A 43,441-nucleotide genomic window follows, 5' to 3' on the forward strand; every position below is an offset into this window, starting at 1 on the left:
TGATGCCTTGTAGGAGCCGGCTTGCTGGCGATAGCCGTTGCGCAGTGTGTCTGAATCACCGCGCAGCCCGTTTCGCCAGCAAGCCGGCGCCTACAGTCCGGCGGAGACTTTATCTGCCACGTCCTTCGGCACCCACGCCTGCCACACCTCCGGGTGCGCCTTCATGAACGCCTCCGCCGCCTGCCGTGGCGGGGTATGTTTCTCGCTCATTTCAGCCAGTGCCTTGTTCAACGGCTCGATGGGGAAATCGACTTTGGTAAAGAACTCGGCGATCTGTGGATACTGTTTCTGGAACGGTGTGGACACGCCAATCGACAGCTTCGAAGGCAAAGAGCGCGTTGGTTTCGGGTTCGGGTTGTCGGCGTCGGTCAGGGTTTTCCAGGCTTCGGCGTCGAACGGCGGTTCTTCCAGCTGAACCAGTTTGAAACGCCCGAGCAAGGGTGTCGGCGACCAGTAATAGAAAAGAACCGGCTTGCCACGACGAATCGACGAACTGATTTCCGCATCCAGTGCCGCCCCGGAGCCGCTGCGAAAATTCACATAGCTGTCGTCCAGGCCATAGGCCTTGAGCTTCTGCTTGTTGACCACCTCCGACGTCCAGCCGATCGGGCTGTTGAGGAAACGCCCCTTGCCCGGGGATTCCGGATCGCTGAACACCCCCTTGTATTTCGGCAGGTCGCTGACGCTGCGCAGGTCCGGCGCCAGCGGCTTGATGCCTTTGGCCGGGTCGCCCTTGACCACGTACTCAGGCACCCACCAGCCTTCGGTGGCGCCCTTCACCGTATCGCCGAGGCTGACGACCTTGCCTTCGGCCTCGGCCTTGACCCAGACCGGGCTGCGACCGGCCCATTCTTCGCCAATGACCTGAATGTCATTGTTGGCCAAGGCAGTCTCCAGCGTGATGGTCGTCCCCGGCAAGGTATCGGTCGGTAGCCCATAGCCCTTCTCGACGATGATCCGCAGGATGTCGGTGATCAGGCTGCCGCTTTCCCAGTTCAGGTCGGCGAAGTGGATCGGCGCCTGGGCGGCGAAACCCGGCACGGGCGAAACCGACAAACCGAAAGCGACCAGGACAGCGGCCAGCAACCGTCGAAATCCGTTCATGCTTATGCACCTCGTGCTGTTCACAGCAATAGCAGGATGGCCTGATAAAGACCGCAAGCCTCAAAATACTCAGTCAACTGACTGTAGTAGAGGTTCCTGCTTTCGAGGGGGGAGGATTATTTTTCAGACGTTTCCTGCAAACGTGCCAGCTCTCTTCGTACCATGCTGGCGTACTCCGCCGGACGCAATGTGTAGATCTGCGAAGCCACCCACCCCAGCCATGCACCCTGCAGAACCGCCTTCTGGTCAAACAGCCGCCTGGCTTCGTCTCGAGCGCTGGCCTGGTTCCGTTCGTGGAAATCGGCGCGGTTCAGGGTCATTACTCGCTGGCCTTGAACGTCACCAGTTCACCCTTGCGCCACTTGGCTGCCTTGGCCGTCACGGCTTTCAGGGTTTTGGTCAGGCCTTCCTGCAACTGTTGGTGAGCGGCAAACACCATCACCACGTTGTGACCTTCCTTGAACACGATCCCGTGGCCGTCGGCCGTGGTCACGAACGCGTAATCGCCGAGGCCGTACACCGTCAGTTTGATTTCGCGGAACTTGATGTCCAGTTTGCCGCCTTCACGGCTGGGCAATACCGATGCGCTGAAATGATCGCCAACCTTGAGTTTCAGGCCCGGCTTGTCGTCCACCACCAGCGCTGATTCGGTGTCGAGTTCGGCAATGTAAATGCCTTCAGCGTTCTGTTCGGTGATGTAAACAAAACGTGACTGGAACTGTTTAACCAGCTTTGCGCGCAAATCACCCAACACGAACAAAGCATGCATATCGAGATTACTTACTGCCAAGGAAACATCCCCACATCTGAAAATGATGCTGCACGCTGACAGACAGCGCACAGCAGAAAAAAGCGGCAATGCCGAAGGTGTAGCCAAAGGGCCTGGGTCGAATCCGGAAACGAGCAGAGTGCTCATCCATCGCGAGGCGTGAGAAGACTACTGGAATGTCACTCGCGTCGTCTTGCCTGGCGTTCGTCAGAAGTTGAAGGAAAACGCCCTTCTGAGCGCCAGAAAAACAGGATTACCAACCTTAGGGAAAAAACGCTGCAAAAAAAGCACTTTTCCGACATATCGCCCGCAAAAAATTGCTTTAGATGAACATCAATCACCAACCCGTGACGGTGATTCTAGAGCAGCGATGCTCATCGAGACTACCCAAAACGACGTACACACGTCGGCAAAACCATGAAAAGGACTTCATATGTGCACCCTGACACACTTCGTTCCTCACACAAACCATCCATCGATGCTGCCTCCGGCGATGTTTTCGCACACTGTGTTTGCCCCTGCGGAGCCTGCCATGCCGCGCTTCCAGGTGATATTGGCCGGCAATGCCTTCTTCCACATCAAGGAAATTTCCACGGGCCATGTAAGAGGTTTCCGCAGCAACCATAACGAAGCGTGCGCGCTTGCCCGCGCACTCGAGTCACGGTGCTGAACATTCTGCCTCGCTCCTCTCCTATAGACGTTTCGTCATGCCGACGAGTTAACTCAGCCGTCGGCAGGCAACTACTGCCATACTGCCGAACCAATGAAACCCGTTCCCAAGCCGGACGGCGTTCAACACAACAGAATATTTCCAAGGGAAGGCTGCTACGTGACGGAATTTGATATCGGTGAGTTTTTTATCCGGGGCGAAGCCAGAGAAGTCGAAGGAGAATTCCAGGCCGTCATTATCATGCGCGCCAAACCGCCGCTGACCACAGTGACGTATCACCAGGTCGAGAAGGATCGCTGGTTCAAAACTTCGGACGTAGCCGCCATCGCCGCTCAGGAAGCCGCAAAGGCCCTGAAGCTCGCCGTCGATGAAGGCGCATTGAAAGCCTGATCAGCCGGTTCGCAGTCTATGCTCATTCCTGCTTTCGAACATCGCTATCGAACTCCTGAAGTGCGGCCCCCTCAGATGCAATGCAGCTGCACCTCAGATCTCGCACCCGCGCGACCAGCAAGGAGATGAAGATGGATTCACCTACACACGATTTGAAAGGTTTGTTCGACCAGCTCGGCCTGGATTCCAGCGAAAAGGCAATCGACGATTTCATCGCCAGCCATTCCCCGCTGGCCGACGATAAAAAGCTCATCGATGCCGAATTCTGGACACCGCAACAAGCGGGCTTCCTGAAAGAGCAGTTGCGTGAAGACGCTGATTGGGCGCGGGTGGTCGATGACCTGAACCTGCGTATGCATCAGGTTCACTAGTCAATGCAGGCTGTCGGGGCCTTCGGCATTTAATTGCTCCAACCAGGCAGCCTTGCACTCTTGCGCTTCATCGCGACTGGAGAATGCCGTCCCCCGGCGCTCGCCGTTCAGCAATACGACCCAACAGACGCTCTGCCCCACCGCACGCAAGCTGGCGGGTACAGCGCTGCCAATCATCACCGCGACATCGACTTTGCTTTGCATGCTGACCTCTCGAACTTCATTAGCTACCTAACTATGTAGGCAGGGTAATGAGTTCATCGGCGTGGAAACAGCGACTGCGCTGCACAGATCAGTTGCCAGAATCGCAACAATGCCCCGGTGTATTCCTCTTATGAAAATGGGTGGCTGCACAATCCCGCGGATATTTCCGGCCCCCCTGTAGGAGCTGGCTTGCTAGCGATGGCTGAGCGTCAGGCGCCGTAGGTTTTGATGGTGTACATATCCATTCCTGCGGTAACGGCCGCTATGGGTTCCGCCCTTACGGCGGGTTACTTGGAAAAGCGCCAAGTAACCAAACGCTCTCGCCCCTGACGTACGGTGGCTCGCTAAGGCTCGCCATTCCCTCGCTCCGGTCCTGCTCCGTGGGCCCGCCGCCATCGGCCATCCATGGCCGGGGGCGGCTAACCCGGCATCCATGCCGGGTTGCCCACTGCGCAGAACCTGCGCTCGGCCTTCCGACGGGGCAGATCAAGATCAAAAGCCGGATCAATAGCCAAAGCGAGGCGGCCTGATAGCCGACCTGTTTTCCGTCAAGGTCATCGGCGGTGAACACCAATCTCATGTCCACCAAAAATCCCCTGTGGGAGCGGCGGTGCGACGATTCGACTTGCTCGCGATTGCGGACTTGCATTCAACATTGATGTCGACTGACACGGCCTCATCGCGAGCAAGTCGAATCGTCGCACCGCCGCTCCCACATTCATCGGGGTTGCTTCCAGAGGGATGTGAACGATCAAGTCAGCGAAGCGCGCCCGCTTGAAGCCCAGGTCGGCCCGCAGGCCGCCTCGCGGTGCTGTGGCGGTGATCGCCCCCTCGTGAGGCCGAGTGGAGGTTCTGCGCAGTGGGCAACCCGGCATGGATGCCGGGTTAGCCGCCCCCGGCCATGGATGGCCGATGGCGGCGGGCCCACGGAGCAGGACCGGAAGGAGGGCATGGCGAGCCTAAGCGAGCCACCGAACGAAAGGGGCAAAAGCGCTTGGTTACTTGGCGCTTTTCCAAGTAACCCGCTGTAAGAGCGGAACCAATAGCCGCCGTTACCACAGAAACGGATATGTCCCCCACCCCAAAAGCCCAGCAACTCAACGAGGACTTTCCGGCTTATACCCCAAACGCAACCCACCCCAATGCCGCCCCTTAATCATGATCGGCACCGAAAGATCATGCATCAGTTCCCCGGTATCCCGCGTATAGGTCTGCAACAGAACAGCCTGCTGATGACTGCCACAACGAATACCGGTGCGGTCGGAAAATTTGCGTTTGGTACGATTCTGCAACGTATCGACCTGCACATCCCCCGTCAGCGGCTGACTGAAAACCTTGTTGTGGGTCGGCACATAACCCTGCTGCGTACAGGCGATGGCGAATACCAGGCCTTCATGAAGCGGCAACAGCGGCTCCTGAATCGCCGGCAAAACCTGATCGGTGTAACGGTCGAAACGCGTCTGAAACTTGGCCGGGCTCGTATTGGGGATGGTCTGGTAATTGCGATCGAACAAGTCATCAAGACTGATAAGGCCCTGGTCGATATCCGCTTCGAAACGCGCCGCAATCTGACTCGCGCCTTCACGGGCCAGGTCATAAATCCGCTGGTGATAGTCATCCAGCCCGACTTCGGCAAGACGCTCACTGATGGTTTCGGCCTGCCCTTCCATCTGCACAGCGGCTTGCGCCAGGCGCTGGGTCTGTTGATCGCTGATCGCCAGGTCGCTGCGCATCTGCTCGATGGCGTGAAACAGACTGTCCAGTTGCTCGCGATTGGTCTCGGCGCCCTTGGCAATTTCGCCGACCTGACTTTCCACGCCAGCCGCCAGGCGCGCAATGTTTTCCAGGTGCTGACCGGTGTGCTCGACCTGCTTCACGCCGATGTCGAGGTCGCTGGACAACTGGCGAATCTGCTCGACCACCTGCGCGGTGCGTTGCTGGATATCGGCCACCATCTCGCCGACTTCTCCGGTCGCCGTCGCCGTGCGTGCGGCCAGGCCGCGAACTTCGTCGGCGACCACCGCAAACCCGCGTCCATGCTCCCCGGCTCGCGCCGCTTCGATGGCCGCGTTCAACGCCAGCAGGTTGGTCTGACTGGCGATGGACTGGATCACCAGCGTGACCCGTTGGATATCGTCGCTGCGCAGGCTCAGGGCTTCGATCAGCTCACGGCTATTGTTGGCGCGCTGACTGAGCTGGTGCATGCGACTGATGGATTCGATCAGCTCCGTGCGCCCTGCTGCGCTGCTCTGGTGAGCTTCGCTGGCGGCACCGAGGGCAGCGCGACTGAGTGTCGAAGTCGCCTGTTCAGTGGCGATCATCACTTCAGCGTTACTGACAATCTGTGCCGCGGCACCGAGTTGTGATTGCAGCTTGTCCGCCAGCTGCTTGACCGAATAGGCCACACCAGCGGCTGACAGAGCGTTGTGACTGGTGGTGTAGGAAAGATCTCGAGTCAGCTCGGCGATGGCACCGGAGCTGTCTGCGGATGATTCTTCGGGGATGGCTCGGGAACGCAGGCGAGGTAACCAGACAATCAGCACGGCCAGCGGCAGGCCGAGGTAAAGCGACCAGCCGCCCAGCGCCATGCCGCACAGCAAGAGCATCAGGGCGATGCTTTGCAGTGTGGGCGTCAGCCAAGGGTTTTTCGGCAAAAGCACGGGGGCAGGCACTGCCCCGACCAGAGATCCGTCCCGCGTCATATCTTCACCCCACGTACTTCTAATTGTTGTCTGCGCATTTAACGCCACTACAGGGCCATTATCCATGGTCCATTAGTAGTGGGCGTTGCAGCAGATCAATAGAAGCGCCTAAGGTTTTTCACAGACGAAAAAAAGCATCGCGGGCCAGCCTTGCTCCTTCAGGAACGAGGCTTGCCCGCGATGCGGGGCGCTACGAAATCAGGCCTGACGCTGGTGCTTGTCGATCTGTTCGTGACGCTCTTGAGCTTCGATGCAGTACTTGGTGGTCGGGCTGATCAGCAGGCGTTTCAGGCCAATGGCCTCGCCGCTGTCGTCGCACCAGCCGAAGCTGTCTTCCTTGATGCGTTCCAGCGCCTGTTCCAACTGAGGCAGCATGCGCTGGTCGCGATCGATAGCGTTCACCAGCCAGGTGCGCTCTTCTTCGACAGACGCCGCGTCAGCCGGATCGGCCGGGGTGTCCAGGCTCTCGATGGCGATGCGGTTCTGCTCGATGCGCTCATGGGTTTCGACTTTCATGTTCTGCAACAGCTCAGAGAAAAAAGCATGTTGCTCGGCATTCATGTAGTCATCCGCCGGCATGGCCAGCAACTTGTCCTTTGTCATTGATATCTCTATAAAAAAACGTGCATTAAGGCGAATTAGGGAGCGTTCCGGCGGACCTGGTCTGGCCATCGGAACGGCGCCGTTTATTCCAAGCGCCACCCGGCACTCAATTTACGAGGGGCGGCAGTCTAAGGCCGACTTGAGGCCCCAGCAACTGAAAAGTCAGCGAATTTGTCCGACAAAGCCCTGAAAGTGCTCTATGGCAACCTTTGCGGTGGTTATCGGAGTGCGTTTATAGCAAGAAATTCAATCGAGCGGCTGTATATAGAAGACAAACGGCTGCGACAGAACGGGTTATCGGCCGCATTTGCAGGTTGATGAGCCGTCGGTGCAACACGTTTGCAGCACGTGGAACCTCGGCTAAGGTTATCCATCCCGAAACGACCATCTGAAGGAGCGGTGCAATGAAACTGATCGGCATGCTGGATTCGCCTTATGTGCGACGGGTCGCCATTACTGCCAAACGCCTGGGCATCGACCTCGACCACCAATCGGTTTCGGTGTTTCGGCACTTCGAGCAGTTCCAGCAGATCAACCCGGTGGTCAAGGCGCCGACACTGGTGCTCGATAACGGCGAGGTGTTGATCGACTCAACATTGATCATCGATTACCTGGAGGCGCTGGCGGCGCCGGGTAAAAGCCTGATGCCCGGCGAGCTGGATCAGCGCCTGCGTTCGTTACGCTTGATCGGCCTGGCGCTGGCAGCGTGCGAGAAGTCTGTGCAGCTTTATTACGAACGCAACCTGCGACCCGCAGAAATCCAGTTCGAGCCGTGGGTGGAACGGGTCGAAGGGCAATTGGCGGCGGCGTATTCGGCGTTGGAGCGGGAGTTGGAATTGCAACCGCTGAAGACTGACGGTTCGATCAAACAGGATGGCATCACGCTGGCGGTGGCCTGGAGCTTCACCAATCTGGTGGTGCCGGATCAGGTGAGTGATCAGCACTTTCCACGGATCAGTGCATACACCGCGTATGCCGAGGGGCTTGATGATTTTGTGAGTACGCCGATCGAGTAGTTGGATTTTTTGTGTCTGGTCTGGCCGTCACATTCAACATCAATCCGACAGTCAGTTCCCCCAAACTAAAAGCCGCTTCTACCCGAGGCAGAAGCGGCAGTGAATCAGTGCATAAACAGGGCGATCAGGATGATGATCGGGATCGGTACACCGAGAAAGAACAGCAGTAATGAGCGCATGGTGATTCTCCAGGGTTAGCGAACAGGCACAGTGGTCACATAAGCGTCGGATTCCAGATACACCACGGCATCCCGACGACGACCGCCGAATGTAGCGGCGAAGCTGGCGAAGAACGCACCGATCAGCAACGCGATGAACATCCACAGCGACGTCCATGCCGCGACTTTGGCAGCCGTGTCGGCAGCTTGTTGAGCGGCCAGTTTCGCGTCAGCAACGGCTTTTTGGGTGCGAGCATAGACTTCATCGACACGACGCTCGGCGTCCGCTTGCGTGAGGTTGGTCCGTTGCGCCACCAGTTGCGCCAGATACGTGCGGTCTTCGGCGGCCAGTTGACCGTCGTTGCTCAGGGAGCGCACGAAGATGCGGGTCACCGTGCCGCGGGCAGCATCATCACTGATGGCAGCCGGGCGATCATCGCGGAACAGACTGTCGACGAAATAACCGTACTGGTCGCTGCTGGTATTGCCGGCGGCAGTTCCGGCCGCTTGAGTCGCGGCACTTGCAGCGCCACCGACCACATTTGCACCCGCCTCCACACCGCCGCTGACGATGCTGCTGACCGAGCCGACGACCAACGTCGCGGTCACCAGCGTCGCCACGCACCAGGCGAGGAAACCATGGGCCGTGTCGCGGAAGTAGACTTCATCGCCATGCATATACGCCCACTTCACCCGCAGGCGACCGGCGATGTAACCACCGAGCCCCGAAGCGACAATTTGCGTGGCGGCCAGCCAGATAATCGTTGAAATGCCCAAGCCCTTGGCACTGACGCCTTCGTTGGCCCATGGGGACACCGCCGAAAAGCCCAGGCCAAAACCGAGCAGTACCAGGATCAACGACAGCGCCGCCGCAGCAGCGGCCCCGGCGAAAATCGCACCCCAGGAAACGCCCGACAGCGTGCTTGACTCTTCTGCGGCAGGATAGAAACCATCAGAGGATCTATTCATTGTTATGTCGCTCCAGGCAGGAAAGATGTTGTTACAACTCGTCACAAGAGGAATTGCAGTCACCATGCCAGTCGCCGACTTTAAATAAATAGTGTTATTTCAATGACTTATAAAGTTTGAACTTCTTATTTCCATGCAATTTGCAAGGAACAGCCCAACACGGCGGGTTTTCTGCATTGCGCAATTATCACTTGCGTCGGTAGCTCTTGTTACCGCTTGGCGTCAGGCAATACACCCCGCCTCGTGGCCCCGTACAAAACGAACCCGAGCCGCACGTGCAGCCATCGGCGCTCTTCATCAAGGTTTGTGGACGCGCCTGGTTTGAGTCGCCATAAATAGCCGAACAACTCTTCTTCGACGCGCTGATAGAGCCGTCATTACAAAGGAACAGGTCGCCATCACATCGATCGATACCGCCCTTCTTTCCCGAACACGGCGTGTTACCCGCCCAGGCGCTCCCGCTAATGACGCACAGCAACAGCACAATAATCGGCATCCCGCCACGGCGAATCCAAGTGCGCACGGTCCAGTTCCCTTTCAAATTATGGCTATATGATATCAATGATCCGGACGCCTCATGCCCCACATGAAAGTTAATTTAAAAAGTCGGCGGCAATTCTTGGCAGAATGCCCACACACTTGCCTTGAACTGACTATCAGGTCCGCCCTATGACCCGCATCTTGACCATCGAAGACGACGCCGTGACCGCCCGGGAAATCGTCGCCGAATTGAGCAGCCACGGCCTCCACGTGGATTGGGTCGACAATGGCCGCGAAGGGCTTGAGCGCGCGGTCAGCGGCAACTACGACCTGATCACCCTCGACCGTATGCTGCCCGAGCTCGATGGCCTGGCGATTGTCACGACGCTGCGGACCATGGGCGTGTCGACGCCGATCCTGATGATCAGCGCCCTCTCCGATGTCGATGAGCGCGTGCGCGGCTTGCGCGCCGGCGGGGACGATTACCTGACCAAACCCTTTGCCACCGATGAAATGGCTGCGCGGGTCGAAGTGCTGCTGCGCCGGCAGAACACCGTGACCGCCCAGGCCACTACGCTGCGGGTCGCGGACCTGGAGCTCAACCTGATCAGCCACGAAGCCAGCCGCGACGGTCAGCTGCTGACGCTGTTGCCCACCGAGTACAAGTTGCTGGAATTCCTGATGCGCAACACCGGGCAGATTCTGTCGCGGATGATGATTTTCGAAGAGGTCTGGGGCTATCACTTCGACCCTGGCACCAACCTGATCGACGTGCACATCGGTCGACTGCGCAAGAAGATCGACCCGCCCGGCAATGTCCCCCTGATTCGGACCGTGCGAGGCTCGGGTTATGTCATTGCCGAACCCCTCTAAAGGCTGGCGTTCTTCCAGCAGCCGCTTGCTGGCGCTCTACAGTTCGCTGTTCGTGCTCTGGAGCGGAATTCTCATGGGGGTCATGTATTACGAGGTGTCCGCGTACCTGGACAACTTGGCCAAGCATTCGCTGATGCAACGTCAGCATCTGTTCTCGCGCTTTTCCGGCGAACAACTGGTGGACGCCCTCGCCGTCAGCATGACTTTCGACATTCGCGGCATCGACGCCTACGGCCTGTTCGATGCCGAGCATCGCTACCTCAACGGTGCCCTGCGGCACATACCTGCAGGCCTGCCGCTGGACGGCAGGATTCACATGCTCAGCGACTGCGCCGAATCCGACGACCCGACCCTGCCCAGCGACAGTTGCGATGCGGTGGCGACCCAGACACGTGATGGTCGCTGGCTGATACTGGTGCGCGACAACGGCTCGCTGTTCGCCGTGACCCGGATCATCCTCCACGCGCTGCTCTGGGGCGTGACCCTGACCATTTTGCCGGGCATCGTCGGATGGCACCTGTTGCGCCGTCGACCGCTGCGGCGCATTCGCGGGATTCAGGCCAGTGCCGAGGCGATTGTGGCCGGGGATCTGACCCGGCGTTTGCCGCTGTCCAATCGCCGCGACGAACTGGACATGCTCGCCGCCATCGTCAACGCCATGCTCGAACGCATCGAACGTTTGATGAACGAGGTCAAGGGTGTGTGCGACAACATTGCCCACGACTTGCGCACGCCGCTGACCCGCTTGCGGGCGCAGTTGTATCGCATGCAGCAACAGGCGGGCGAAGGCTCCCAGGAAGCCGCGCAACTGGATTCAGTGTTGAGTGAAGCGGACACCCTGATGGCGCGCTTTCGCGGTTTGCTGCGGATTTCCGAGCTGGAAGACCGGCAGCGACGCTCCGGTTTTGTGCAACTCGACCCGGTGCCGTTGCTGCAGGAACTGCACGACTTTTATCTGCCGCTGGCGGAGGAAGACCAGTTGGCTTTCAAGCTGCAGTTACCCGAATCATTGCCTGCGCTGAATGGCGATCGGGCGCTGTTGTTCGAAGCCGTGGCGAACCTGTTGAGCAATTCGATCAAATTCACACCGCCCGGCGGCGAGGTGATTTTGCGTGGGGTCAATGAGGGTGGGCATACGCGGATCGAAGTCCTCGACTCCGGACCGGGCATTCCTGCGGCCGAACGCGAAGCCGTGTTCCAACGCTTCTATCGCGCCGAAGGTGGCAATCAGCAAAGCGGATTCGGGTTGGGGCTGTCGATCGTGGCGGCGATCGTCAGCCTGCACGGGTTTACGCTTGAAGTGGATACCAGTGAGTTGGGTGGCGCAAAACTAGTGCTCGACTGCCGGCAGAGCCTGATACCCCAGACCTAGCGCGATCTCAGGCACGAAGAAGATCAAATGTGGGAGCGGGCTTGCTCGCGAAGGCGGTGTAGCAGCCAACAAAACAGTGACTGACACACCGCTATCGCGAGCAAGCCCGCTCCCACATTGGATTTGTGGTGTTTGTCAGGCCGGGTAGTTGGCTCGAAGGGCTTCAAGTCCACCCTGGTAGATGCCGCCAAACAGCGCCGTCACTTCCTCCTCACTCACACCCACCGGCGCAAACCGACCCGACCAGGTCACCCGCGCCCTCTCACCCTGCGCTTCAACGCGAATCGTCGCCAGGTAATCAGTCGCCGGGAACGGCGCCTGCAAAATCGAGTAGCTGTATGTCTTCCCGGCGTTATCAAACGCCTCCAGCCGCTCAACCACCACCGCGCCATCCGCCGTTTGCAGACTGCGCACACGCCCGCCTTCGCTCAGCTCGCTTTTGGGAATGAACGGCAGCCAGTCCGGCAGCGAATTGAAGCCGCCGATCAATTGCCAGACCTGCTCGGCCGAAGCCGGGATGTCGATAAATGCTGATGCAGTTGCCATGTAATCCTCTCACTCAATCAAAAAAATTCAGATTGCCATGCTGTCGACGACACCGCCGTCGACTCGAAGGGCTGCGCCGGTTGTGGCCGACGACAGCGGCGAAACGATGTAAGCCACCAGGTTGGCGACTTCCTCGACATTCGCCACGCGCTGGATGATCGATGTCGGCCGGGCCTTGCGCACGAAGGCGTCGGCTTCTTCCCGAACACTGCGCCCCGATTCGGCCGTGGCGTCCTTGAGCATCTGCTCAAGACCATCGGTCAACGTCGGGCCGGGCAGGATCGCGTTGACCGTCACGCCAGTGCCCGCCAGCCGCTTGGCCAGGCCATGGGATACGGCGAGGTTAGCGCTTTTGGTCACGCCATAGTTGAGCATGTCAGCCGGAATCGCGATCCCGGATTCCGAGGACAGGAAGATCACCCGCCCCCAGCCCTGCTTGACCATGTCCGGTACGTAATGCCGTGACAGGCGCACACCGGAGATCACGTTGACCTCGTAGAAACGCGTCCACTCGCTGTCCGGCGTGTCGAAGAAATCCACCTCGTTGAAGATCCCGAGGTTGTTGACCAGGATGTCCGCGCGCGGCTCGGCGGCGAACAATTGCTCGGCGCCTTCGGCGGTGCCGAGGTCTGCGGTCAGGCCACGCAATTGCGCACCCGGCACGCTCTGGCGAATACTCGCCAGCGCTTGCTCGACCTTGGCCGTCTCGCGGCCGATCACCACCACCGTGGCGCCGGACTCCGCCAGTGCCTTGCTGATGCCCAGGCCAATGCCGGCGGTGCTACCGCTGACGATAGCGAGTTTTCCGCTCAAATCAATTTTCATAGTGCACCGCCTTTGTAGGAGCTGCCGAAGGTTGCAGTCTTTTGACCTGGCAACGGCGCTCGTTCAGAAACCAGATTAGCCTCGCGCATGGCTTGCCAGAACGCAGCGGGAATCACCGCCGACAGCGCCGCGACATCTTCAGCGATCCGGTCCGGACGGCTGGACCCCGGAATCACCGCCGCGACGGCCGGATTTGCCAGGGAGAACTGCAACGCAGCGGCCTTGATGTCGACACCGTGAGCAGCCGCGATGCGTTTGATCTGCTCGACTTTATGGACGATCGCCGGGCTGGCCTTCTGGTATTCGAAGTGCGCGCCGCCGGCCAGAATGCCTGAGCTGTAAGGGCCACCGACCACGATTTCGACGTTCTGCGCCAGCGCGGCGTCCATCAGGCGTTGCAGGGCACGGTCATGGTCGAGCAGCGTGTAGCGCCCCGCCAGCAGAAAACCGTCCGGTTGGGCTTCGGTCAGATCAAGGGTCAACTCGCACGGCTCGACCTTGTTCACGCCCAGGCCCCAGCCCTTGATGACGCCTTCTTCACGCAAACGGGTCAGTACCTTGAACGCACCGGTGCGGGCCTGGTTGAAGTATTCCAGCCATTGATCGCCGTAGAAATCCTGCGCGATGTCATGCACCCAGACGATGTCCAGTCGATCGGTTTGCAGGCGCTTGAGGCTGTCTTCGATGGAACGCATCGTCGCGTCAGCGCTGTAGTCATTGACGATCTTGTTCGGGCGACCGTGTTCGAACACACCGCTCTTCTCGCCCAGATCACGGGCAGCGGCGTCTTCGACTTCATCGAGAATCACCCGACCGACCTTGCTGCTCAGTACGTAGTCGTCACGGTTGTACCGGGCCAGTGCGGCGCCGAGGCGAATCTCCGACAGACCCGAACCGTAAAACGGCGCGGTATCGAAATAACGCACGCCGGCATCCCAGGCGGCGTGCACGGTGGCCATCGCTTCTTCTTCCGGGATGGCGCGGAACATGTTGCCCAATGGCGCGGTTCCGAAACCCAGCGTGCCGGGCAGTTTGTCTTTCAAGCTCATGATTCAATCCTCTCAAATGTCTCGTAAACCTGTAGGAGCCGGCTTGCTGCGGGCGGCGCACCGATGAAAGCGGCGGGTCAGTAGCCATTTGTCGTGACATGGAAGCCTTCGCCAGCAAGCCGGCTCCTACAGAGCGCGGTGTTTGCGTTACCGTTGGGCAGATCCTAGATTGCGAGGATCGGACCGTCCAAGACATAATGCGCAGCACTTGAGTCCCTATAGGTCTTACATGATCGACATTCGCCAATTGCGCTACTTCGTTGCCGTCGCCGAAGAAGAACACGTCGGTCGCGCCGCCGAACGCCTGCACATTTCCCAGTCGCCCCTGAGCCGGCAGATCGCCCAGCTTGAGGAACGCCTGGGCCTGACCCTGTTTGAACGCAGCCAGCAGCGCATTCGCCTGACCCGCGACGGCCAGACCTTTCTCGCCGAAACCCGCGCCCTGCTGACCCACGCCAATCGCCTGGAGTCCCTCGGCAAACGCCTCGGTCGTGGCGAAGAAGGCGGTTTGTGCATCGGCTACATCGAAAACGCCATGCACGCCGGCGTCCTGCCGAATGCCTTGCGGGTGTTGCGGGTGGACCGACCGAACGTGCATGTCGCGCTGTATAACCTGAGTTCCGCCGAACAACTCGAAGGCTTGCGTCAGCGTAGCCTCGATATCGCGTTGGTCAGCGAACCGCCCGTCGCCGACGATCCGGACTTGCTGGGTTTTCAGGTGCTCGACGACCCGATGCTGCTGGCGCTGCCCGAGCACCATCCCCTCGCCCGCCAAGCGACGCTGAGCCCGGCAGACCTGGCTGACCAGGAATGGATCGGCGTGCAACACCGACAGAACTGCGCCAGCCGCGAAGACTTCGTCAGCGCCTGCATCCGCGCCGGTTTCACCCCTGACATCCGCATGGAAGCCACCGAACCCTTCACCGCGTTGGGTCTGGTGGCGTCGGGGTTGGGGATCGCGATGATTCAGAAAGGCCTGAGCCGAAATGCACCACCGGGCGTGGTGCTGCGGGAAGTGCCGTGGATTGCGTTCACCACGCCGTTGTGGGCGGCGTGGCACCGGATCAATTTGCGGCCGTTGGTGGAGACGTTCAGGAAGGTGTTGACCGAGCCGGGTGCGGCCACATAAGACAGGGCGGATGATCCCGATGCCCGTCGGTCAATGCCGTCCATGTGGGAGCGGGCTTGCTCGCGAAGGCGGTGTATCAGCCCACTGAACAGTGACTGACGCACCGTCTTCGCGAGCAAGCCCGCTCCCACATTGGATCGTGGTCAAATTCGTCATGTTTAAAAGCGCTGCGCGTTACTCCATGAGTGCTGCAGCGCCTTTGAACAGGCGGCAGACCGGGCATTGAATCGACTCGACCCGATCGGGCACCTGCGGCCCCTCGCCACAGTGAATCCTCCTGTCCCAAGGGTTTGGTGCTTTACTGGAAAGACCCGGAATTCTAGCGAGTAGCCCCGCCATGAACCGCAACGACCTGCGCCGCGTGGACATGAACCTGTTGGTGATTTTCGAAACCCTGATGTTCGAAAAGAACCTGACACGGGCCGGGGAAAAGCTGTTCCTCGGCCAGCCCGCCGTCAGCGCTTCACTGGCCAAGTTGCGTGATCTGTTCGATGACCCGCTGCTGGTGCGTAACGGTCGCGTACTGGAGCCGACCCAGCGCGCGCTGCAGATTCTCAAGGAATTGCAGCCCGCGATGGACACCATTTCCGGCGCGGTCAGCCGGGCCAAGGATTTCGACCCGGCCACCAGCCGCGACGTGTTCCGCATCGGTCTGTCGGATGACGCCGAATTCGGCCTGTTTCCGCCGCTGCTCAAGCAAATCCGCGAAGAGGCGCAGAACGTGGTGGTGGTCGTGCGCCGGGTGAATTTCCTGCTGATGTCGTCGATGCTCGCCAGCGGCGAGATTTCCGTCGGGATCAGCTACACCACGGAACTGCCGGCCAACGCCAAGCGCAAGAAACTGCGGGACCTGAGCGTGAAGATCCTGCGCGGCGACAACCGTCCCGGCGTCCTGACGCTGGATGATTACTGCGAACGGCCGCATGCGCTGGTGTCGTTTTCCGGGGATTTGACCGGCGCTATCGACAACGATCTGGCGCGCATAGGCCGCTCACGCCGCGTGGTGCTGGCGGTGCCGCAGTTCGCCGGGCTGCGCGCTCTGCTGGCCGGCACCGACATGCTCGCCACGGTGCCGGATTACGCCGCGTGTGCGCTGATCGAAGGCAGCAGCCAGTTGCGGGCCGACGACGCGCCGTTTGACATCAACCTGTCCGAGCTGTCGATGGTGTGGAACGGGGTCAACGATAACGATCCGGCAGAACGTTGGTTGCGCTCGCGAATTGCCCAACACATGTCGGCGCCACTGCCGGGGCATTGACCGCGTTGAAGCCCGGGTCAGTCTCGCGCAGGAAAATCGGCAGGTCCGTCATCGGCGGCATGGCCGGAATATCGAAGTACATCTGGATCACCCAGCCGCGGTGATAACTGGCGTGATTGACCACGTGCAGCAGCATCGCGCCGGCGCTCATGGTGCCGCTTTCGCCAGAGACGAACCTGAACTCCACGGGTTTATCCAGCGACGCCTCGGTTTGCCGGTCGCTCCAGTTGCAGTACCAATGATCGATGTCCTTTTGCGCCATGCGCAGGTCAGCGAGGTCGGGATGCAGCAGATCGTGTGAAGTCTTGAAGCCGTGTCCCCGGCCTTCGAGGTGAGCCTGCCAGATGCAGTCCACCACGTAGATGTGGTTCAGGGTGCCGATCATGTTCTTGAACACCGAGACCCGCGCTTTGTTGACCTCGCCCGGCGGCAAATCGGCCAGGCTATCGAAGAGGCGCTGATTGGCCCAGCGTTTGTAATCGGCCAGCATGCGGGCTGTGCGTACGTTGATCATCGCAGGTCTCCCATTGTGATGGGCGCACTGCAAAGCATAGCCCTCATCACGCGAGGCAGCTCAAACGCTGATCATCGGTCGCCCAGTGCCTGAGTTACCCGCTCGGCCAGCGCCAGGCAACTGGTCAGCCCCGGTGATTCGATGCCGAACAGATTGACCAGTCCTGGCACGCCATGGGCGTCCGGGCCGCTGACAATGAAGTCGGCAGCGGGTTCTGTCGGGGCGTTGATTTTCGGGCGGATGCCGCTGTAGGCCGGTTGCAGGCTGGCATCGGGCAAGGCAGGCCAGTAACGCCGGATGGCCTCGTAGAAACCCTCGGCACGGCGCGGATCGACGCGGTAATCGATGTGATCGACCCACTCCACATCCGGTCCGAAACGCGCCTGACCGCCCAGATCGAGGGTCATGTGCACCCCCAGCCCGGCACTTTCCGGCGCCGGATAAACCAGATGCCGGAACGGCGCGCGGCCGCTGAAACTGAAATAGCTGCCCTTGCACAAACGAGGCGTTGGAACGTGCAGCGACGCCAAACCTTCAATACGGCTCGCCACCTGCGGTGCGGACAACCCGGCGCAATTGATCAACTCACGGCAGCTCAAGGTCATAGGCTGGTCGCCGCCCATGTGCAATTGGAAACCCTGTTCGCCGCATCGGGCCGATATCAGTGGCGTGTGAAACACCATCGACGCTCCGGCGGCCTCGGCGTCCCCCTGAAGCGCCAGCATCAGGGCATGGGAATCGACAATTGCGGTGGAAGGCGACCAGAGCGCGGCGACGCAAGACAGCGCCGGTTCGAGTTCCCGGGCCTGATGGGCATCCAGCCATTGCAAGTCATCGACACCGTTGCGTGCGCCCTGCTCCAGCAACTTCTGCAACGCACCGCGCTGGTCATCATCAGTGGCGACGATGAGCTTGCCCAGTCGCTGATAACCGACGCCACGCTCATCACAAAAGGCATAAAGACGCTGTTTGCCCTCCACGCATAATTGCGCCTTGAGGCTGCCGCTCGGGTAATAGATGCCGGCGTGGATCACTTCCGAATTGCGCGAACTGATGCCCACGCCAATGCCCTCGCCGGCTTCGACCAGAATCACTTCGCGCCCGCTGCGGGCCAACGCTCTGGCCACCGCCAGCCCGATCACGCCGGCCCCGACCACTACGCATTCGATATCGACGCTCACCTGCCCTGCGCTCCTTTTAACGATCAAAACGTACCGGGATAACTGCCGCCGTCGAGCAACAGATTTTGCCCTGTCAGGAAACCCGCGTGGGCGCTGCAGATAAAGGCGCAATAGGCGCCGAACTCATCGGGCTGGCCAAAGCGTTGGGCCGGCACGTGTTTGCGCCGCTGCTCGCTGATTTGCTCGACGCTGGCGCCATTGGCCTCGGCGGCGGCACTCAAGGTTTTGTGTAAACGCTCGGTCTCGAACGGGCCGGGCAGCAGATTGTTGATCGTGACGTTGTTCCCCGCCAGCCTCGACTGACGCGCTAGCCCGGCAATGAAACCGGTCAAGCCGCTGCGGGCGCCGTTGGAAAGTCCGAGTACATCGATCGGCGCCTTCACCGCGCCGGAGGTGATGTTGACGACGCGTCCGAAACCGCGCTCGGCCATGCCATCGACGCAGGCCTTGATCAGCTCGATGGGCGTGAGCATGTTGGCATCCAGCGCCTTCAACCAGTCTTCGCGCTGCCAGTCGCGGAAATCACCCGGCGGCGGGCCACCGGCGTTATTGATCAGGATGTCCACTTGCGGGCAGGCCGCCAATACTTGTTCGCGCACCGCTGGCTCGCTGATGTCGCCGGCCACCGTGCGCACTTCGATGGTCGGCGCCAGGCCACGCAATTCTGTGGCGGCGGCTTGCAACGTTTCATCGCCACGGGCGTTGATCACCAGGTTCACGCCCTCCTCCGCCAAGGCTCGCGCACAGGCCAGCCCCAAACCCTTGCTGGCGGCGCAGACAATCGCCCAGCGCCCCGATATTCCCAATTCCATGACAATGCTCCCGACGGTTCGAATGCCTAACGTTACCACCGTGCGCCGGATGGATACCGAGGGGAAACAGCACTGTCCCGGCAATTCAATTGTTCCGGAATCTCAAGAATGGGTACGAGGCACCCTGCAGGAGCACGGCTTGCCGGCGAAGGCGATTTCACCGACGCCATCGCGACCCTCGCCACTCGGTCGCCGAGCAGACCCGCGACGCGCTGGCGCGAGTGGATGCCTTGCTGGCCGAAGCCGGTTCTACCCGGGAACACCTGCTGCAAACCACCATCTGGCTGGCCGACATGGCGGATTTCGAGGCGATGAACACAGTGTGGGATGCCTGGATTCCAGCCGGTCACGCACCAGCCCGCGCGTGTGGCGAGGCCCGACTGGCGGATCCGCGGCTGCTGGTTGAAGTGATAGTTTGTGCCGCAAGGAACTCCTGACGGTCGCAGAGAATCCTAGATTATGTGGTACTTCCTTTACGCTTCACGCTTTCAGAGGACACCGTCATGCGCCGTCTGATCATCATCTCTTCCCTTGTATTGTGCTTACCCTTCGGCTCGGCTTTCGCGAAAGTGGATGCGGGCGATGTGGCCACTTCGGCCGGGGTTTCGGCTTCGCTGTACTCGACCTTCAAGGACGACAAACTCATGATTCCCGCCCGGGATGATGCCTCCAGCTTCGTGGCCAGTGGCGGTGCGATTCGTGGTGTGTATCTGGAGTCGGTCATGAAGCAGATCCGCCAGGACAATCCCGGACTGAACGCCAGCGACGAAGACCTGGCCAGAGCCATTCTGATCCAGGACGGCGCCGCTGCCGGGCAATGAAGGCTTAAACAGTCGCGGTGGGGCTTGTGACACCTGACCAGGTGTCTGCAGCCCTGCTTCGCTTTGCGTCTACTTTGCGCTTGCAGCGGATGAACGCGCCCATCCGGCAACCAGTTGTGCACTGATGCTGACGCCACCGCACACCACGATTACCACGTCATGGGCATCGGCAATTGCCGGGTGGTCCAGATAGCCGATGGCCAACGAAACACCGCATGCCGGTTCCACCAGCTGACGTAAATCGTTGGCGTAACGCACCACGCCCATGATCGCTTCGTCATCGCCGAGCACCACGCATTGGTGATCAAAATCGAGGATGTGCTGCACCGGCCAGGCGGCCACTTGAGCCGCGCCGAGCGAGGTCGCCACGGTGTCGATGCGCGAAAGCCTGACGGGATGCCCGGCCTTGATCGCCGCCGAAAAAGACGCCGCACCCGCGGTTTCGCACGCGACGATGCGGCAATCCATACGGCCATGCCGAATCAATCCCGTGAGAAGGCCCGCCAGCAAACCACCGCCCCCCACCGACGTCACCAGCGTATCGACCCGAGGACAGTCCTCGAGAATCTCATCGATCATCGTGCTATGCCCTTCCCACAACACCGGATGATCGAAGGCCGGCACGTATTCGGTGTCCGCCCCTTGTGAAAGCTCTTTCGCCCGCTGATTGGCGTCGTCCCAGACCTTGCCGTGAACGATCACTTCGGCACCGGTTTTGCGAATCCTCGCGCGCGTGCTTTCCGGGGTGGTGTGCGGCACCACGATGCAGGCTTGCAACCCCAGGCTGGCCGCCGCGACAGCGGTGGCGAAACCGGCGTTGCCGCCAGAAGGACAGACCACCTTGCGCTTGCCCTGGGCCTTTGCCTGGCTGCACAAGAGCCCCATGCCACGCAGTTTGAACGAACCGCTGGGTTGCAGGTTTTCCAGCTTGAGCCAGATTCGCCGAGTGGCGGTCGACAAGCCCGGGTGCAGGATCAAGGGTGTTCTGATGTGAAGCATGTCGGGGTCCTCGGGCGCGCACCGACTTGTCGAGTGGTTCAACGAGTCGGTGTCGAGCGGTCCTTATTCAAGCTTAGATCACCCTGGCCCGAGCTTTGCCGTTTCAGCGATAACGCGGTGCCGCCACGGAGTTGCCGAACAGGCCCGACAGGGTTTTGCGCTGGGCGTCGTAACGGTCCCATTGCGCGCCGTCGTGCAGGCCCGGAATAGTCACCACTTCTCCATTCGCCAGCCCTGCCAGCGCCGCATCGACCATGTCCTCGGCGGTCATGACGATTTCCTGCGGCAGGTTTTCCACCGGGTTGCCGGCCTCGCTCCAGAAATCGGTGGCGGTGGCGCCAGGCAGTACGGCCTGAATACGAATGCCTTTGTCGGCCAGTTCATGGTGCATCGACTGGCTCAGGCCCAGAACGAATGCCTTGGTCCCGCCGTACACGCCATTAAGAATCTCCGGCGCAATCGCCACGATCGAGGAAATGTTGATCACGGTGCCGTTGCCACGGGCGACGAACCCGGGCGTCACCGCGTAGGCCAAACGCGTGAGTGCGGTGACGTTGAGGGTAATCATGTCTTCCATGTCATCCACCGGGCTGCCCAGCAGCGGCATGACGGCGCCGACCCCGGCGTTGTTGACCAGCAAGGTGATGCTGGCGTCGGTGCGCAGAATCCCTTCGACCCGGCGCAGATCGGCCTTGTCTTTCAGATCGGCAGCGACGACTTCCACGGCACGACCGGTTTCGTTGCTCAGGTGATTGGCCAGGGCGTTCAATTTGGCCTGGCTTCGAGCGACCAGAATCAGATCGTAACCCTGACGGGCGAGTCTATCGGCGTAGACCGCGCCGATGCCGGAAGAAGCGCCCGTGATCAGGGCGGTGCCTTTGGATGAGAGAGCCATGTTCAGTGTCCTTCACAGTGAGGCGAGGTGTTCGCCGGGTGTGACAGTTATAAATTGACTGACCTGCGTCTCAAATGACGTTTAAAGTACGCTTTTAGGACATGTCCTTTTGAGGGCCTATCGATGACTTCCGTGGCGTTTGTGGTGTTTGAGGGGTTTCAGTCCATGGCGCTGGCGGCCATGCCGGTATTCGAGTACGCCAACTTCAGCGCCGGCGAAGCGCTTTACGATGTCAGCGTACTGTCCGAGGACGGTCGCACCTTGCGTGCTTCCGGTGGTTTGAGTGTCGGCACCGAGGCGTTCGATGAGCGGGTGTTCGATACGGTGATCGTGGTTGGCGGCGATGCCATTCTCGAGCAGGCGCCCGAGGGCGTGCTGGATTACCTGCGCACCAGCGTTAAAACCGCGCGGCGCACGGCGTCTATTTGCTCCGGGGCGTTCGTCCTGGCCCAGGCTGGTTTGCTCGATGGACGACGGGCGACGACGCATTGGGCGTACGCACGGGAACTGCAAGCGCGGTTTCCGTCGATCAAAGTCGAAGAGGACCGCATTTACGTGATTGACGGCTCGATCTGGACGTCCGCCGGAATGACCGCCGGCATCGACCTGGCCCTGGCCATGGTCGAAAAGGATCACGGCCCCGAACTCGCCCGTTCCGTGGCGCAGAAACTGGTGATGTACCACCGGCGTGCGGGCGGCCAGTCCCAGCATTCGGCGCTGCTGGAACTGGAGCCGAAATCCGACCGCATCCAGACCGTGCTCGGCTACGCCCGGGAACACCTCGCCGAGGCGTTATCCGTGGAGCAACTGGCGGACGTGGCGCGCCTCAGCCCGCGCCAGTTCAGCCGGGCATTCCGGGCAGAAACGGGACAATCGCCGGCCAAGGCCATCGAAAACCTGCGCCTGGAAGCGGCTCGACAGATGCTGGAGCGTGGGCGATTGAACCTCGATCAGATTGCCACCGAAGCCGGTTTCAGTGATCGCCGGCGTATGCGTGAAGCGTTTCTTCGGGCGTTCGGGCAGCCGCCACAGGTAATTCGACGCAACGCCCGAGCCGAACTCCTGTAGGAGCCGGCTTGCTGGCGATCGGGCCATGAAGCAGGTGGTGATTTGGAGAACGCCATCGCCGGCAAGCCAGCTCCTACAATGTAAGAAGTATTCGTTCGAAGTGCGGGGTGACCATGAAAATCTCGGCCAGACTGGCGTTTTTCGCCATCGCCAGCACCCTCGCCTACCTTGGCCTCGCTGTGTGGGGGTTGGGCGGGTTTGCGGCGTTTTTCTCCCACGGGGCGTTGGTGGTCGTTGCCTTGGCGACCCTGGCGATGGCGGTCGCGTCGCTGTTCACCGAGGTCAATCTCAGCTCCGGCGAACGGGAAGACCGGGCCAATCGCTGGGTGCTGCCAGTTTTCGGGGTGATCGGGATAGTGAGCGGTTTTTTACCGGCCTACACCGACCGGATCGATTTCTGGACCTTCGGTGGCGAAGGCGTGCGCTGGCTCGGGGCGTTGCTGTTCATTGTTGGCGGTGCATTGCGCATGTGGCCGGTGTTTGTGCTGGGCAAGCGTTTCAGCGGGTTGGTGGCGATTCAACCGGGGCACCGACTGGTGACCGATGGGATTTATCGAACGTTGCGCAACCCCAGTTATCTGGGGATGTTGGTCATTGCGCTGGGTTGGGCGCTGGCGTTTCGTTCCGGCGTTGGCCTGTTGCTGGCGGCGCTGACGGTGATCCCGCTGATCGCCCGCATTCACTCGGAAGAAGCGCTGCTGCGGGCGCAGTTTGGCAGTGAATACGAGGCGTATTGCAGCCGTAGCTGGCGGTTGATACCCGGGGTTTATTAGTCAAACACGTACCAATGTGGGAGCGGGCTTGCTCGCGAAGGCGGAGTGTCAGTCAACAATGATGTCGACTGACACTCCGCCTTCGCGAGCAAGCCCGCTCCCACATTGATTTGTGTGAATTAGGAATAATGCAGACGGATCAGGCCATCGTCATCTACTCGGCAGGCGGCCGATTCATAACTGACCATCGTCGCATGCGGTGTTTCCAGCGGATGTTCATGGGTCGAGGTGATGATCACAAGGTCAGCCCCCGCCGCTTCTGCCGCGAGAATACCCACCGTGGCATCTTCGAAGATCAGGCAATCGGTTACGTCGACGCCCAATCGCTGAGCCGCCAATCGATAACCCGCGGGGTCGGGTTTGCCGGCGCTGACATCTTCCGCCGTCACCATCACCGCAGGTTCAGGAATCCCCGCCGCCGCCATCCTGCGCAGAGCCAGTGCCCTGGGCGCAGACGTGACGATAGCCCACCGATTGGCCGGCAGCGACGCCAGGAAATCCGCCGCACTGGCCACTTCGACAATCCCTTCGACGTCATCGATTTCCGCTTGGGTAATCCATGCCGCTTCAGCCACGGCATCGACACCCGGCAAGGCCTGGCGATTAACCGTGTCGATGGCCCGGACGCCATGAATGGTCGGCAGGAAGGATTCGACATCCACCCCGTGACGCAAGGCCCAGGTGGTCCAGATGCGTTCGGCGGCGGCGATGGAATTGAGGACGGTGCCGTCCATATCGAACAGAAACGCGCGATAAGGCTTGTTGAAAACCGATGGTTGAGCTGACAAGGATGAGCGTCCTTTTGCAAGAGCCGGGCGGGTGTGTCAGCAATGTACACGACCCTCGTCGGCACTGCCGCAGGCTACGAACTTTGATCTTCGCTTTTTAAAGCCAAAAGATCGCAGCCTGCGGCAGCGCCTACAGGGTGCGATGCGACTTCAATGCACCTGCCACGCAATCGAGCAATTGCCCCAGCGCCCAGGGTTTCTTGATGAAGGACACCTCGTGCCTCACCCCGGAACTCTGCGGCGTTTCGAAGCCGGACATGATCATGATCGGCTTATCCGGCCAGCGGTCGCCGAACAGATTGGCCAGGTCCGCGCCATTGAGTTTGCCGGGCATGGTGATGTCCGTCAGCAGCATCATCACGTTGTCGGCGTGCTGCTCCAGGTAACTTGCAGCAGCATCCGCGCTGGTCTGCGGTTCAACGACAAAACCTTCCTCCTGAAGAATTTCGCAGAGAAACTCCAGAATCAGCGGGTCATCCTCCACCACAAGAATCAACCCGCAAGGAAGGTGCTCGTCCGCCATCGATACTGGACACATGACTTTACCGCTCCCTGATTGCCTAATGATTTTCGCGGGCTCAACTCCGCTGCCTACAGGTATGAGCAGCGGACTCGGCGGAAATTCATTTTTGATACAGGCAAGTGAAAAAACAGGCGTCCTGCAGAATCAGATCGGCGGCCTTTCCTCCACCATCAGCACCGCTGCATGCGTATTGCCGGATTTTTCATGGGTGCAAACGCTGCCCCCCTGCGCGAGCAAGCTCTGCTCCTGCAGGGGATCGCGTTGATTGGATTACTGCGACATGTTGTCCTTTTTCATGGCGTCTTTGGACATGGCGTCCTTCTTCATCGAATCCTTGGACATGGCATCTTTCTTCATTGTGTCCTTGCTCATGGCGTCCTTTTTCATCGTGTCTTTTTTCATGGCGTCCTTGGACATCGAATCCTTGCTCATGCTGTCATTGCTCATGCCATTGGTTGCTTCGGCGGCAAACACACTGGCAGCGCCCATGGCGAGGCACATGGACAGGACGACGGTGGTTAACTTTTTCATGATGAAACTCCTTGAAGCACAGTTTGCGGGTGAGTGAAATTGTCGGGCGCCGTCAGCTGCCACCGAACCAGTTGTAGCCCTGGTCTTCCCAGTAGCCGCCGCTGTAGGTGTTGCTGACGAAAATCGCCTGGATATGTTTGGGGTTCTTGTAGCCGAGCTTGGTGGGCATGCGCAGCTTCATCGGGAAGCCGTATTCACGCGGCAGCACCGCGCCGTCATAGGTCAGCGCCAGCAGAGTTTGCGAGTGCAGCGCGGTGGCCATGTCGATGCTGGTGTAGTAGTCGTCGGCGCATTTGAAACCGACATATTTGGCATCGGTGTCGGCCCCGATCCGTTTCAGGAAATCGCTGAACCGCACGCCGCCCCAACGCCCGATCGCGCTCCAGCCTTCGACGCAGATATGCCGGGTGATCTGCTCGTCCTGGGCCATGGCGCGCAGCTCTTCAAGACGCCAGCTGCGTTTGTCGGCGACCAGGCCAGTGACCTCCAGCCGATAGCTTTCTTCCTCTACGGTGGGTGCCTCGTCGATGCCGTAAAAGGCATTGAATGGAAACGGCCGGGTGATCATCGACGCCGGATAGGTCGGCGCCAGTGCATTGGGGTTGAACAGCCAGCCCTGCACCCTATCGTTGAACCGCGACATGGACGACAGCGCGGTCTCGACGCTTTCGTTGTCGGTGAGGTTGCAGCCCGACAACATGGCCACGCCGCCGAGGGTCAACCCACGCATCAGGAACGAGCGACGTGAGCGATCCTCGATCTGCGGCGCAATGATTTTCCGGGCGTCTTTCAGGATGGACGACTCGTCCAGCCCCTCGATGCGCTTTTTCATACGGGCTCCTTGCGACCGACAATCATGGCCAACAGCGTTTTGGGAACGAGCGCGACCATCACCAGATGCACCGCCACAAAGGCCACCAACAACGCCATCGCGATGAAATGCACATGCCGCGCCGCTTCGTAGCCGCCGAGCAATTCACGCAACAGCGGAAACTGGACGGACTTCCACAACACCAGCCCGGAGATCACCAGCAGCGTGATGTCGACCATCACGAACAGGTACGCCACCCGTTGCACCTGGTTGTAGTGACTCAGGTCGGCATGTCCCAGCCGCCCGCGCAATGCGGCCCACAGGTCATGCAAGACACCTTTCGGCGACACCGGGAAAAAACGTCGTGACAGCCGGCCGCTGGCAAGGTTGACGATCAGGTAGACGAGGCCGTTGATGGCTAGGAGCCACATCGCCGCGAAATGCCATTGCAGCGCGCCGCCGAGCCAGCCGCCCAGCGTGATGCCTTTGGGAAAACTGAAGTCGTAAAGCGGGGACGCGTTGTAGATGCGCCAACCGCTGGTGACCATGACCAGCACCGCCAGTGCGTTCAGCCAATGGGTGAGCCGGAGCCAGCGAGGATGGGATGAAGCAGGTAACGGCGACATGATCGGCTCCCGGCGGTTGTTGTTATTCGTTGGAGCCGAGTATGGGAGCCGAAAGATCGCCAAATCCTCACGTAAAGTTAAATTAACCGTGATAACTGCCCCGCATACCTGTGGGAGCTTGCGGAGGGGGGAGGAATCCCCTCACCACAGGCTCGCCCCCACAGTGTTTGTGTAAATGTGGTTAAAATGCCGCCCCCTCAAATCGCCGACCCGACCCGATGAATTCAGAAGCGCTGACCACCCTCCACGACCATCTGCTGACCGCCCTGGCAACGGCCCCCGCAGAAACCCGCCGACTGTTCCACGGTCGCGGTCGTTGCTGGCCGGGTCTGGAGCAACTGACTGTCGACTGGCTGCAAGGCGTGGTGCTGGTGTCGCTGTTCAAGGAGCCGGAAGCGGCGCAGCTGGAGGCGTTGAAACAGCGGCTGATGGAAATCACCCGATCCCCCGAGTGGACGCAATCCGGTGCGCATACCCTGGCGCTGCAGCATCGTTATCTGCTGCAAAGCACCACCGAATGGCTGGTCGGGGAAGTGATCGAGGACATGACCATCACCGAGGGCGGCCTGCGCTATCGCGTGGACCTGGGCCGCAAGCAGAACACCGGGCTGTTTCTCGACATGCGCTACGGTCGCGATTGGGTGCGCGCCAATGCCCAGGGCAAGCGCGTGTTGAACCTGTTCGCCTACACCTGCGGTTTTTCGGTGGCGGCCATCGAGGGCGGCGCGGAGCACGTGGTCAATCTGGACATGTCCAGCCCGGCCCTGAGCCGTGGTCGCGACAATCACCGGCTCAACGGGCACGACTTGAGCAAGGTGAGTTTCCTCGGCCATGACCTCTTCAAGTCCTGGGGCAAAGTGATCGGCAAGGGCCCGTATGACCTGGTGATCATCGACCCGCCGTCGTTTCAGAAAGGCAGCTTTTTGCTGACCAAGGATTACCAGCGCGTGCTGCGTCGGTTGCCGGAGTTGCTCAGCCCGCAGGGCACAGTGCTGGCGTGCATGAACGACCCGGCGTTCGGTGCGGATTTCCTGATCGAGGGCGTCATGCGTGAAGCACCCAGCCTGCAGTTCGAGCAACGGCTGGAAAATCCGCCGGAGTTTCCGGATGCGGATGTTGAATGCGGGTTGAAGGCGTTGGTGTTCCGGCAGTCCCTGTAGGAACGAGCTTGCTCGCGATGGTCGACAACGATAACGCTGGGAGCCTGATACCCCGCGACCTCCTGAAGTCCATCGCGAGCAAGCTCGCTCCAGGGAATCGGCGGTGACTCAACGCGGCCGCAACACCAACGCAAACAACTCCCCATGCCCGTTCACATTGAGCTTGTGATAGACGTTGCGCCGATGCACCTTCACCGTTTCCGGCGAGATCCCCAATTGCTGGGCAATTGCCTTGCTGGAGAAGCCCTGAAGAATCAGCCGCGCCGTTTCGATTTCCCGCACCGTCAAACGCGCATCAAAGCGATCCAGCAGTGTCGCCAGATCCCCCGCCACGGCCTCGGTGGCCGGGCCTTCCGGTGGCATCAATTGCAGGTGACGGCGCATCGCGGCCAACACCCAGTCACGCACGCAGAGCAGACGGCCCTGCTCTTCCAGGGTAAAGCGCGTCGATCGCCCAAGTGACAAACCGAGCACGGCACCGTCGGCGTTGATCATGAACTGCAACTCATCACCGCCCACCACCGAGCGGAAGTAGCTCAGGTAATACTCACTTTGCTGAAACTGGTCGGGGGCCACCGAATCGAGGCTGTGCAAACCGTCGGCGATGCCGGCGCAGGCCGCCTGATAAAACGGATCGAGCAGGTACATGCCGGCGCTGTAGTCGGCCAGTTCTTCTGCTTCGTCGCCGCTGCCCCCGGTGTCGAAATCAATCAGCAGGCGCGGCACTCGTCCAGGCGTCATCACCGCGACCAAGGCGTTGTCCAGCGGCACCAGCAGCCGCAGCGTATCGACCAGCGCACGCCAGAAACCGTCCTGCCCCACCGCGCCAAACACCCTCGCCAGGCCCTGGTGCACCGGCAATTCCTTCAACAACGCGTCCACGCTCTACCCCTTTCGAGTAACCCATGATGGGAATGGGTGTGTCCCCGGCCCGCCGATACGCTGCAAGCACCTGTTCATCACCGGCCTGCAGCAGGCCAGGAGTGCCGCATCATGAGTCGTCCCCGTCAACAGATCAATCTTGGACTGAGCGCCTGTTTGTGCGTTTCGCTGTCGGCGGTGGCTGCCGAGGGCCCGACGGTTCACGTCTACAACTGGTATGACTACATCGGCCCCAACACCCTGCACGACTTCAAGCGCGACACCGGAATCTCGCCGGTTTACGACACCTTCGACAGCGCCGAAGTGCTGGAAGGAAAACTGCTGACCAGCCGCAGCGGTTATGACGTGGTGGTGGCCAGTAACTTCAGCCTGCCGACCCTGATCAAGGCTGGCGCCCTCGCGCCCCTGCCCCATGCGCAGATGCCTGACTACAAAAACATGGACGCTGATCTGTTGGCGAAACTGGCCAACAACGATCCGGGCAATCAGTACGCCGTGCCGTACCTGTGGGGCACCAACGGCATCGGCTACAACATCGACAAGGTTCGCACCGCGCTGGGCGACAAGGCGCCGGTGGATTCCTGGGAGCTGGTGTTCAACGAAGCCAACCTGGCCAAGCTCGGCCAGTGCGGCGTGGCCATGCTCGACTCGCCGTCCGAGATGCTGCCGGTCGCCCTGCACTACCTCGGTCTGCCGCCCAACAGCACCAACCCCGAGGACTACAAGAAGGCCGAAGCGCTGCTGCTGAAACTGCGTCCGCACATCGCCTACTTCAATTCGTCGAAATTCATCAGTGACCTGGCCAACGGTAACATTTGCGTGGCGGTGGGTTGGTCGGGCGCGATGCTCGAAGCCAAGACCAACGCCGAGCAGGCCAACAACGGCGTGAAGATCGCCTACAGCCTGCCGAAGGAAGGCGCGCCGGTGTGGTTCGACACCCTCGTGTTGCTCAAGGATGCACCGCACCCGGAGCAAGGGCTGGCGTTCATCGATTATTTGATGCGCCCGGAAGTGATTGCCCCGGTCAGTGATCACCTCAACTACCCCAACGGCAACCGCAGCGCCACGCCCTTGGTGGCCGAAGCGACCCGTAACAATCCGGCGGTGTACCCGTCCGCGCAAGCCCTGGCCACGTTGTTCACCCTTCAGCCGCTGCCGCCAGCCACCGAGCGGGTGCGGACGCGGATCTGGAGCAAGGTCAAAAACGGTCAGTAACCCCAAATGGTTCGGCTGAATACAAAACCAATGTGGGAGCGGGCTTGCTCGCGAAGAGGCCGTCATGTCCGGCATTGATGTCGCCTGAGACGCCGCCTTCGCGAGCAAGCCCGCTCCCACAAGGGTCCGTGTTCAACCCGGCCCTACTTTTTCTGCCACAAATTGAAGATGAGAGAACCCATGAAACGACGTGCCCGTGACCTGAACCTCCAGTTCGGCCAACTGCAACCTGGCCCGCTCAATGCCATCACCGATGTACCCGGCGTCCGGGTCGGCCACAGCAATGTGCGGGGCCGCAGCGCGAATGGCCGCGACATTCTGACCGGCGTCACCGTAATCGAGCCGCGTGCCGGTTCCACCAGCCAGCATCCGTGCTTCGCCGGCGTGCATGTGCTCAACGGCAACGGCGATGCGACCGGTCTTGAGTGGATTCGCGAAGCGGGTCTATTGACCAGCCCGGTCGCCTTCACCAACACCCACAGCCTGGGCGTGGTTCGTGATGCGCTGATCGTCCTGGACCGTGAACAGCAACCCGACGACGGCCGACTTTACTGGAACATGCCGGTGGTGCTGGAAACCTTCGACGGCTTGCTCAACGACATCAATGGCTTTCACGTGAAGCCCGAGCATGTGGCCCAAGCCCTGCGCACGGCAACCGGCGGGCCAGTGACCGAAGGCGCAGTCGGTGGCGGCAGCGGCATGATCTGTCACGAATTCAAGGGCGGCATCGGCACGGCTTCGCGACGCCTGAGCAGCGCCCAGGGCGGTTGGACCGTCGGCGCCATCGTCCAGGCCAACCACGGCATCCGCAATGAATTGCGCGTCGACGGTTACCCGGTCGGGCGCTACATGGAAAAGGCTGACTCGCCATTTCTCAAGGCCTCGTTGCCCCATCCGGGCATGGGTTCGATCGTCGTTTGCCTGGCCACCGATGCGCCGCTGTTGCCGCATCAATGCACCCGCCTCGCCCAACGCGCCAGCCTTGGCCTCGCGCGCACCGGCGGCGGTAACGAAGACCATAGCGGCGACATCTTCATCGCGTTCGCCACCGGCAACGATGTCCCGCCCGCGGCTTATGAAAGCAAGAAGGCGCCGACAACAGACCACCTGAGCATGGTCAACAACGACCACATCAGCGAGTTATTCCTGGCCGCCACCGAGGCCGTGGAGGAAGCGATCATCAACGCCCTGCTGGCCTGCGACACCGCCGAAGGCAATGGCCATGCGGTGCCGGGACTGGACGCCGAAACGCTGCTCAAAGCCTTGCGTCGAGCCGGCTGGCCGGGCGAACAGGCGTAACGGATTCGGGATGTCCGGACGCCGCCACGAGCTTGAGACCCAAGGCTCGTGCGGCGTCCAGATGCACCGCCGGATCCTGGATTTCCGACTCCAGCAACAGTTCGGACGTCAGCACCTGCGCACCGCAATAATCAAAAATCCCGTGGTCGATCTGCGTTTTCATCGCCTCGGCATAGCCGTGCCGGGCGTAAGTGCCCGCATCGGCACCGCCGACCCCGACCAGGTGAACACGCAGATGGCCCAACTTCTTCTCCAGCTTCGCATCCGCCGTGAAATCGAAGGCCCAGCCGTTGGCGAACACCCGATCAATCCAGCCTTTGAGCAGTGCCGGCATCGACCACCAGTAGACCGGATAGACCAGCACCAGATGATCGGCGCGGTCGATGCGCGCCTGCTCGGCGACCACATCGGCAGGCGGCGGTGCTTCGCGGTGATGCACTGCCAGGTCCGCGGCGCTGAACCTCGGCTCGAATCCTTGCGCCGAAAGATCGACCAACTCCACGGTGTTATCGGGATCGCGTGCAATCACACCTTCAGCGATCCGCGCCGCCAGGCTGTGGGTGAGCGAACGGGGATTGTGGTGAGCGACAACAATGAGCGAATGCATGGTGCAAACTCCTGATTGAGAGCACAAGGCGGACCTTATATACTCTTGGTAAGTTACGATCAGTAAGTTACTTTTGGTACATAGCCATGTCAACCCGCAAAACAATCGCGCAAGATTCCACCCCGCAACCACGACGACGCCTGTCCCGGGAGGACCGCCTGCGCCAGTTGCTGGATGTCGCCTGGCAGCTCGTTCGGGAAGAAGGCACCGACGCGCTGACACTGGGGCGGCTCGCCGAACAGGCCGGGATCACCAAACCGGTGGTGTACGATCACTTCACGACGCGCCCCGGATTGTTGGCGGCGCTCTACCAGGACTTTGATGCGCGGCAGACAGCGGTCATGGACACGGCACTGCAGAACAGCGAACCGACGCTGGTCGGTACCGCCAGGGTGATTGCCTCGTCGTACGTGGACTGTGTGCTGCTGCAGGGCAATGAAATTCCCGGGGTGATAGCTGCGTTGGCCAGCTCGCCGGAACTGGAGAAGATCAAGCGCGAGTACGAAGCGATCTTCCTGAACAAATGCCGATCCGCCCTCGCCCCCTTCGCTGGCGCAGGTGAGATCACGGCAGCGGGTTTGCGGGCCATGCTCGGTGCGGCGGAAGCTTTGTCCCAGGCTGCCGCGACGGGTGAAATCAGCGCCGTACAGGCGCAGGACGAGCTGTTCGAAACCATCGTCGCCATGGTTGAAAGAAGCGCGCATGGCAAGGCTCGCACGGAGGCGACTAGCGGTACTTGAGTGCCAAACCCCATCTTCCTACGATGATTCTACGCAGCCGTTTGTTTGCTCAACTCAGCGGTTGCGTAGGTGGTGAGTGATCTGAACCCCTACCAAGCTCACCGCCTGTTTCACGTGCATCTTGAGCCTCGAGGGCTCTACTTCCTCCCCATCAAAGAGCCTTGAGGCTCTTTTTTCAGTGCACGAATTCCAGCCAGGAAAAAGCCCCGGCATGTGACGGTAATGCTCATCAGGCGGGCAAGAAATCCCCTCGCCACAAATATGGGCACCCACTCTTAAGTGAACAGCATCAGTCAGTCGGCGCAAATCGATCGCCACGCCGCGTGTGCAAGCCTGTCCCTGTACACCTTCGGACTGCCCTTCACCCGGCCCGATAACCATGCCCTGCAATAGTTGTCTGCCTGGCCAATGATCAGCGACAGCAGCAATTCGGTCGGAGCACCGTTCAACTCATCGCCCCTGGCCGTAGCCGACAGCCATTCCAGCAGTTGCTTGTTGCGCGCCTTGTTGCGGGTCGCCAGTTCGTCCTTGAAAGGCCCTTTGGTGACGGCAAATCGCGCGTGGTACTGGAAGCGCGCCCATTCGGGTTGGCTGTCGACCCAATCCACATAACTGTGCACCAGCGCATACACGCCTTCTTGCGTCGTTTTCGCCTCGCTCAAATAGCTGTCGCGCAACCGGGCCTGATCGTCCAGGGCGGTGAAAAACAGCGCGGCCACCAAACCTTCCTTGTTCCCGAAGTGGTGATAAATCGCGCCCACGCTGGTGTCGCATTCGGCGCGGATCATTTCGATGGTCGTGGCCTCGATCCCCTGCTCGTTGAACAGTGTGAGGGCCTTTCGAAAAATTTCGCGCTTGAGTTCAGCGCGCCTTCCGGGGTAGCAGCGCTCGAGTAAATCTGACGTTTCCATGCTCAAAACAGTCCCAAAAAATCAAGGGTGAAGGCAGATGACTGCCATCGGACACGCGACGATAGGTTGACAGATTTCCCGCCGACAGAATACTGTTCCGTCACAGAACATTATTCTGTAACGGAATAATATTCCGTCAACCCAATCATCAGTGAGGCTTCAAAATGAGTCAGTTCCTCAGCATGTTTAACAGCGTGGGCCCGCAAGCCTTCAGCAAAATGGCCTGCCAGGTGGCGCCCTACTTCAGCACCATCAACCCGCTGGTCACGGAGTTGCGAAAAGGCCTCGCGACCGTGCAGGTGCCGTTCGCCAAGGAAATCACCAACCACCTGGGCACCGTCCACGCCATCGCGATGTGCAATGCGGCTGAACTGGCAGCGGGAATGATGACCGACGTGTCGATTCCCGAAGGGGCTCGCTGGATTCCAAAAGGCATGACGGTCGAGTACCTGGCGAAGGCAAAGACCGACGTCACGGCAGTGGCCGATGGGGGCGGCGTCGACTGGACCACGCAAGGCGACAAGATCGTGCCGGTGGACATTCTCGACGTTGAAGGCAAGAAGGTGTTCACGGCGCGGATCACCATGAACGTGAAGCTTTCTTAAAAAGCTGACCGAACTGCCTGAGTGAATGCAGAACAACTGTGGGAGCGGGCTTGCTCGCGATGGCGGTGATTCAGTCAACATAAATGCTGAATGTAATGCCGCCATCGCGAGCAAGCCCGCTCCCACAGTTGATCGAGTTGTCTGGAAAGGTGCGGTCAGCGTGGCAACGCGCCCAACCGTTCGCGGACAAACTCATTGGCCTTGTACGTCAATTGATCCAGATGCCGGTCACGCTGTTTCTCGGCATCGAGCATCGCGCGCTTGCCGTGCTTTTGCAGCAGATAGGTATGAATCTGCCGCACCTCCAGCGAGCTGTAGATCGACGCCACATCCAACAGCCCCATCAAACCGCCGGAGCGATGATCGCGGGTGTTCATCAGCACTTGAGTACCGCGCACGCCCACCACCTGGAACCCCATCGACTCGAACCACGGCACCTTGGCAACCGCGCAGGTCAGTTCGGCATGCGGGTAGCGACCGACCATTTCCCGCAGCATCTTGCGCGCCACGCCCTGACGCCGATGACCAGCCTGCACCGCCATGTACGCCACGCCGCACGCCTCGGGATCATCCTTGACCGGCAGGTACAGCAAGAAACCGATAACCGTTTCCGGATCGTCCACGTCCGTGGCGACGATCAACTCCACCGCAATCCCTTTCGCCCCGCTCAGCGCCTCCAGATAGAGGTGAACCTCATAGCCGATCGCGTACTGGTACACGTTGTACAACAGGTTGCTCGGCGGGATCGCGACCATGCTGATGTCGGTCAGGTTGTCGACCACCATCTGCAGGATCTGGCTGGAGAGGTGCTCCGGGCACGGGGTTTTGAAGTGGGTGATCTGGGGCATTGAGGCTCTGGACTCTGGGGCGGGCGGGGGTGCGTATCATAACGTGCTGGCGGGACCGCAGGGGGGTGTCAGTTGGCAGCGGTGTTGAATGTTCCGGCTTCTTCGCGAGCAAGCCCGCTCCCACACTGGATCGCTGGCGGACACACATAATGTGTTCACAGAAAATCCAGTGTGGGAGCGGGCTTGCTCGCGAAGAGGCCATAAGCCACAACACTCAAACCATGCCAGGGCACGCGACTAAAAGCCCCGACGTGAACCCTATTGCTGCGGCGCAACCATGCGAAAGCGGATGTTGATATCGTCGGAAACCACCTCGCCCGCCCACTCGCCCTCGCCTATTTTGAAATCGCTGCGCTTGAGCGTCAGCTGGCCATCGAAGATGCCGATGGCGTTCTCGGCCTTCAACTGCACGGGCACTTCCACCACGCGGGTAATGCCCCTGAGCGTGAGTTTGCCGGTGATCGAATAGCGGTTGTTACCCAATGATTTCACACCGGTCGACTCAAACGTCGCCACGGGCGAGTTCGCGATGTCGAACCAGGCTGGTTTTTTCAGTTCTTCGTTAGCTTCACTGCTCCCAGCATCGATACTGTCGAGCTGGATCGTGAGCGCGGCGTGGGCCGCTGAAGGGTTTGCGGTGTCGAAATCCAGCGTGCCTTCGAATTGGCTGAACGTGCCGTAGGCCCGCGAACTGAACTGTTTATAAGTGAACGAAATTTTACTGGCGGTCGTATTGACCTGTGTGTACCGGGCGGCATCGGCGCAAGACAAAACGCCGAAGGTGAGCGCAACAACCCAAGCGGCGAAAGGCGAAACTCGAGGATTCATGGAACTCTCCGGGCGGGGCTCCCGTTTGCATTGAGGGCTGCACGCGCAAGCGCGCCACAGGTGGACTAAAGCAAAGATCCACCGTTTATGCCACCGACCACAATGTCCGTCTGATTCCACCGATCTGATCAGGTCGTTGCACAGTTTGACCACCGTTTTCTGCAATGGCGTGAACTCGCCCGGCGCCAACCCCGTGGCGCCGGCGAGTCCTGTTGCATCACTCAGTGATGACGTTCAGTGCCACGTCGATGTTGCCGCGGGTGGCTTTCGAGTAAGGGCAGATCTGGTCGGCCGTGTGCGCCAGCTTCGTTGCAATTTCGTTCGACAGCCCTGGCACACGCAGGGTCAGTCGAGCTTGCAGGAAGTACGCCTGACCGGTCTGGCCCAGATCGACTTCGATCTCCACGGCCGTATCCGCCGGCAGTGTCACGTTCAGGTCCTTGGCCACCAGTCCGACGGCGGCGGTGTAGCAGGCAGACCAGGCGCCGGCGAACAATTGCTCGGCGGTCGGGTGCGGTTGGGTGTTGGAGAACACGTGCGCCGGTGTGGCGTTGCCGGGCGAAGACAGCACGATGTCGAGGCTCCCGCTATGACCGCGCGAGGTCTTGCCGGCGGCGCTGACGGTGGTGTGGGTTTTGCCGGTGGCCAGTACTTTTTCGATCTTGCTCATGATGGATTACCTTAAGATTGTTTGCGTATGCGCTTTTATCGCACGCGATATTTATGGAATTAAAAAAAGACTTAAGCAGTGATGACGTTCAGGGCTACATCGATGTTGCCGCGAGTCGCTTTCGAGTACGGGCAGATCTGGTCGGCAGTGTGCGCCAGCGTCGTCGCGATCTCCTGCGACAGGCCCGGTACACGCAGCGTCAGTCGAGCTTGCAGGAAGTACTCCGCACCGCCCTGCCCCAGGTCGACTTCGATGTCGACCGACAGATCCGCCGGCAGCACCACGTTCAAGTCATTGGCCACCAGACCGACCGCTGCGGTGTAGCAAGCCGACCATGCACCGGCGAACAGTTGCTCGGCGGTCGGGTGTGGCTGAGTCGCTGCAAACACATGAGCGGGTTTGGCGTTGCCCGGCGTCGACAGGGTGATGTCGAGGCTGCCGTTATGGCCGCGGGACGTATTGCCGGCAGCGCTGGCGGTGGTGTGGGTTTTGCCGGTGGCCAGGACTTTTTCGATCTTGCTCATGGGTGAATCCTCTACGGTGCAATGGGGTTTAATTTATTGTCGCTTTCGATTAAGTCGTATGCGATGGATCAATATTCACTCAGCGACGCATCAGTGTCAATGGGTTATCGTGCACCCCACCGACGAACGGTATTTACCTAATCTGCCACCGCCTATTCCGCGGCACGCGTGTACCGGGGCCAAAAGCAGTCAGCCCCGTCGCGTTTCGTCTAACCTCACAAAGCGCCTGGCCATGGCTGGCGCCTCGATCGTGTTCCGTTAAATGCACCGGAGAATGTCCATGTTCAAGCGTACCCTGGCAGTGGCTGCCAGCCTGGCCCTGACTTTTTTCACCCTGCTGTCGCAGGCCGCCGACACCCTGAAAGTCAGTGCGATTCCCGATGAAGCCCCCACCGAACTGCTGCGTAAATTCAAGCCGCTGGGTGCCTATCTGGAACAGCAATTGGGCATGAAGGTCGAGTTCGTGCCCGTCAGCGATTACCCGGCGGTGGTCGAGGCGCTGGCCACCGACCGGATCGACCTGGCCTGGCTGGGCGGCTTCACCTTCGTGCAGGCACGCCTGAAAACCGGCAACGCGATCCCGTTGGTACAACGCGAACAGGATGCCCAGTTCACCAGCAAGTTCATCACCGCCGACCCTGCCGTCAAATCCCTCGCCGACCTCAAGGGCAAGACCTTTGCCTTCGGCTCGGTGTCTTCCACATCGGGCAGTCTCATGCCGCGTTACTTCATGCTCAAGGACGGCATCAAACCGGAAACCTACTTCAGCCGCGTCGGCTACTCCGGTGCTCATGACGCCACGGTCGCGTGGGTCCAGGCCGGTAAAGTGGACGCCGGGGTGCTGAACGCCAGCGTGTGGGAAAAACTGGTCGCGGCCGGCAAGGTCGACACCAGCAAAGTCAAAGTGTTTGCGACTACCCCCGCCTACTTCGACTACAACTGGACGGTGCGCGGGACCCTCGACCCCGCGCTGGCGGCCAAGATAAAAGCCGCGTTCCTGGCGCTTGACCCGGCGAACCCGAAGGACAAGGAGATTCTGGATTTGCAGGCCGCCAGCCGATTCATCGAAACCAGCCCGGACAACTACAAGGGCATCGAGGAAGCCGCACGCGCCGCCGAACTGCTCAAATGACGTTGCATCTGACCCAGATCAGCCTTACCCACGCCAACGGTGTTCAGGCGCTGCGTGGCGTGGACCTGCACATCGGCGCCCGCGAACAGGTCGCCATTATCGGCCCGTCCGGCGCGGGCAAGTCGAGCCTGCTCAACCTGCTGGCCACCGCCCTGCGACCGGGCGACGGTGAGTTGCAAGTGCTCGGCGAACGCGCCTGGCAACTGTCGGCCGGTCAGCGTCAGCGCCTGCGTGCACGCATCGGTTTGATCCATCAATCGCCGCCGTTGCCACCGCGCCAGCGAGTGGTCACGGCGGTTCTGGCCGGCAAGCTGGGTCAGTGGGGATTGGGCAAGAGCCTGCTGAATTTGCTGTACCCACTGGACATTCCGGGCGCGCGCGCGGCCCTGGCCAGGCTGGACCTCAGCGATAAACTGTTTACGCAATGCCAGCAGTTGTCCGGCGGACAGTTGCAGCGCGTGGGCATTGCCCGGGTGTTGTATCAAGCGCCCGAGGTGCTGCTGGCCGATGAGCCGGTCTCGGCCATGGACCCGGTGTTGGCCAAGCACACGCTGTCGGTGCTATGCAGCCATGCCCGGGAGCACAACGTGACGCTGGTCGCCAGCCTGCACGCAGTGGAGCTGGCCCTGGCGCATTTTTCGCGGATCATCGGCCTGCGTGACGGGCAGATTCTGTTTGACCTGCCGGCCAGTGCTGTCGACCGCGAACTGCTCGACACGCTCTACGCCAACGAACAGTTGGAACGTTCGCCGCCGCCCCCCGCCCACTTGAGCGTGCAGATTCCCCGATGCTGACGTCCGGCTCCCGCGATCCCGCCGTTTTGCCGCGCCTGCTGCTCACCCTGCTGGCCATCGCCCTGCTGTGGCCGGGCATCCACTACAGCGAACTGGACCTGAGTGTGCTGATCGCGAGTGACAGCCGGAGTGAAATGGGCCGGTTCGTGTCCGCCTTCTGGCCCCCGGCCCATGACGAGACGTTCATCGAACTGTTGCTGCAAGCCACCCTGCAAACCCTGGCCATCGCCACGGCTGGCATGGCCCTGGCGTTGCTGTTGGCGATTCCCGCCAGCCTGTTGGCCAGTCGCGCATTGTCGTTGTCTGCGGCTTCGCGAGCGGGTCGCCCAAGCTATTGGGGGCAACTGCTGCGCTGGCCGGTGCGCGGGCTGCTGATATTCCTGCGCAGCGTGCCGGAAATCGTCTGGGCCCTGCTGTTCGTGCGCGCCGTCGGCCTTGGCCCGACCGCCGGGGTACTGGCGATTGCCATTACCTACAGCGGCATGCTGGGCAAGGTCTACGCGGAAATTTTCGAATCGGTCGATCAACGCCCGGCCCATACGCTGCTGCAATCCGGCAGTGGTCGGCTCGCGGCCTTTTGCTACGGGATCCTGCCCAATGTCTCGGCCGAGCTGCTGTCGTACACGGTGTATCGCTGGGAATGCGCGATCCGCGCCTCGGTGGTGATGGGCTTTGTCGGCGCCGGCGGGCTGGGTCAGCAGATGGACCTGTCGTTGCGCATGTTCGCCGGCGGCGAAGTGGCCAGTCTGCTGCTGACCTTCCTGGTGCTGGTGCTGCTCGCCGATCAACTCAGCCGTCTGCTGCGCTGGAGGCTGACATGAATCGCCTGTTCAACCTGGCCCTGCTGCTCGGCATCGGCGCTGCTGTCATCGCCTCGTTCATCTACCTCGGCATCGACCTCGGCGAACTCGGCAGCACCGGCAACCTGAACCAGATGGGCGCTTATGCGCAGCGCTTTCTCAGCCCGGACCTGAGCCCGACACATCTGCAAGCCATCGCCCACGGCGCCCTCGAAACCATCGCCATGTCTGCCCTCGGCACCCTGATCGCGGCGGTGTTTGGTTTGCTCCTGGCATTGCCCGCGGCCGGGCGTTTCGGCTGGCCGTTGCAGAGTGCCTCGCGGCTGGTGCTCAACGCGTTGCGCGCGGTACCGGAACTGGTGTGGGCCGCACTGATGGTGCTCGCCGCCGGTCTCGGCCCCAACGCCGGCACCCTGGCGCTGGCGCTGCACACCACCGGCGTGCTCGGCCGACTGTTCGCCGAAGCGCTGGAAAACACCCCGCCCGAACCTGCCGACGCCATCCGCTTGCAGGGCGGCAACGCCGTGTGGGCCTTCTGTTACGGCACCCTGCCCAACCTGTTGCCACAGCTGCTGGCCTACATCCTGTACCGCTGGGAAAACAACATCCGCATGGCCAGCGTGCTCGGCTTCGTCGGCGCCGGTGGCCTGGGGCAAATGCTCTATGTCAGCCTCAGCCTGTTTCAGGAAGCGCAGGCCAGCACGGTGATTCTGGCGATGCTGATACTGGTGTTCGCCGTCGATACCTTGAGCAGCTGGAGTCGGCAACGCTGGGTCAAGGCGTGAGTGTGTTGGCGTTGTCACTGTCCGAAGGTGGGTAACAGCAAGTCCGCCCGATCGCGAAAGCAACCCGAAGACTGCCGCGACTTTTGACGCAAATAAAAAGAGCCACCCTGTGACAGGTGGCCCTCTTTTTAAAACCGGCGCTACCCGGGAAGTTCAGCCAAGGTTAAACCTAGCAAGCACCCGCAACAGTCCGTTGCGGCACCACAGCGTAGTGCTGCTGTTTCACTCGTTGAGTCAATGCCAGCATCGTCAGGAAACCCAGTGCAATCAACAGCGGATACGCCATCAACAATTCGGACAGTGAATACTTCCAGGCCAGCGGGCGTCCGACGCCCAGCAGGGCTGCATACATCCAGGACACTGCCGACAGCGAACCGCAAAACAGCGCCAGCATCCGGGCGCTAAACCCGAGCTTGAGCAGCGAACCCGCCTTTTGCATGGCCGGCAATACCAGGCGATGCAGCAAATAACCGTTGTAAGTCAACAACATGACAATGATCACTTTGGCCTGAAGCTTTGGATTCTTGAAGTATTCGACTCCTTTTTCCAGGTAATCGATACCCACAATGGCAATGCCGGTGAACCACAAAGCAATCAATGCAACAACGACAGATGTCTGAAGACTTTCGAGATGAGCATTATCGTGCTCCGACAATACTTTACCCTTCAACAAATTCTTGACCATGGCAATATCACTGGTCAACACCAGACCAATGGCAACACAACAAGCGACCAAGTGTGCATAAACAACACCCAACCGAACAAACTCCATGCATTCTTTATTTTCGATCAAGCTCATGATTGTATTTATTGTCACGGTAGTATCTCCAACTGTTTCTACAGTACAGACCTTAGTTTGACGGGGTATTAATCAAGTTAAAAACCCAGTGCGGTCCGACTGATACAAGAAAAGCCAAATCATAGACCTGGCACGGCTGAACCGATTGATTTGCCTGGCAAACAAGCAACCGGTCAGGTGTTGGCTCCTGAATTTCGGGTAAAAAAAGCCTCATTTGCAATCACTGCATATGAGGTTCGGTTTCCACTTCTTTTCTGCGATAGCAGGAGCAGGTCATGGTGACGTGCTGGAGTATCTGAGGGCAGATACGCTCAAATGTTCATTTTTTGAGCAGACTACCGACAGACGGTTAGTTCAGATGATGCAACTCTTCTCGATGGAGAACCTCCAACTTCCCCGAAAGCCCCGCACTAACTGGTCCGGTAAATTAGATGAGGCTTGAGATGCTTCCATTGGATCCATTAGTTGTTATCTTACTAACGAAAAGCGCAACAGGGATCCGATCGTACCCAGAACTAATTAAGTCAGACTTATTATGTTTCATGATTGAAACACCGGGATCCAATCTACACCAACCGCTCAATCTTCTGATGCTTCCACACAAGTTTGTAATACAGCGTCTGCAACACCAGCATCCCCAGATACGCCACCGGAAACGCCATCCACACCCCCTGCAACCCGAACTGCCCATCCAGCACATACGCCACCGGCAACTGCACGCCCACCACGCACACAATCGAAATCGCCATCGGCACCAACACCGTGCCGCTGGCGCGCATGATCCCGCCGATGATTGCCTGGAAGCCAAACAGCAGCAGACTCCACAGCATGATGTGCAACAGGTGCTCGGCCTTCGCCCGCGTCGAATCGTCCGTCAGAAACAACCCCAACAACCAGTGCGACAACAAGTAACCCAACAGCACCAAGCCACCGGTCAGGCACACGTTAATCAAAAGGCCCGTGCGCAGAATTGGCCCGATCCGCTCGACCCGCGCCGCCCCAATCGCCTGCGCCCCAAGAATCGACGCCGTGATCGCAATCGACAACGCCGGAAACTGCACGTAATTGACGATCTGCGTCACCGCCCCATACGCCGCCGTCGCCTGCGAACCGTGCTGATTCACCAGCGCCAGAATCACCAGCTCCGACACCGACAACACCACCATCTGCAACCCGGTCGGCAAGCCAATGCGCAACACCTTGCCGAGAATCACCCGATCCAGGCGCATCGCCGCAAACATCTCCCGATCCGGCGCCAACGGATGCCCCTTACTGATCAACCGCCACGCCAGCCACCCCATCGCCGCCAGGTTACCCACCAACCCCGCATACGCCGCACTCTGAATCCCCAACATCGGCAACCCGAACCAACCGCGAATCAAGGCCGGCGTCAGCGCCAAACCGATGCAGGTCGACACCACCAACGCAATCAGCGGCGACATCGTATCGCTCACCCCACGCAGCAATTGAGTGAAGAGCACGTAGACCAGCAGCGACGGCATGATCCACATCATCACGTGCGCGTAGGACACCGCGTCGTCGAGTACGTCGGCCGGGGTTCCCAACCCCTGCAAGGCTGACCGGGCGAACACACTTCCGAGGATGGCCGCCGCTAGACCGATGATTGCTCCCAACAGCAACGTGGTGGCAGCGATGGTTTTCACCAGATGCGGCTCACGTGCGCCCCAGGCTTGGCCGATGAGCACACCCGCCCCCGCGCCGAGGCCGATGACCAGGGCGATGAAGAAGAACACGATGGGGAACATGCCGGAGACGGCCGCCAGGGCTTGGGTGCCGAGCATTTGGCCGATGTAGATGCTGTTGACGGTGCCCGACATGGATTGGAGGAAATTGGAGAGGACCATGGGGGCTAGGAAAAGGAGGTAGGTTTTCCAGAGGGGGTGTTGGGTGGTGGGGGTTTGCATTGGGTGGAGGTCCGTCTCGACTGCGGAGTTGGGATTCTAGAGGATAGCGTTAGCGGGGATGTACAAAGTTGAATGAATGTTTTGGCG

At 60.2% G+C, this 43,441-nt stretch carries 50 protein-coding genes and 1 pseudogene; 21 read left to right on the forward strand and 30 right to left on the reverse strand.

What is annotated here, in order from left to right; translation table 11 throughout:
- Window positions 1-90: 90 nt before the first annotated feature.
- The 3 genes from PMI01S_RS27140 to PMI01S_RS27150 form a co-directional block, all read right to left on the reverse strand.
- Window positions 91-1,104, reverse strand: a complete 1,014-nt coding sequence (locus tag PMI01S_RS27140) for an ABC transporter substrate-binding protein (RefSeq protein WP_084323164.1) — start codon at window positions 1,102-1,104, stop codon at window positions 91-93.
- Between the two features lie 116 nt (window positions 1,105-1,220).
- On the reverse strand, window positions 1,221-1,424 hold the full coding sequence (locus PMI01S_RS27145) for a hypothetical protein (protein ID WP_084323165.1): 204 nt from the start codon (window positions 1,422-1,424) through the stop codon (window positions 1,221-1,223).
- On the reverse strand, window positions 1,424-1,894 hold the full coding sequence (locus tag PMI01S_RS27150; protein ID WP_084323166.1) for a hypothetical protein: 471 nt from the start codon (window positions 1,892-1,894) through the stop codon (window positions 1,424-1,426). Before PMI01S_RS27150 ends, PMI01S_RS27145 begins: the two co-directional genes overlap by 1 nt.
- A 412-nt stretch (window positions 1,895-2,306) precedes the next feature.
- Between PMI01S_RS27150 and PMI01S_RS32150 the strand changes: the two genes are divergently transcribed.
- From PMI01S_RS32150 to PMI01S_RS27165, 3 genes are all read left to right on the forward strand, one after another.
- Window positions 2,307-2,543 (forward strand): hypothetical protein, encoded by a 237-nt coding sequence (locus tag PMI01S_RS32150; protein WP_084323167.1) that lies wholly within the window; start codon window positions 2,307-2,309, stop codon window positions 2,541-2,543.
- A gap of 159 nt (window positions 2,544-2,702) precedes the next feature.
- Complete coding sequence (locus PMI01S_RS27160; protein ID WP_033057642.1) at window positions 2,703-2,933, forward strand: hypothetical protein; 231 nt, start codon at window positions 2,703-2,705, stop codon at window positions 2,931-2,933.
- Between the two features lie 131 nt (window positions 2,934-3,064).
- Window positions 3,065-3,304 carry a DUF2789 domain-containing protein gene (locus PMI01S_RS27165; protein ID WP_084323168.1) on the forward strand — a complete coding sequence of 80 codons (240 nt, stop codon included), beginning with the start codon at window positions 3,065-3,067 and terminating at the stop codon, window positions 3,302-3,304.
- Here the strand turns inward: PMI01S_RS27165 and PMI01S_RS27170 are convergent, their stop codons facing one another.
- The 3 genes from PMI01S_RS27170 to PMI01S_RS27185 form a co-directional block, all read right to left on the reverse strand.
- The gene (locus PMI01S_RS27170) at window positions 3,305-3,508 is read right to left on the reverse strand and encodes a hypothetical protein (RefSeq protein WP_084323169.1); all 204 of its coding nucleotides are present in this window, start codon (window positions 3,506-3,508) and stop codon (window positions 3,305-3,307) included. It lies immediately after the preceding gene.
- 1,097 nt (window positions 3,509-4,605) lie between these two features.
- On the reverse strand, window positions 4,606-6,276 hold the full coding sequence (locus PMI01S_RS27180) for a methyl-accepting chemotaxis protein (RefSeq protein ID WP_371850942.1): 1,671 nt from the start codon (window positions 6,274-6,276) through the stop codon (window positions 4,606-4,608).
- A gap of 132 nt (window positions 6,277-6,408) precedes the next feature.
- Window positions 6,409-6,813 carry a TraR/DksA family transcriptional regulator gene (locus tag PMI01S_RS27185; protein WP_007907888.1) on the reverse strand — a complete coding sequence of 135 codons (405 nt, stop codon included), beginning with the start codon at window positions 6,811-6,813 and terminating at the stop codon, window positions 6,409-6,411.
- A 404-nt stretch (window positions 6,814-7,217) separates the two neighbouring features.
- Here PMI01S_RS27185 and PMI01S_RS27190 point away from each other — a divergent pair, with 404 nt between their 5' ends.
- Window positions 7,218-7,829, forward strand: coding sequence for a glutathione S-transferase (locus PMI01S_RS27190; protein ID WP_084323172.1), 612 nt, complete (start codon window positions 7,218-7,220; stop codon window positions 7,827-7,829).
- Between the two features lie 194 nt (window positions 7,830-8,023).
- Here PMI01S_RS27190 and PMI01S_RS31785 read toward each other — a convergent pair whose 3' ends face one another.
- Together PMI01S_RS31785 and PMI01S_RS32155 are read right to left on the reverse strand one after the other, a co-directional pair.
- Entirely contained in the window at window positions 8,024-8,956 is a 933-nt protein-coding gene (locus tag PMI01S_RS31785) for a hypothetical protein (RefSeq protein WP_084323173.1), read from the reverse strand.
- 187 nt (window positions 8,957-9,143) lie between these two features.
- A complete protein-coding gene (locus PMI01S_RS32155; RefSeq protein WP_235864481.1) occupies window positions 9,144-9,452 on the reverse strand; it encodes a YdcA family protein in 309 nt (102 codons plus the stop codon).
- Between the two features lie 173 nt (window positions 9,453-9,625).
- Here PMI01S_RS32155 and PMI01S_RS27205 point away from each other — a divergent pair, with 173 nt between their 5' ends.
- Window positions 9,626-10,309: a response regulator transcription factor gene (locus PMI01S_RS27205; protein ID WP_084323175.1), complete on the forward strand. Its 684-nt coding sequence runs from the start codon at window positions 9,626-9,628 to the stop codon at window positions 10,307-10,309.
- Entirely contained in the window at window positions 10,287-11,681 is a 1,395-nt protein-coding gene (locus tag PMI01S_RS27210) for a sensor histidine kinase (RefSeq protein ID WP_084323176.1), read from the forward strand. Before PMI01S_RS27205 ends, PMI01S_RS27210 begins: the two co-directional genes overlap by 23 nt.
- Before the next feature lie 135 nt (window positions 11,682-11,816).
- Here PMI01S_RS27210 and PMI01S_RS27215 read toward each other — a convergent pair whose 3' ends face one another.
- The 3 genes from PMI01S_RS27215 to PMI01S_RS27225 are packed head-to-tail and all read right to left on the reverse strand — an operon-like array spanning window position 11,817 to window position 14,101.
- Window positions 11,817-12,227 (reverse strand): SRPBCC family protein, encoded by a 411-nt coding sequence (locus tag PMI01S_RS27215; RefSeq protein WP_084323177.1) that lies wholly within the window; start codon window positions 12,225-12,227, stop codon window positions 11,817-11,819.
- A gap of 27 nt (window positions 12,228-12,254) precedes the next feature.
- Window positions 12,255-13,052 carry an SDR family NAD(P)-dependent oxidoreductase gene (locus PMI01S_RS27220; RefSeq protein ID WP_084323178.1) on the reverse strand — a complete coding sequence of 266 codons (798 nt, stop codon included), beginning with the start codon at window positions 13,050-13,052 and terminating at the stop codon, window positions 12,255-12,257.
- Window positions 13,049-14,101, reverse strand: coding sequence for an aldo/keto reductase (locus PMI01S_RS27225; RefSeq protein WP_084323179.1), 1,053 nt, complete (start codon window positions 14,099-14,101; stop codon window positions 13,049-13,051). The genes PMI01S_RS27220 and PMI01S_RS27225 overlap by 4 nt, the downstream gene beginning before the upstream one ends.
- A gap of 229 nt (window positions 14,102-14,330) precedes the next feature.
- Between PMI01S_RS27225 and PMI01S_RS27230 the strand changes: the two genes are divergently transcribed.
- Together PMI01S_RS27230 and PMI01S_RS27235 are read left to right on the forward strand one after the other, a co-directional pair.
- Entirely contained in the window at window positions 14,331-15,230 is a 900-nt protein-coding gene (locus PMI01S_RS27230) for a LysR substrate-binding domain-containing protein (protein WP_084323180.1), read from the forward strand.
- A gap of 337 nt (window positions 15,231-15,567) precedes the next feature.
- On the forward strand, window positions 15,568-16,488 hold the full coding sequence (locus tag PMI01S_RS27235; protein WP_084323181.1) for a LysR substrate-binding domain-containing protein: 921 nt from the start codon (window positions 15,568-15,570) through the stop codon (window positions 16,486-16,488).
- Here PMI01S_RS27235 and PMI01S_RS27240 read toward each other — a convergent pair.
- The 3 genes from PMI01S_RS27240 to PMI01S_RS27250 form a co-directional block, all read right to left on the reverse strand.
- A complete protein-coding gene (locus tag PMI01S_RS27240; protein ID WP_084323182.1) occupies window positions 16,409-17,002 on the reverse strand; it encodes a DinB family protein in 594 nt (197 codons plus the stop codon). The genes PMI01S_RS27235 and PMI01S_RS27240 overlap by 80 nt on opposite strands.
- A gap of 71 nt (window positions 17,003-17,073) precedes the next feature.
- Window positions 17,074-18,183: an NAD(P)/FAD-dependent oxidoreductase gene (locus PMI01S_RS27245; protein ID WP_084323183.1), complete on the reverse strand. Its 1,110-nt coding sequence runs from the start codon at window positions 18,181-18,183 to the stop codon at window positions 17,074-17,076.
- A 23-nt stretch (window positions 18,184-18,206) separates the two neighbouring features.
- The gene (locus PMI01S_RS27250) at window positions 18,207-18,995 is read right to left on the reverse strand and encodes an SDR family oxidoreductase (protein ID WP_084323184.1); all 789 of its coding nucleotides are present in this window, start codon (window positions 18,993-18,995) and stop codon (window positions 18,207-18,209) included.
- A gap of 188 nt (window positions 18,996-19,183) precedes the next feature.
- On the opposite strand from PMI01S_RS27250, the pseudogene PMI01S_RS27255 reads away from it, so the two are divergent.
- Together PMI01S_RS27255 and PMI01S_RS27260 are read left to right on the forward strand one after the other, a co-directional pair.
- Window positions 19,184-19,432 (forward strand): annotated as a pseudogene (locus PMI01S_RS27255) (RidA family protein); the annotation flags it as partial.
- A 66-nt stretch (window positions 19,433-19,498) separates the two neighbouring features.
- Complete coding sequence (locus tag PMI01S_RS27260; protein WP_084323186.1) at window positions 19,499-19,816, forward strand: DUF2388 domain-containing protein; 318 nt, start codon at window positions 19,499-19,501, stop codon at window positions 19,814-19,816.
- A gap of 69 nt (window positions 19,817-19,885) precedes the next feature.
- On the opposite strand, the gene PMI01S_RS27265 is transcribed toward PMI01S_RS27260, so the two are convergent.
- Together PMI01S_RS27265 and PMI01S_RS27270 are read right to left on the reverse strand one after the other, a co-directional pair.
- A complete protein-coding gene (locus PMI01S_RS27265; RefSeq protein WP_084323187.1) occupies window positions 19,886-20,815 on the reverse strand; it encodes a pyridoxal-phosphate dependent enzyme in 930 nt (309 codons plus the stop codon).
- A gap of 103 nt (window positions 20,816-20,918) precedes the next feature.
- A complete protein-coding gene (locus PMI01S_RS27270; RefSeq protein WP_084323188.1) occupies window positions 20,919-21,710 on the reverse strand; it encodes an SDR family NAD(P)-dependent oxidoreductase in 792 nt (263 codons plus the stop codon).
- Between the two features lie 123 nt (window positions 21,711-21,833).
- Here PMI01S_RS27270 and PMI01S_RS27275 point away from each other — a divergent pair, with 123 nt between their 5' ends.
- Both PMI01S_RS27275 and PMI01S_RS27280 read left to right on the forward strand, forming a co-directional pair.
- Window positions 21,834-22,778, forward strand: coding sequence for a GlxA family transcriptional regulator (locus PMI01S_RS27275; RefSeq protein WP_084323189.1), 945 nt, complete (start codon window positions 21,834-21,836; stop codon window positions 22,776-22,778).
- Between the two features lie 113 nt (window positions 22,779-22,891).
- Window positions 22,892-23,551: a methyltransferase family protein gene (locus PMI01S_RS27280; protein WP_084323190.1), complete on the forward strand. Its 660-nt coding sequence runs from the start codon at window positions 22,892-22,894 to the stop codon at window positions 23,549-23,551.
- Window positions 23,552-23,670: 119 nt separating this feature from the next.
- On the opposite strand, the gene PMI01S_RS27285 is transcribed toward PMI01S_RS27280, so the two are convergent.
- From PMI01S_RS27285 to PMI01S_RS27305, 5 genes are all read right to left on the reverse strand, one after another.
- The gene (locus PMI01S_RS27285; RefSeq protein ID WP_084323191.1) at window positions 23,671-24,339 is read right to left on the reverse strand and encodes an HAD-IA family hydrolase; all 669 of its coding nucleotides are present in this window, start codon (window positions 24,337-24,339) and stop codon (window positions 23,671-23,673) included.
- 130 nt (window positions 24,340-24,469) lie between these two features.
- Window positions 24,470-24,877, reverse strand: coding sequence for a response regulator (locus PMI01S_RS27290; RefSeq protein WP_084323192.1), 408 nt, complete (start codon window positions 24,875-24,877; stop codon window positions 24,470-24,472).
- A gap of 255 nt (window positions 24,878-25,132) precedes the next feature.
- Window positions 25,133-25,393, reverse strand: a complete 261-nt coding sequence (locus tag PMI01S_RS27295) for a pentapeptide MXKDX repeat protein (protein WP_084323193.1) — start codon at window positions 25,391-25,393, stop codon at window positions 25,133-25,135.
- Between the two features lie 52 nt (window positions 25,394-25,445).
- Entirely contained in the window at window positions 25,446-26,225 is a 780-nt protein-coding gene (locus tag PMI01S_RS27300; RefSeq protein WP_084323194.1) for a molybdopterin-dependent oxidoreductase, read from the reverse strand.
- Entirely contained in the window at window positions 26,222-26,830 is a 609-nt protein-coding gene (locus PMI01S_RS27305) for a cytochrome b/b6 domain-containing protein (RefSeq protein WP_084323195.1), read from the reverse strand. Before PMI01S_RS27305 ends, PMI01S_RS27300 begins: the two co-directional genes overlap by 4 nt.
- Window positions 26,831-27,048: 218 nt before the next feature.
- Here PMI01S_RS27305 and PMI01S_RS27310 point away from each other — a divergent pair, with 218 nt between their 5' ends.
- Window positions 27,049-27,990 (forward strand): class I SAM-dependent methyltransferase, encoded by a 942-nt coding sequence (locus PMI01S_RS27310; protein ID WP_084323196.1) that lies wholly within the window; start codon window positions 27,049-27,051, stop codon window positions 27,988-27,990.
- Window positions 27,991-28,098: 108 nt separating this feature from the next.
- Here PMI01S_RS27310 and PMI01S_RS27315 read toward each other — a convergent pair whose 3' ends face one another.
- The gene (locus PMI01S_RS27315) at window positions 28,099-28,872 is read right to left on the reverse strand and encodes a helix-turn-helix transcriptional regulator (RefSeq protein ID WP_084323197.1); all 774 of its coding nucleotides are present in this window, start codon (window positions 28,870-28,872) and stop codon (window positions 28,099-28,101) included.
- A gap of 111 nt (window positions 28,873-28,983) precedes the next feature.
- On the opposite strand from PMI01S_RS27315, the gene PMI01S_RS27320 reads away from it, so the two are divergent.
- On the forward strand, window positions 28,984-30,087 hold the full coding sequence (locus tag PMI01S_RS27320) for a polyamine ABC transporter substrate-binding protein (RefSeq protein WP_084323198.1): 1,104 nt from the start codon (window positions 28,984-28,986) through the stop codon (window positions 30,085-30,087).
- Between the two features lie 180 nt (window positions 30,088-30,267).
- Window positions 30,268-31,386, forward strand: a complete 1,119-nt coding sequence (locus PMI01S_RS27325) for a DmpA family aminopeptidase (RefSeq protein WP_084323199.1) — start codon at window positions 30,268-30,270, stop codon at window positions 31,384-31,386.
- Here the strand turns inward: PMI01S_RS27325 and PMI01S_RS27330 are convergent.
- Window positions 31,343-31,993, reverse strand: a complete 651-nt coding sequence (locus PMI01S_RS27330) for an NAD(P)H-dependent oxidoreductase (protein ID WP_084323200.1) — start codon at window positions 31,991-31,993, stop codon at window positions 31,343-31,345. The genes PMI01S_RS27325 and PMI01S_RS27330 overlap by 44 nt on opposite strands.
- Window positions 31,994-32,079: 86 nt before the next feature.
- On the opposite strand from PMI01S_RS27330, the gene PMI01S_RS27335 reads away from it, so the two are divergent.
- Window positions 32,080-32,733, forward strand: a complete 654-nt coding sequence (locus PMI01S_RS27335; RefSeq protein WP_084323201.1) for a TetR/AcrR family transcriptional regulator — start codon at window positions 32,080-32,082, stop codon at window positions 32,731-32,733.
- A 293-nt stretch (window positions 32,734-33,026) separates the two neighbouring features.
- Here PMI01S_RS27335 and PMI01S_RS27340 read toward each other — a convergent pair whose 3' ends face one another.
- On the reverse strand, window positions 33,027-33,644 hold the full coding sequence (locus PMI01S_RS27340; protein WP_084323202.1) for a TetR/AcrR family transcriptional regulator: 618 nt from the start codon (window positions 33,642-33,644) through the stop codon (window positions 33,027-33,029).
- A 164-nt stretch (window positions 33,645-33,808) separates the two neighbouring features.
- Between PMI01S_RS27340 and PMI01S_RS27345 the strand changes: the two genes are divergently transcribed.
- Window positions 33,809-34,249, forward strand: coding sequence for a hotdog fold domain-containing protein (locus PMI01S_RS27345; protein ID WP_084323203.1), 441 nt, complete (start codon window positions 33,809-33,811; stop codon window positions 34,247-34,249).
- 155 nt (window positions 34,250-34,404) lie between these two features.
- Here the strand turns inward: PMI01S_RS27345 and PMI01S_RS27350 are convergent, their stop codons facing one another.
- The 4 genes from PMI01S_RS27350 to PMI01S_RS27365 all read right to left on the reverse strand — a co-directional run bounded on the left by PMI01S_RS27350 (window position 34,405) and on the right by PMI01S_RS27365 (window position 37,119).
- On the reverse strand, window positions 34,405-35,097 hold the full coding sequence (locus PMI01S_RS27350) for a GNAT family N-acetyltransferase (protein WP_084323204.1): 693 nt from the start codon (window positions 35,095-35,097) through the stop codon (window positions 34,405-34,407).
- A gap of 258 nt (window positions 35,098-35,355) precedes the next feature.
- Complete coding sequence (locus PMI01S_RS27355; protein ID WP_084323205.1) at window positions 35,356-35,925, reverse strand: YceI family protein; 570 nt, start codon at window positions 35,923-35,925, stop codon at window positions 35,356-35,358.
- A gap of 217 nt (window positions 35,926-36,142) precedes the next feature.
- A complete protein-coding gene (locus PMI01S_RS27360) occupies window positions 36,143-36,595 on the reverse strand; it encodes an Ohr family peroxiredoxin (protein ID WP_084323206.1) in 453 nt (150 codons plus the stop codon).
- 71 nt (window positions 36,596-36,666) lie between these two features.
- Window positions 36,667-37,119, reverse strand: coding sequence for an Ohr family peroxiredoxin (locus PMI01S_RS27365; RefSeq protein ID WP_084323207.1), 453 nt, complete (start codon window positions 37,117-37,119; stop codon window positions 36,667-36,669).
- Between the two features lie 280 nt (window positions 37,120-37,399).
- Here PMI01S_RS27365 and PMI01S_RS27370 point away from each other — a divergent pair, with 280 nt between their 5' ends.
- Genes PMI01S_RS27370 through phnE form a run of 4 tightly spaced genes read left to right on the forward strand, consistent with a single transcriptional unit; the run spans window position 37,400 to window position 40,630 of the window.
- A complete protein-coding gene (locus PMI01S_RS27370) occupies window positions 37,400-38,251 on the forward strand; it encodes a putative selenate ABC transporter substrate-binding protein (protein WP_084323208.1) in 852 nt (283 codons plus the stop codon).
- A complete protein-coding gene (locus tag PMI01S_RS27375; protein WP_084323209.1) occupies window positions 38,248-39,045 on the forward strand; it encodes a phosphonate ABC transporter ATP-binding protein in 798 nt (265 codons plus the stop codon). The genes PMI01S_RS27370 and PMI01S_RS27375 overlap by 4 nt, the downstream gene beginning before the upstream one ends.
- Window positions 39,039-39,866, forward strand: coding sequence for a PhnE/PtxC family ABC transporter permease (locus PMI01S_RS27380; RefSeq protein WP_084323210.1), 828 nt, complete (start codon window positions 39,039-39,041; stop codon window positions 39,864-39,866). The genes PMI01S_RS27375 and PMI01S_RS27380 overlap by 7 nt, the downstream gene beginning before the upstream one ends.
- A complete protein-coding gene (gene phnE / locus PMI01S_RS27385; RefSeq protein WP_084323211.1) occupies window positions 39,863-40,630 on the forward strand; it encodes a phosphonate ABC transporter, permease protein PhnE in 768 nt (255 codons plus the stop codon). Before PMI01S_RS27380 ends, phnE begins: the two co-directional genes overlap by 4 nt.
- Window positions 40,631-40,799: 169 nt before the next feature.
- Here phnE and PMI01S_RS27390 read toward each other — a convergent pair whose 3' ends face one another.
- Window positions 40,800-41,447 (reverse strand): hypothetical protein, encoded by a 648-nt coding sequence (locus tag PMI01S_RS27390; RefSeq protein WP_084323212.1) that lies wholly within the window; start codon window positions 41,445-41,447, stop codon window positions 40,800-40,802.
- Between the two features lie 548 nt (window positions 41,448-41,995).
- A complete protein-coding gene (locus PMI01S_RS27395; RefSeq protein ID WP_084323213.1) occupies window positions 41,996-43,354 on the reverse strand; it encodes an MATE family efflux transporter in 1,359 nt (452 codons plus the stop codon).
- Window positions 43,355-43,441: the final 87 nt, after the last annotated feature.

Origin of the sequence: Pseudomonas migulae NBRC 103157 (genome assembly GCF_002091715.1) — a bacterium.
In the GTDB taxonomy this organism is placed as follows: domain Bacteria; phylum Pseudomonadota; class Gammaproteobacteria; order Pseudomonadales; family Pseudomonadaceae; genus Aquipseudomonas; species Aquipseudomonas migulae_A.

Excerpts from the sequence above, each read along its gene's own strand:
- PMI01S_RS27140 (WP_084323164.1), bottom strand. The coding sequence starts at position 1,104 with ATGAACGGATTTCGACGGTTGCTGGCCGCTGTCCTGGTCGCTTTCGGT.
- PMI01S_RS27145 (WP_084323165.1), bottom strand. The coding sequence starts at position 1,424 with ATGACCCTGAACCGCGCCGATTTCCACGAACGGAACCAGGCCAGCGCT.
- PMI01S_RS32150 (WP_084323167.1), top strand. The coding sequence starts at position 2,307 with ATGTGCACCCTGACACACTTCGTTCCTCACACAAACCATCCATCGATG.
- PMI01S_RS27165 (WP_084323168.1), top strand. The coding sequence starts at position 3,065 with ATGGATTCACCTACACACGATTTGAAAGGTTTGTTCGACCAGCTCGGC.
- PMI01S_RS27170 (WP_084323169.1), bottom strand. The coding sequence starts at position 3,508 with ATGCAAAGCAAAGTCGATGTCGCGGTGATGATTGGCAGCGCTGTACCC.
- PMI01S_RS27180 (WP_371850942.1), bottom strand. The coding sequence starts at position 6,276 with ATGGATAATGGCCCTGTAGTGGCGTTAAATGCGCAGACAACAATTAGA.
- PMI01S_RS27185 (WP_007907888.1), bottom strand. The coding sequence starts at position 6,813 with ATGACAAAGGACAAGTTGCTGGCCATGCCGGCGGATGACTACATGAAT.
- PMI01S_RS27190 (WP_084323172.1), top strand. The coding sequence starts at position 7,218 with ATGAAACTGATCGGCATGCTGGATTCGCCTTATGTGCGACGGGTCGCC.
- PMI01S_RS31785 (WP_084323173.1), bottom strand. The coding sequence starts at position 8,956 with ATGAATAGATCCTCTGATGGTTTCTATCCTGCCGCAGAAGAGTCAAGC.
- PMI01S_RS32155 (WP_235864481.1), bottom strand. The coding sequence starts at position 9,452 with ATGCCGATTATTGTGCTGTTGCTGTGCGTCATTAGCGGGAGCGCCTGG.
- PMI01S_RS27205 (WP_084323175.1), top strand. The coding sequence starts at position 9,626 with ATGACCCGCATCTTGACCATCGAAGACGACGCCGTGACCGCCCGGGAA.
- PMI01S_RS27210 (WP_084323176.1), top strand. The coding sequence starts at position 10,287 with ATGTCATTGCCGAACCCCTCTAAAGGCTGGCGTTCTTCCAGCAGCCGC.
- PMI01S_RS27215 (WP_084323177.1), bottom strand. The coding sequence starts at position 12,227 with ATGGCAACTGCATCAGCATTTATCGACATCCCGGCTTCGGCCGAGCAG.
- PMI01S_RS27220 (WP_084323178.1), bottom strand. The coding sequence starts at position 13,052 with ATGAAAATTGATTTGAGCGGAAAACTCGCTATCGTCAGCGGTAGCACC.
- PMI01S_RS27225 (WP_084323179.1), bottom strand. The coding sequence starts at position 14,101 with ATGAGCTTGAAAGACAAACTGCCCGGCACGCTGGGTTTCGGAACCGCG.
- PMI01S_RS27230 (WP_084323180.1), top strand. The coding sequence starts at position 14,331 with ATGATCGACATTCGCCAATTGCGCTACTTCGTTGCCGTCGCCGAAGAA.
- PMI01S_RS27235 (WP_084323181.1), top strand. The coding sequence starts at position 15,568 with ATGAACCGCAACGACCTGCGCCGCGTGGACATGAACCTGTTGGTGATT.
- PMI01S_RS27240 (WP_084323182.1), bottom strand. The coding sequence starts at position 17,002 with ATGATCAACGTACGCACAGCCCGCATGCTGGCCGATTACAAACGCTGG.
- PMI01S_RS27250 (WP_084323184.1), bottom strand. The coding sequence starts at position 18,995 with ATGGAATTGGGAATATCGGGGCGCTGGGCGATTGTCTGCGCCGCCAGC.
- PMI01S_RS27260 (WP_084323186.1), top strand. The coding sequence starts at position 19,499 with ATGCGCCGTCTGATCATCATCTCTTCCCTTGTATTGTGCTTACCCTTC.
- PMI01S_RS27265 (WP_084323187.1), bottom strand. The coding sequence starts at position 20,815 with ATGCTTCACATCAGAACACCCTTGATCCTGCACCCGGGCTTGTCGACC.
- PMI01S_RS27270 (WP_084323188.1), bottom strand. The coding sequence starts at position 21,710 with ATGGCTCTCTCATCCAAAGGCACCGCCCTGATCACGGGCGCTTCTTCC.
- PMI01S_RS27275 (WP_084323189.1), top strand. The coding sequence starts at position 21,834 with ATGACTTCCGTGGCGTTTGTGGTGTTTGAGGGGTTTCAGTCCATGGCG.
- PMI01S_RS27280 (WP_084323190.1), top strand. The coding sequence starts at position 22,892 with ATGAAAATCTCGGCCAGACTGGCGTTTTTCGCCATCGCCAGCACCCTC.
- PMI01S_RS27290 (WP_084323192.1), bottom strand. The coding sequence starts at position 24,877 with ATGTGTCCAGTATCGATGGCGGACGAGCACCTTCCTTGCGGGTTGATT.
- PMI01S_RS27295 (WP_084323193.1), bottom strand. The coding sequence starts at position 25,393 with ATGAAAAAGTTAACCACCGTCGTCCTGTCCATGTGCCTCGCCATGGGC.
- PMI01S_RS27300 (WP_084323194.1), bottom strand. The coding sequence starts at position 26,225 with ATGAAAAAGCGCATCGAGGGGCTGGACGAGTCGTCCATCCTGAAAGAC.
- PMI01S_RS27305 (WP_084323195.1), bottom strand. The coding sequence starts at position 26,830 with ATGTCGCCGTTACCTGCTTCATCCCATCCTCGCTGGCTCCGGCTCACC.
- PMI01S_RS27310 (WP_084323196.1), top strand. The coding sequence starts at position 27,049 with ATGAATTCAGAAGCGCTGACCACCCTCCACGACCATCTGCTGACCGCC.
- PMI01S_RS27320 (WP_084323198.1), top strand. The coding sequence starts at position 28,984 with ATGAGTCGTCCCCGTCAACAGATCAATCTTGGACTGAGCGCCTGTTTG.
- PMI01S_RS27325 (WP_084323199.1), top strand. The coding sequence starts at position 30,268 with ATGAAACGACGTGCCCGTGACCTGAACCTCCAGTTCGGCCAACTGCAA.
- PMI01S_RS27330 (WP_084323200.1), bottom strand. The coding sequence starts at position 31,993 with ATGCATTCGCTCATTGTTGTCGCTCACCACAATCCCCGTTCGCTCACC.
- PMI01S_RS27335 (WP_084323201.1), top strand. The coding sequence starts at position 32,080 with ATGTCAACCCGCAAAACAATCGCGCAAGATTCCACCCCGCAACCACGA.
- PMI01S_RS27340 (WP_084323202.1), bottom strand. The coding sequence starts at position 33,644 with ATGGAAACGTCAGATTTACTCGAGCGCTGCTACCCCGGAAGGCGCGCT.
- PMI01S_RS27345 (WP_084323203.1), top strand. The coding sequence starts at position 33,809 with ATGAGTCAGTTCCTCAGCATGTTTAACAGCGTGGGCCCGCAAGCCTTC.
- PMI01S_RS27350 (WP_084323204.1), bottom strand. The coding sequence starts at position 35,097 with ATGCCCCAGATCACCCACTTCAAAACCCCGTGCCCGGAGCACCTCTCC.
- PMI01S_RS27355 (WP_084323205.1), bottom strand. The coding sequence starts at position 35,925 with ATGAATCCTCGAGTTTCGCCTTTCGCCGCTTGGGTTGTTGCGCTCACC.
- PMI01S_RS27360 (WP_084323206.1), bottom strand. The coding sequence starts at position 36,595 with ATGAGCAAGATCGAAAAAGTACTGGCCACCGGCAAAACCCACACCACC.
- PMI01S_RS27365 (WP_084323207.1), bottom strand. The coding sequence starts at position 37,119 with ATGAGCAAGATCGAAAAAGTCCTGGCCACCGGCAAAACCCACACCACC.
- PMI01S_RS27370 (WP_084323208.1), top strand. The coding sequence starts at position 37,400 with ATGTTCAAGCGTACCCTGGCAGTGGCTGCCAGCCTGGCCCTGACTTTT.
- PMI01S_RS27375 (WP_084323209.1), top strand. The coding sequence starts at position 38,248 with ATGACGTTGCATCTGACCCAGATCAGCCTTACCCACGCCAACGGTGTT.
- PMI01S_RS27380 (WP_084323210.1), top strand. The coding sequence starts at position 39,039 with ATGCTGACGTCCGGCTCCCGCGATCCCGCCGTTTTGCCGCGCCTGCTG.
- phnE (WP_084323211.1), top strand. The coding sequence starts at position 39,863 with ATGAATCGCCTGTTCAACCTGGCCCTGCTGCTCGGCATCGGCGCTGCT.
- PMI01S_RS27395 (WP_084323213.1), bottom strand. The coding sequence starts at position 43,354 with ATGCAAACCCCCACCACCCAACACCCCCTCTGGAAAACCTACCTCCTT.